This is a genomic window from Intestinimonas butyriciproducens (assembly GCF_016901775.1).
Classification (GTDB): Bacteria; Bacillota; Clostridia; order Oscillospirales; family Butyricicoccaceae; genus Pseudobutyricicoccus.
Genome location: NZ_JACJKW010000012.1, coordinates 1 through 56,927, shown reverse-complemented (window position 1 = coordinate 56,927; position 56,927 = coordinate 1). Strand labels below are relative to the sequence as shown.

The following is a 56,927-nucleotide window of genomic DNA, read 5'->3' as shown; positions in this document are numbered from 1 at the left end:
GGCCGTCCCTTCTTTCACCGTCAGCATTCCCATTTCCAGTGCTTTGCGCCGCCACTGCTCTTCTATGGCCAGCCGGTGGACGCCCCTTTTTTTCAGCTGCCCCATGGCCCACTCCACCTGTTTTTCCACCTTTCTCTTTCCCATCCCCTGGGGCACGGCCAGACAAGCGGTAAGAAAAGAAGCCCTTCCCACTGGCAGCAACTGGGTCTCCAGGTGCTTTTTCCAAAAAAGGCCTCGCTTTTTTCCTGTGTCTACCGTTTCAAAATATGCAATCATCGATCATTCTCCCCTTTTTCACTATACCTATGTTTCAAAAGGGGCGGCTATGTCCGGTGCAGCAAAACGGGCGGCCTTCCGGCCGCCCGTTTCCATTTCTTCATTTAGTTTTCGCTCATCTGCTGCCGGAGCACTTCCAGCGCTTTTTGCAGCTGATCGTCCTCTTCCGGCTGAAGGGTATAGAACCTATTGAGCTTGTCCTCGCTGAGGGAAGACTCCACATCCGGTGTAATGCCCACACCGGCCAGGCTGACGCCTTTGGCGGTGTAATACCGGCTGGTGGACAGGTTGAGGGCTCCGCCTCCGGTGAGGGGGATCATGGTCTGGGCATAACCCTTGCCCAGGGTGTGCTCACCCACCACTGTGGCCGCGCCGTATTCCTGCAAACTGGCGGCAAAAAACTCCGCAGCACTGATGGAATATTCGTTGCACAGCACCGCCATGGGCAGCTTGACGCATTCCTCATCCGAAGAATAGGTGGTGCTTTCTCCGGCCTTGTCGGTGATGCTGATGACAGTGCCCTTGGGCAGAAGCTCATCCAGCATATTCACCAGCACATCCACAAATCCGCCGGGATTGAAACGCACATCAAACACCAGAGCCTGGGCTCCGTCATCCAGCAGCTGCTGAAGCTTCTGGGAAAACTCCTGATCCACATTCTTGGAGAAGGACTCGATGCGCAGCAGGCCGATGTTTCCCTCCAGCATCTGGGCTTTGACCCCAGGGGTCTGCACTTCTTCCCGCTGAAGGGTGTATTTCTGCTGCACCCCTTCCCGCAGAATGGTGAGGGTGACTTCGCTGCCCGGCTCCCCTTTGACCCGGTCGCTCAGGTCGTCAAAGGACAGTTCGGCAGCGCTTTCCCCATCCACGGCCACCAGCAGATCCAGAGGCTGGATACCGGCTTTCTGGGCAGGGGATTCCTCGGTGACCGCAGTGATCACATAATAGCTTCCCTCCGTGGCGGTGGAAATGGTGATGCCTACGCCGGCATACACCCCTTCCCGCTTTTCCATCACCGCTTTGTATTCTTCTTCGGTGAGATAGGAGGACCACTGATCCCCGGTGCCCTGGATATAACCCTTGAGGGCCTGATCCATCATATCCTGCTTATCGTATTCTCCCACAAAATATTTATCTACCAGCTGGGAGACCTCTTTCAGCTGCTGGTATTCCCCTTCCATCTCTTCGAAGTTGCCCAGACGGACATTGTAATACTCCGAAGCCACATAAAAGGTGATATTGAAGGTGGTCACCACCGCCAGCATCAGGAGCATCAGGGTGGAACCCAGGGTAAATTTTTTCTTCATGAATGGGGCTTCTCCTTGCGATGATTTCTGCTTAATACAGACCTAAAATCCGGCCGGCATCCTGATAGCTGCCATTCTGCCGCACCTCAAAGTGCAGATGGTTGCCGGTGGAATAGCCGGTGGAACCCACCTTGCCGATCTGTGTGCCGGCGCTGACTGTGGCGCCCTTGGTGGTGAGGATCTTGCTCATATGGGCATAGAGGGTGGTGACCCCGCCGCCATGGTTGATGACCACATAGTTACCCCAGGCGCTGCTGTAACCGGCAATGATGACGGTACCCGACTGGGCGGCATAGATGGCCGTTCCGTTGGGAGCCGAGATATCCACACCGGTATGGAGCTTATAGACTCCGGTCACCGGATGGTTCCGGTAGCCGAACTTGCTGGTGACATACCGGTAGCCCGAAGGCAGGGGATAGGTATAGCCGCCCACCTGGGTGGTGCCGGTGGAAGTGGAACCGCCGCCCTGAGCCGCCTGTTCCTGACGCTTCCGCTCGGCTTCCTCTTCCATCTCCTTGACGATCTTGTCGATCTGGGCATTGATGGCATCTTCTTCCGCTTCGATCTCTGCAAAGGAGGCCTTCACTTCTTCTGCGGCGCTTTCCAGCTCCTTCATAGCCTGGGAACGGTTTGCAAGCTGGGTATCCAGCTCACTCTTGGACACTTCCAGCTCTTTGCGCACATTTTCTGCCTGCTGGCGGTCCTCTTCCAGCTCACTCTTGGTCTGGGCAATCTCCTCTTTCAGAGCCTTCAGCTCTTCAAACAGGTTTTTATCGTACTCGGCAATCTGGCTGACGATCTCATATTTGGACAGGAAATCCGAAAGGTCGTCGGCAGAAAGCAGCACTTCCAGATAGCTGGTCTCTCCCTGTTCATACATCACCCGCACACGGGTCTTGAATTTTTCGTACTGTTCTTCTTCTTTTTTCTGAGCCTCGGCCAGCTCTTCTTCCTTCTGGGCAATCATTTCTTCCAGGCTGTCGATCAGGTCATTCTGCAGCCCGATCTGCTCTTCCGTGCTGTTGATCTGGGCGTCCAGCGCTTCGATCTGCTCCTTCACGGTAGCTTTTTCAGTGTCAATGCTGTCCAGTTCATTCTGCAATTTTTCCTTTTCTGCCGCCTGGTCTTCCAGCTTCTCTTTCAAAGCGTCCACATCGCTCTGGGAAGCCGCCGAAGCGCTGACACGGAAAAACAGATCGGCCACAAGGCCGAAGAGCATCAGCCCGGCCAGCAGTCCGGCAATGGCACCGGCCGCCACCCGGGTGATCGTCTTTTTCTTGGCTCGTTTCATCTTCCTATCCTTCCTTTCTGGTCCGTTACACTTTCAGGAACTTGCGGATGGTGAGCACACTGCCTCCCGATCCCAGCACCAGGCCGGCCGCCAGCATCATCAGCAGCAAAGGCAGGGCAAACTGGGGAAAGGCCACCATTTGAATCAGGCCGGTGCTGCCCACCACGCCCTCTGCGATATAATCATAAATCAGCCATTCCAAGCCAAAGGCCACAAGAGCTGCAATTTCTCCCAGCACCAGGCCTTCCACAATAAAGGGAGAGCGGATAAAGTGATTGGTGGCGCCCACCATGCGCATGATGGCGATCTCCTCCCGCCGAGCAAACATGGCCAGCTTGACGGTATTGGAGATGATAAAGATGGACACCGCTCCCAGCATGGCAATCAGAGTATAACTGATGGCGTTGACCACACTGCGCATCTTCACCAGCTTATCGGAAAATTCCTTTTTGCTGGTGGTGCTGGCAATGCCGTCGATCTGCTCCAGGGCGTCCACCGTCTCCTGGTGAAGGGACACATCCTTCATCACGATCCGGTAACCATCCCGCAGAGGGTTGTCGTTTTCCAGCCCCTCCAGGATGTAGGCGTCATCCCCCATCTGCTCTTTATAATCTTCCAAAGACTCTTCCTTGGGGATAAATTCCACGGTGTCCACATTGTCCACCTGTTTGATTTCCTGTTCCAGGGCCTGGGCCTGGGGACGGGTATAGGTCTCATCCACCCACAGCATGATCTCGCTCTGGGTTTCCAGATCGGCCACCTGGATGCCCAGATTATAGGCCACCAGGCTGAAACTGGAAGTGATGAGCAGGCAGGCGGCAATGACCGTGATGGCCGCCACCGACATCAGCCGATGGGAAAAGAAGTTGCTGATGCCTTCCTTCAGATAGTATTTCAGATTAAAACGCTTCATCAATTCGATACCCGCTTTTCTCCAAATCGTCGTAATAACCGCCGGTGTGGTCACCCACTACCTGGCCCCTGTCAATGCTGATGACCCGCTTGCCAAACTGATTGACCAGTTCTTTCTCATGGGTGACCACCAGCACAGTGGTACCCAGAGCGTTGATCTTGCCCAGGAGAGTCATAAGCTCCAGGGAACGGGCCGGGTCCAGGTTTCCCGTAGGCTCGTCGGCGATGATCACACTGGGGTTATTCACCAAAGCCCGGGCGATGGCCACTCTCTGCTGTTCACCGCCGGACAGCTCATCGGGATGGCGCCGGGCCTTGTGGAGCACGCCCACCAGATCCAGCACATAGGGCACCCGCTTTTTGATGATCCGGGGAGGAGTGCCCACCGCCCGCATCACAAAAGCCACATTTTCAAACACCGTCTTTTTATCGATCAGACGAAAATCCTGAAAAACCACGCCCACCGTCCGGCGCATATAAGGCAGCTGCCGGTTCTTGATGGTGGTCAGGTCAAAATCGTTTACATACACCTTGCCGCTGGTGGGACGGATCTCCCCGATGAGCAGCTTCATCATGGTGGATTTGCCCGAGCCCGAAGGACCCACAATAAAGGCAAATTCCCCGTCTGCTATCTCCAGATTCACACCGTTCAGGGCTTTGGTGCCGTTGTCATAGGTCTTGTAAGCATCCACTAACTTAATCATGGTCCGGCCGCCGCTCCCTTCTTTCTTTTGCCCCATTTTGGGCAGCATAAGGACAAGGGCCGTCTCGCCCTCCTTCCCTCACTGGAGAGGAAGGAGGGCAAAGCGGTCCCTGTGATTTTTTTACGCCATGGTCTCCCGGGAGCGGAGGTACTGTTTGACCATCAGAGCCACTTTGAGCACGATGGCATTGTCAAACTCCCGCAGATCCAGCCCGGTGAGCTTCTTGATCTTTTCCAGCCGGTAAACCAGGGTATTCCGGTGGACAAACAGCTTCCGGGAGGTTTCGGAGACATTCAGATTGTTTTCAAAGAACTTCTGGATGGTGAACAGTGTTTCCTCATCCAGAGAGTCGATGGAGCCTTTTTTAAAGACTTCGGACAAGAACATTTCGCACAAGGTGGTGGGGAGCTGGTAGATCAGACGGCCAATGCCCAGGTTTTCAAAGTTCATCACCGTCTTGTCCTCATTGAACACATGGCCCACATCCACAGCGATCTGGGCTTCCTTGAAAGAGCGGGCGATGTCTTTCAGCTGGCCCACCACCGAGCCGATGCCGATCACATGGGGAATGCCCACCTCTTCGTCCAGAGCCTTGTCCATCTGTTCGGCAATGCGGGATACCTCCCGGGCATCGCCGTTTTTCAGCTCTTTGATCAAAGCGATTTCGCTTTCACTGATGGTGATGACGAAATCCTTCTGCCGGTCGGGGAAGAGCTTGACCAGTGCTTCCATGACGGCGGCATCCTGCCGGTCCTCCATGCGCACGCTGTAAGCCACCCGCTTGCAGTCGCTGACGAAATGCATCTCCCGGGACTTGATGTAGATGTCGCCGGGGAGGATGTTGTCCAGAATGATCTTTTTGATAAAGGTCACTTTGTCATGCTTTTCATCGTACTGGGTCTTGCTGTTTTTGATGGCCACCGCAGTGAGGGCGCACACCAAAGTGGCCCGCTCTCCGATGCTGCCGGCAAAAACGGCATTTTCGGCCCCGGCTTCATACCCGCCGATCATATGGAAAGTATAGCCGCCCACCTGGCCTTCTTCCAGGCCCATTTTGAAAAATTCTACGGCGGCTTCGATGCTTTCGCCGATAAATTTCAGTTCAGTGCAGGCGGTGATCACACCGGTGTTGTCCACCACTCCGAGGATAAAATCCACATTGTCCTTCACTTCCAGCAAGATGCTCTGAAACAAGCGTGCTGCCATCAAAACCACCCTTTGTCTAATTTCAATAAATTGCGAGAAAGCACTATGTCTATTTTAATGTATTTTTCTATGAATTTCAACAATTATTTGCAAAATATTTTATAGAACTTTTCTCCATCTGTTTTCTTTCCGTCATTTGGAAGAGAAAATACGGCCAAAAAAGTGGAAGCAGGCCATAAGCCCGCTCCCATTTTCACCGATTGGAAGAGCTGTTTCCCCCTTCTGACACCGGGCGCAGCCCGTGCATGAAACCGTCCAGAGCAGCGGAATATACCGACCCGCCCACCACTTTCTCCCCTTTCACAAGCACATCGGCCATGGCCTCCGGCTCCCCGGGGTAGTTTGTCAGGCGATAGGTATACAGCTTGAGATTCTTCCCTTTGTAGGGGGAAAGGTCAAAGCCGCACTCTTTTTGCAGGCTGTTGTATTCCTCATAGACCGAATCAAATGTTTCCGGCAAAGTGATGTCCTCCTGGCGCACCGGCTCTTTTTCCAGCTCATACCCCAGAGACTGGAGATAGTTCCCCGCCCCTTCCAGACTTCCCATGCTGGAAACAGGAGTTCCCTCTTCCTTGTGGGGCCACAGCAAAATCACCGCTCCTGCCAGGATGAAAAACCCGATCACCAGGGCGAGCAGCTTCTTTTTGTTCAGCTTGGTGGTGAAAATCAGCATAAAGCACCTCCGCATATTCCTCATTCTGCTTTATGCCTATGCCCCTGTCCCACTTTCTATGCCTGATCCACGGAAAAACGCCCCGGCATCTCACCGGGGCGCTGGGGATCACTCTTCACTTTTGCCTTCCGGCTTTCCTTCCCCGGTCTTTCGCGGACGGCGGGGAGGATAGCGGCGGGGCGGACGGCTGCGGTTTTCCCGATTTTCACCGTTTTCCCGGCCTTCCCGGTTTTCACGATTGCGGTTTTCCCGCTTCTCCTTGTTCTCCCGGTTTTCCCGGGGACGGCGGGAGGGAGGACGCTGGTTTTTCCCCCGGTTTTCTCCCCGTTCCTCCTCCCCCTTGGGAGCAAGAAGGGTCTCCGCCTTCTGGGGCGCCGGCTCCGGCTTGTGAGCCGCTTCCTGCGCCTTGGCGGAACTCTCGCCATGGTCGGCCGATTTGCTTTTTGACCGGCGGGCCCGGATGCGTCCGGGGCGCAGCACGGTCAGCTCATCTTTCCGGTAAAGCCGGGGAGGCTCGTTGCTGTCTTCCAGACGGACCTTGCAGAATCCCCGCAGCAGGCTGATCTCGGTGACCACACCCTGACCGTTGGGGGTCTCCACCAGGGAATCCACCGGCGGCGTGGTGCGCAGCAGGTCCTGATAGGCCTCATTTTCATATTTCAGGCAGCACATCAGCCGGCCGCAGCTGCCGGAGATCTTGGAAGGATTGAGGGACAAGCCCTGATCCTTGGCCATGTTGATGGACACTGGCGCAAAATCGTCCAGGAAGGTGGCGCAGCACAACGGGCAGCCGCACACCCCCAGTCCTCCCAGCATCTTGGCTTCGTCCCGCACGCCGATCTGCCGCAGCTCGATGCGGGTACGGAACACCGATGCCAGGTCTTTCACCAGCTCCCGGAAATCCACCCGGCCATCGGCGGTGAAATAGAAGAGGATCTTTCCCCGGTCAAAGGTGTATTCCACCTCCACCAGCTTCATTTCCAGCTGGTGGGCCCGGATCTTTTTTTCACAGATGGTAAAGGCCTCTTTTTCCAGACGCTGGTTTTCCTCCACCGTCTTTTTGTCCTCATCGGTGGCGGCCCTGAGCACCCGGCGCAGGGGCCTTACGATCTGATCGTCCTCCACCTCGTGGTTGGGAGTGGCCACCTGACCGTATTCCACCCCGCGGGCGGTTTCCACGATCACATAACTGTCCTTGTCCACTTTCAGGTTCACCGGGTCAAAGTCATAGACTTTCCCCACTTTTTTAAAACGAACTCCGATAACTTCCGTCATATTTCCTCCCTTGGGGCCCGGCAAAGAGCAGCTGGCCGCAAGTGGCAGCCAGTCCCCCGCTCATGGCGGACACCGAAGCGTTCCATTGGGCGCGGGCCGAAAGGCCCCGCACATAATCATACAGGGACAGAATCCACTCTTCTCCGCCCTTTTCCCGGGCCAGATGCCACAGCCCCACGCAGACTTCATCGCAGAAAATGGCAAATTCCTCCCGGCTCAGGCTTCCTGCGTCCACACAGGCCGCCAGCATCTGCCACTCTCCCTGAGGCAGGGCATTCAAAAAGCGGCGGGCCGCGGCGCAGCCTTTGCTTTCTTCTCCCTCCAGCAGCTGAAGAGCCCGGCCCAGAGAGCCGCCGCAGCGTTCTGCTGCCCGTCGTCTTGCCGCCGGACCTTTTTCCGGCTGCCGTTTTTCCAGTTCTTCCTCCACCATCGCCTGGGGCAGCGGATCCAGAGCATAGCGAACACACCGGGAGCGCACCGTTTCCAAAAGCTCTCCGGCCTGGCGGCACAGCAGGATGAACACCGTCTCCCTGGGCTCTTCCAGAACTTTGAGCAAGGCATTCTGGGCCTGGGGATTCATTCTGCCGCTGTCATTGAGCACAAAGATCTTCCGGCTGCTTTCGCTGGGACGGATGAAGGACAGACGGCGGATCTCCCGCACATCGTCCACTTTGATCATCCCACCCTCGGGATTGAACAGCTGGTAATCCGGATGGGAACCGGCCTTCATGCGCACGCAGGGTCCGCACTGACCGCAAGGCCCGTCCTTCTCCCGGCACATCAGGGCCTGGGCCATAGAAAAGGCGGCGGTGCGCTTGCCCAGGCCCTCCGCCCCTTCCAGAATCACAGACTGAGGAAAATCCTCTTTGAAAAGGGGAGCGAGCGCCTCTTTGAGACGCTCGTTCCCCAACAAATGCGCAAGACGCATACTCGATCAGACTTTCTTGAACTGTTCCACATCCAGCACGAAGATGGTGGCGCCGCCCACAACCACTTCCACAGGCATGGAAGGATAGAAGCTGATGCCGGCTTCGGCGCTGCTGGGAATGAGCTGCTTGCGGCTCTTGGAGTATTTGCCGATGATCTCCAGGCAGTGCTCCAGCTTGTCATCCTCCACGCCGATGAGCACCGTCACATTGCCAGCCCGGAGAAAGCCGCCGGTGGTGGACAGTTTTGTGATCTGATAGCCTTCCTTCATCAGATTATGCATGACAGTGGAAGCATCATCCGAATTGAGGATCGCAATAATCATTTTCATATGTAGCCGCCTCCTTGGTGGTTTTTATTGAAAATACTGGGGGGACCCCCCTTTGGATTGTCCTTATTATACTCCATCTGGAAAAAAGATTCAATGGATATTTCGTGAACAAACACCCTTTTCCTCACCGGTAGACCCGGGGAATGGAAGGGGGCACAAACATGGGGGATACATCGAACAAAGCGATTTCTCCCGGCTGGCAGTCGATGTCGGTCACATCCACTGTGGTGTGGTTGAGCCCCACATGCCCCAGCACCCGCACCCGGCGAGAGCCCACCGTCACATAGAATTTTTTCCGCCGCAGCCATTTCATCATATCTCCCAGTGCATAGCGCAGGCTGTCCCGGAAACGGAAGGCGTCCCGTCCTTTTTCCACCATGAATCCATCGGCGTAGCCCACCGGAATGACGGCGATTTTGGTGGGGCGCTTTGTGACGAAGGCCGGGCCATAACCAACCCCGTGGCCCGCCGGAAGCCAACGGACTTCGGCCACCTGGCTTTCCAGCCGTCCGGTCTTCTGCAGCCCGGTGTCTCCCTTGGCTGTGGTGCGGCCGCCAATGGCCGAACCGATGCGCACCCCGTCCAGAGAGGGCAGGTCGCAGCGGAACAAGGCGGCGCTGTTGGCGGCGTGAAGCATTCCCGGGTCAAAACCCGCCTGGCGCACCTTGGCCGCCATTTCCACCAGTTTGTCATATTGGGCCCTGGTGGCCTTAGGACTGGCAAAGGCCGAAGGGAAATGGGTGAACATGCCGGTGACATGGAGATTTCCCATAAAACGGAATACCGAAAGCACCCGTTCCAGTTCCGACGGCTCAAAACCGTAGCGGCCCATGCCGGTGTCGATCTCCACATGGACATCGGCCACCATTCCCGCTTCTTCCGCCATGCCGTTGAGCGCCACAGCCGCATCATAGGAGCCGATGGCCGCCGTGGCGGTGGAGGACAAAATCTTCTCAATATCCTCTTTGACGGCGGTGGAGCGGAGCATGAGAATTTCTTCCTCCAGAAAACCTCCGTCCCGCAGCGCCACCGCATCCTCCGGCTCGGTGACGGCGAAGCGCTTGACCCCCTGGCGACGGAGCAGATCGGCCATGGGGAGCATCCCCAGGCCATAGGCGTTGGCCTTGAGCACGGCGATCAGCGGGGTTCCGCCGGATTTTTCCCCGATGACCTCCAGATTGTGTATGATCTTCTCTTCTTCGATCACAAGCCGTTTCATCTGTTATCCCCTTCCCAAAGGGCTACTTGTTTTCCTGTTTTTCTGTCTCTTTGGCCTTTTCCTGGGGCTTGTCCTTTTTGGTTTTCCGCACATAGGCGGCGTGGCGCAGAGTGCGCACCATTTTCATTCCGGCGCCCACCGCCAGATTGACCACAGGCTTATAGATGTATTCCAGCTCCCCGCAGAACTCCACCAGTTCTCCGCTGAAGCCCTTTTTGAACAGATACAGGCCATAGAGGGGGTTTTCCGGGGTGAGATCTCCGGAGACGCCCCGGAAATCGTATACCTCACAGCCTTCTTCCACAGCCCACTGGATCATGTTCCACTGGAGCAGATAGTTGGGCATCACATTCCGGTACTGGTTGGAGGAAGCGCCGTAGAGATACCAGACCTTGTTGCCGAAGTGGATGGCCAGGGTGCCGGCCACCGGCTTGTCGTTATAAAGGGCCATATAGAGCCGGGCGTCCTCTCCCATCTCCCGCAGCAGCTTTTCAAAATAGCCCTGGGGTCTTGTGATAAAGCCGTCCCGCTGACCGGTCTCTTCCATGATCCGGGCAAAGTGGGGCAGCATTTCCTTCACCTGCTCCTCATTGCAGCAGATGACCTCCACCCCTTTCCGTCCGGCCAGACGGATGTTGTAGCGGGTCTTCTGGTGGAAAGCAGCCATCAGCTCATCCAGGGTTTTGCCCGCCACATCCAGGCGGAACACATAGTTGGGCTGCACCCCTTCAAAATTCTTGCCGCTCTCTTTGTGTTTGTAGCCCAGATCCTTCATGATGGAGATGAACTCCTTGTCCTCGCTTTTGATGTCCGGGTCCATCATAAGAGAATAGGCATGGTATTTTTTCGCCAGCTCTTTGGCCCCCTGGGTCAGCTCAGCCAGAGTCTCCTTGTCGTGGCTGTCGCACACCGGGCCGCGGCCGGCGTACATCAGGGTATAGGGTGCGGCGGGCACCTTGCGGATGAGCACCGCCAGACTTCCCCGGATCTTGCCTTCTCCATCCCGGCTGACGATGGCTTCCCACTTCCAGCTGTCCTTCAGCCGTCCCCATTTGGAGGACTGGAGAAAATGGCCCTTGGGATGCCCTTTGATAAACTCTTCGTATTCGGCCAGAGTAGCCGTTGTCACTGTTTCGATCATTGTATCATCCATCCTTTTTCTGAAAGGGCGAAAAAAACCGCCCCGGTGATGCCGAATCCTACTTTTTTCCCAAAGGGAAAAGATATATGGATTCAGTATAGCACCCCTTCCAGGCGGGTGTCAAAATGATTCTGCTTTTTCCGGCTTTTTAAGTGCTTCAGCCTTCCCCCGGCGCTCCCTCCCGGCAGATCTCTTCCAAGGCCCGCAGGGTCTCCAGATGACAGGCCCGGCATCTGGCCACATCCCCCAGGGAGATCACCCCCTGCAAAATGCCATCCTCCACCACCGGCAGACGGCGCACCTGCCCCTGGGCCATGAACTGGGCGGCCTGACGGGCGTCGGCCCCCGGCGGAATGGTGAGCACATGGCGGGACATAATCTCTGCCACCGGGGTTTCCTCCGGCCTTTCTCCCAGAGCCACACACCGCACCGCCACATCCCGGTCGGTGAGAATGCCCCTGACCCTTCCATCCCCATCGCACACCGGCAAGGCCCCCACGCCGTGACGCTCCATCAGCCGGGCAGCCCTGGCCACCGTGTCCTCCGGCCCCACCGTCACCGCGCCGGAACTCATCAAATGCCAAACCTCCATGGCTTCCTCCTTTTTCCACGCCCTTTGCTCCCTCGGCTGGGGGCTGGATTTTGTTTTCAGGCTTTGGCATTAGTTTCGCTCCCTGAGAGGGGATTATTCCTTCTTTTCCTTTAGTTCCAGATTCCGCTTCAGGGGCTTGATCCCCCGGAAAGAGAAGGCCTTCCCGGCATATTTTTTCCGGAAAGCCCGGTCAGAAAGCCCCTCCAGATCTTGTTTTTCTATACTTCTCGTAATATTCTCTGTAAATTCTGCAATATAGCTGGTTTTTACTCCTTTGTTTTCCGGGCACACCTGTTGGCAGATGTCGCAGCCCCACACCCGCTTGCTGTGGGCGATCAGATCTTCCTGCCAGGGTGTCAGCTCTCCCCGGCTTTGGGTGAGGGCAGAAAGGCACCGGCTCTCCATGAGCTTTCCCTCTTCCGTCAAAGCACCACCGGGGCAGGAGGCCCGGCACAGGCCGCAGCCCCGGCAAGGCTCCGGCTCCTTTCCCCCTGTAAAGGGCAGATCACAGGCGATAATGCAGCAAAACACATAGCTTCCCCACCGGGGGGTGATCAGCAGGCCGTTTTGTCCGATTTTGCCCAGTCCGGCCCGGGCACAGGCATAGACCTCGGGATAGGGAGAGATATCTGCATAGCCCCGGAATGTATGGCCGGGAAACAGCTCCTCCAGCTGCTTGCAGCTTTCTTCCAGATAACGCCCCGCCACCTGGTGATAGTCTTCCCCCCGGGCATACAGGGACAGGTTCCCCTCTTCTTCCCCGGCGTAATAGGGCAGAACGCAGCACAGAAGAGCGGAAAGACCCGGCACCTGCTCCAACGCCTTCTTTTGGTTTTCCTCCCCCATGTACCGAAGCACCGGCTGTGCTTCTATGATGCCCCAGCCCCCGCTCCAGCTTTCCAGTATTTCCTTGATTTTTTCCATGCCGTCCATCTGCACCCCTCCTTGTTCCTTTCCTGGCCTTATGATAAAATATCCCTATCCAAATTGCAACGGAAAGGGGGAAACACCATGATCCTTCAGCTTCTGGGGGCCTCCGGGGCAGGGAAAAGTACCCTGGCCAAAGCCCTGGCCCAAAAAACCGGTCTGCCCCATCTGCAAAGCGACCACTATCTGTGGCCCGATGAGAAGTTTGACATTCCCCGCCCGGTGGAAGAGCGGCGGCGGATGCTTCTCACCGATCTCCGGCGGTTTCCCTCCTTTATTCTGGACGGGGATGTGACCCGCTGGTTTCCTGCCCCGCCCTTTACCCCCGACCTGCTGGTGCTGCTCCGCTGCCCGGAAAAGGAACGGATGGAGCGGCTGCGCCAAAGGGAAACCCTGCGCTATGGCCAGTGGGAAGACCCCCGGCACCCTCACCACCAGCTGACCCAGGAATTTCTGGAATGGGCCGCCTGCTATGACACCGCCGGGGAGGAAGAACCCAACTCCCTGTGTTCCCATCTGCAAAAGATCGCCCAGGCTCCCTGTCCCGCCCTTATTCTATGGCCGGAGGACACTGACATCCTTCTTCGGCGGGTGCTGGGAGCGGCGAACCTGTTGTGAAAGGAGAATGGATATGCTGTCCAAATGGAAAGAGCAAATCAACCAGAAAAATCTGGGCCGGTTTTCCTCCCTTGCCAATGTGGTGCTGTTTTTGGCGATAGGTGGGCTTCTGCCCTCGGGAGAAAAACAGTTCACCCCACTCACCATCCTTGTGTGCATCCTCCTGGGGCTGTGGGCCGTCTTTACCCTTCTGTATTTTGCCCTGAAAAAACGGTATGTCAGCTTTGCATTGTTTTTCCTGTTCTTCGCCGCCTTTTTCACCGCTCCGTTGTGGTCCAAGTAACCCATTCCAGACAACAATCCCCCATCTCTCCAGGAGAGATGGGGGATTGAGCGTGTCGAAAAAGTGGCCAAAGGCCACTTTTTCGAGTTTTTGCAAGGGGCTGCATGCACGCCTGCGGCGCACACTTGTCCCTTGATCGGTGCAAAAAGCCGCGCACAGGTCGCAGCTTTTTGCAAATTCATAGGGATAGGGCAAAATCCTTTTTCCCTATGCAGGTTTTTCAACAGTCTGGAATATTTTTCATTCTGTCCGTCCGGCCAGGCGCAAAGCGCAGCTGGCAAAGATCTTGGCGCTGAACACCAGCACATCTTCTCCAAAATCAAACCACTCGTTGTGGGCCGAGCCCCAGCGGCGGGTGCCCAGGAACATATGCATGGCCTTGCCCCCATGTTCCTGCACGGTACGCATCATATAGGTGAAGTCCTCCGATCCACCCAGATCCTGGCGAAGGGTATCCGGCTCCATCCCCAGGCTGTCCCGCACCACCTGCTCCACCACCTGGCGCAGGCTCTCGTCGGACTGGGCGCTGGCTGCACCACCCATCTTGGTCACTTCATAGGTGCAGCCATACATCCTGGCCGCCCCTTCGATGCTGTCCATGGCATGGCGGTAGATGTCCTGGGCGATTTCGCTGGTGGATCCCCGGGTCTCGGCTTTCAGGGTGGCCTGGGCGGGGATCACATTCCGCCCGGTGCCCGCCGTCAGCAGGCCCACATTGCACCGGCCCATGCCCCGGCCGTCCTGCACCTGAGTCTGCATTCCCAGGGTGGCCAGCGCCGCCGCCAACAGGGCGTTGCGGCCCTTTTCCGGCGATCCGCCGGCGTGGGAAGCCTCTCCTTTGAAGGTCACATCGAATTTGTCGGTGGCCAGATAACCGCCGGTGTTGGTGCACACCTGCAAGGAACCGTCCGAGGTCTCGGCGATGTGTCCCCCCAGCACAAAGTCCACATCGTCCAGAATGCCCGACTTGCACACCGAAAGGGCTCCCCGCACCCCTTCTTCCGCCGGCTGGAAAATCACCTTCACCTTGCCCTGCAGCTGCTGGCGGATACGGTAAAGGGACAGGGCGGTGATCAGTCCGATGACCGCATGGCCGTCGTGGCCGCAGGCGTGCATGGCCCCTGGGTTGCAGGAGGCAAAGCCCTCTTTCTGAGGACGATGGGCATCGGTGCGGTTTTCTTCCACATCGTTGCTGTCAATGTCCATGCGGATGGCCACCACCGGCCCTTCCCGGCCGGTGTCGATCACGGCGCACAGGCCGGTATAGCCCTCCGTGCGCTGCACATAAGAGGGGTCGGCCCCCTGCTCCACCGCCCGCTCCATGGCGGCCTTGATCACCCTTTCTTCCGGATAGCCCATGGCATATTCCGGGCAGACCACCTGCTTGCCCATGAGCACAGGGACCCCTGCTTCTTCCAGCGTCTTGGCCAGAAAAGCAGTGGTGCGGAACTCTGTCCAGGCCGGTTCCGGGTACCGGTGCAGATCCCGGCGCCATTCCACCGCCTTCCGGGCATATTCCTCACAGATTCCATTGAGTGCCTTGTAATCCATTTTTCTTTCTCTCCTTTGCTCATTTCCCCCGCCGGTTCCGGTTGCCCGGGCGGGTGCGCACATAGATCTTCTTGGTGTTTCTGTCCATGGGGCTGGGTACTTCCCGCACCTCGAAGGCATCCAAAGCCTTGACAAAGGCAGTCAGCTTCCGGTGGCCGTAGTTACGCACATCGAACTCAGGGAAACGCTTGATCAGGGTGTCTCCCACAATGCTCAGAGGCACCCACTGATCGTCGTCCTCACTGCTGTCGTCGATGATGGTGCGCACTGCCCGGCGGATCTCCCGCAGAGAAGTGCGGGCGGCATTCTGGCCCCCTGCGGCGGAATCATTTTCCATGACCTCTTTCCGCTCAGGGCACTCGGGAGCCTCCGGTTCAGGATTTTGCAGAACTTCCAGGTATTTGAATTTATTACAGGCCGCGATAAAAGGGGAGGGGGTTTTCCTCTCTCCCATGCCCACCACGATCTTTCCCGCTTCCCGCAGACGGGAAGCCAGGCGGGTAAAATCGCTGTCGCTGGAGGCGAGACAGAACCCCTCCACATTGCCGGCATAGAGAATATCCATGGCGTCGATGATCATGGCGGAGTCGGTGGCATTTTTGCCGGTGGTGTAGCTGTATTGCTGGATGGGCGTCACGGAATTTTCCAGCAGCACATCCTTCCACCTCTGCATATTGGCACTGGTCCAGTCCCCATAGATCCGCTTGTAGGTAATGACCCCTTCGTTGGAAAGTTCCTCTAAAATGCCTTTGATATATTTGGCCGACACATTCTCCCCGTCGATGAGCAGGGCGAAGCGCTTGTCTTCCTTTTCCATCCTTTTCTCCTTTTTTTCACAGTGTCTCCGGCAGGTGGTATTTTTCCTCCATCAGAGCGCCCACCTGTTCCTCCAGGTGGATCAGGCTTCCCCGTTCGATGAGATAGTCAAAGGGAATCACCCGTCCTCCCTGCTGCCGGTACCGGTCCAATGCATCTCCGGCCGCCTGCTTGTCAAAGAGCAGGGAGTCGGGAGAAACCACAATGGCTCCATACCGGCCCATAAAACCGATGGTGCTTTGCAGGTCTGTTTCAAAATTCACCGGGTAACTTTTTTCTTCCTCCCGGAAATAGCACAGCTGCTCGGTGATGAGATTGGCAAACTTATTGCTGGAACAAATGATGCCGATGGGCGTCTCCCTGGGCAGAGTGGTGATGCTGACAATGGTATACCGGGAAGGGGCCATGGCCACTTTCAGAAGTTTTTTCCCGAAACCGGCCAGGCTCTGGGCGATCTGGTCGTAGTGGGTCTCGGTGGTGACCACCAGATCGAAATCGGCCAGAAGGGCCCGGGGATCGTCGTCCAAAATGATGCTGTCCACCATAAAGAGGGACAGGGATACGCCCGGCAGATACAAAAGCTGCTTTTTGAAAATGGCCAGGCTCTCCGGGTTGCAGTCGATGACGGCCAGGCGAAGGGTCTTTTCCCCAGGGCTGGCCTTATCCAGCACGATGCGCATCATATTCAGGCTTTCCTCCGGCGAAAAGCCCCACAGGTCCAGCCGGTCGGCGGTTTCCTCCAGAAGGGCCATGGCCAGCTTCCGCTTCTCCCCTTCCGCCCCCTGGCGGTGGGAATGGACATAGGTGCCGCTGCCCTGGATGACTTCCACCAGGTTGTTGTCGGCCAGTTCCCGATAGGCCTTTTTCACCGTGCCCCGGGCCACCCCCAACTGGGCCGCCAGCTCCCGCTCGGTGGGCAGACGGTCCCCCGGGCGCAGCTTCCCCTCTTTGATGTCCTGCAAAATCTGCTGGGCCACCTGCTGATAAATGGGTTTATTTGGATCCAGATGGAAGGTCATAGCTCCTCCTTCCGGGGAAATTGGTTCATCCGCTCTGTTGTTTTACCAGATTGAACCGCTGGCGCAGCCTGCTCCCCGGCAAATTGGTCTACTCAAAAGAATACCATATCTTTGGGGAAATTGCTAGTTTTTTTCTCGCTTTTCAGTGAGAATGCACCAATCCTTCCGGGAGTCATTGACTTTGTGTTTTGTTTTTTATACAATGACCATGTACCTTTATGTTTTTTAGTGTACCATTTTGCCAAACATCGTCTTTTTGCGATCATTTTTCATCCCTACGGAGAGAAAGGAAGGAACAGATATGGCTCTTATGATCGACGGCAACCATCTGACCATCGAAGATGTGATTCAGGTGGCCCGCCATGGAGAAAAGGTGGAACTGACCGAGGAGGCCAAGGCCAAAGTCAACAAGGCCCGGGCTTATGTGGACCAGAAGCTGGAGGACGGCGCTGTGATTTACGGCCTGACCACTGGTTTCGGCAAATTCAGCGATGTGCTCATCTCCGCCGACGAAACCAAGGAGCTGCAGCGCAATCTGATCATTAGCCACAGCTGCGCCATGGGTGAACCCCTCAGCGAGGAGATCAGCCGGGCGGTGATGCTGCTGCGGTGCAATGCGCTGAGCAAGGGCAACTCCGGTATCCGCCTGAGCACCATCCAGACCATGATCGATATGCTTAACCGCGGCGTTCATCCGGTCATCCCCCAGAAGGGCTCCCTGGGCGCCAGCGGCGACCTGGCTCCCCTGAGCCACATGGTGCTGGTGATGCTGGGCGAAGGCGAAGCCTGGTACCAGGGCGAAAGAATGCCCGGCGCCGAAGCCATGAAAAAGGCCGGCATCCCGGTGGTGGAACTGGCCGCCAAGGAAGGCCTGGCCCTGATCAACGGCACCCAGATCATGACAGCCATCGGCTGCTTTGTGGTGGACGGCGCCGTCAAACTGATGAAAACCGCCGACATCTGCGCCGCCCTCACCGGCGAAGCGCTCCTGGCCATCAAAAAGGCCTATGATCCCAAAGTCCACGCCGTGCGGGGCCACCAGGGCCAGATCGACTGCGCCGCCAATATGCTCCGCCTGCTGGAAGGCAGCGGTCTTGCCGCCGATGTGCAGCCGGGCAAGGTGCAGGACGCCTATTCCCTCCGCTGCGTGCCTCAGGTGCACGGCGCCTGCCGGGACAGCATCCGCTATGCCTATGATGTGATCTCTCGGGAGATCAACGCCGTCACCGACAACCCTCTGATCTTCCCCGATGAGGACGATGTGATCTCCGGCGGCAACTTCCACGGCGAGCCGGTGGGCCTGGCCATGGACTTTATCGCCATCGCCATTTCCGAGCTGGCCGACATCTCCGAGCGCCGCACCGAGCGCCTGGTCAATCCCCAGCTGTCCGGCCTGCCCGCCTTCCTCATCGAGCACGGCGGCGTCAACTCCGGCCTGATGATCACCCAGTATGCCGCCGCCTCCATGGTGTCGGAAAACAAGGTGCTGGCCCATCCCGCCTGCGTGGACAGCATCCCCTCTTCGGCCAACCAGGAGGACCATGTGTCCATGGGCACCACCGCCGCCCGCAAGGCCCTGTCCATTCTGGACAACAGCCAGAAGGTGCTGGGCATCGAACTGTTTGCCGCATCCCAGGCCATGACCTTCCGGGACGAAAGCAAGCTGGGCAAGGCCATGAGCGCCGTTTACAAGCACATCCGCAAGAGCGTTCCCGCCTGGGAGCACGACCAGATTTCCTATATTGAAATGAACAAATTTGACAAGATGGTCAAGTCCGCCGAGCTGAATGAGCTGGTGGAAGAAACCATCGGCGCACTGAAATAAGGAGGAACACCCATGCTGAGCAACAAAGAGATCGGCCAGGCCATGCAGATCAAGCTGGATGCCACCTTGCCGGAATATCCCTCTTTTGTAGAGGGCATCCGCCGGGCCCCCGACCGGGGCTACCGCCTCACCGAGGCCCAGACCAAGCTGGCCCTGATGAACGCGCTGCGTTATGTGCCCGAAGAGCTGCACGAAACACTGGCTCCCGAATTTCTGGAGGAGCTGAAGACCCGGGGCCGCATCTATGCCTACCGCTATCGTCCCGAAGGCCGCCTTTATGGCAAGCCCATCGACGAATACAAGGGCAACTGCATCGAGGGCAAGGCCTTCCAGGTGATGATCGACAACAACCTGGATTTCGAAGTGGCCCTCTATCCCTATGAGCTGGTAACCTATGGCGAAACCGGCAGCGTCTGCCAGAACTGGCTCCAGTACCGGCTGATCAAAAAATACCTGGAAGAGCTGCGGGACGACCAGACCCTGGTCATCGAATCGGGCCATCCGGTGGGCCTGTTCCCCTCCAAGAAGGATGCTCCCCGGGTCATCCTCACCAACGCTCTGATGGTGGGTATGTTCGACAACATCGACGATTGGGAGATCGCCGAAGAGATGGGCGTGGCCAACTACGGCCAGATGACCGCCGGCGGCTGGATGTACATCGGGCCCCAGGGCATCGTCCACGGCACCTTCAACACCATCCTCAACGCCGGACGGAAATTCCTGGGCATCCCCGCTGAGGGCAACCTGGCCGGTAGGCTCTTTGTGTCCTCCGGCCTGGGCGGCATGAGCGGCGCTCAGCCCAAGGCGGCCGAGATCGCCGGAGCCGTAGGCGTTTTTGCCGAAGTGGACGAAAGCCGCATCAAGACCCGCCACGATCAGGGCTGGGTCAGCCTGGTCAGCGACAACCTGGACCAGGTGTTCCAGTGGGCCAAGGAGTATATGGAGAAGAAAGAGCCTATCTCCATCGCCTACCACGGCAACATCGTGGATCTGCTGGAGTACTGCCTGGCAAAGGACATCCACATCGACCTGCTTTCCGACCAGACCTCCTGCCACAACGCCTATGACGGCGGCTACTGCCCGGTGGGCATTACCTTTGAGGAGCGCACCCATATGCTCCACAACGACCGGGAGAACTTCCACAAGATGATCGACGCCACTCTGCGCCGTCATTTTGACGCCATCAAGGCTCTGGTAGCCAAAGGTACCTATTTCTTCGATTACGGCAACTCCTTCATGAAGGCCGTCTATGACAGCGGCGTCAAGGAGATCTCCAAAAACGGCATCGACGAAAAAGACGGCTTCATCTTCCCCTCCTATGTGGAAGACATCATGGGCCCCCTGCTCTTTGACTTTGGCTATGGTCCCTTCCGCTGGGTGTGCCTCAGCGGCAAGCCGGAAGATCTGGACGCCACCGACCAGGCGGCCATGGACTGCATCGATCCCGACCGCCGGTATCAGGACCGTGACAACTGGGTATGGGTGCGGGATGCCAAGAAGAACAAGCTGGTGGTTGGCACCCAGGCCCGTATCCTGTACCAGGATGCCGAGGGCCGTGTAAAGATCGCCCTGCGCTTTAACGAGATGGTGCGGGAAGGCAAGATCGGCCCTGTAATGATGGGCCGGGATCACCACGATGTGTCCGGCACCGACTCCCCCTTCCGTGAGACCTCCAACATCAAGGACGGCAGCAATGTGATGGCCGATATGGCGGTGCAGTGCTTCGCCGGCAACGCAGCCCGTGGCATGAGCCTGTGCGCCCTGCACAACGGCGGCGGCGTGGGCATCGGCAAAGCCATCAACGGCGGCTTCGGCCTGGTGCTGGACGGCAGCGAGCGTGTGGACGAGATCATCCGCTCTTCCCTGATGTGGGATGTAATGGGCGGCGTGGCCCGCCGCAGCTGGGCCAGAAACGAAAACTCTGTGTCCACCAGCGTGGAGTACAACAAAAACTACGCCGGAAAGGGCCATATCACCCTGCCCTATGTGGCCGATGAAGCCCTTGTGGAGCGGGTCATCAAAGAAAGCAAATAATCATCTTTCCCTGGTTTGGGGCGGAAACTTTCCGCCCCAAACCCCGGTCTGCCACCATTTCAGAGACATATAGAAAAAGGAGAACAATCACCATGGCTAAAATTTTGGAATGCGTCCCCAATATCAGCGAAGGCCGCCGCACCGAAGTGATCGAAGCAGTTGTGGATGTGGTGCGCAACACCCCCGGCGTAGCCCTGCTGGACTATTCCTCCGACCCCAGCCATAACCGTACCGTCATCACCTTCCTGGGCGAGCCCTCCGCCGTGGCCCAGTGCGCCATCGACCTTGCCGGCAAAGCAGTGGAGCTGATCGACCTGACCAAGCACGAAGGCGAACATCCCCGCATGGGCGCTGTGGATGTCATCCCCTTCATTCCCATCAAGGATGTGACAAAGGAAGAAGCCATCGCCATCAGCAAGGAAGTGGGCCAGAAGATCTCCGACAGTTTCGGTCTGCCGGTGTTCCTCTATGAGGATTCCGCCAGCGCTCCCCACCGTGTCAACCTGGCCAAGATCCGCAAGGGCCAGTTCGAAGGCATGGCGGAAAAGGTGCAGCAGGAAGAGTGGGAGCCCGATTTCGGCGGCCGTAAGATCCATCCCACCGCAGGCGTGGTGGCCGTGGGCGCCCGGATGCCTCTGGTGGCCTTCAACATCAACCTGAGCACTTCCGATGTAAGCATCGCCAGCAAGATCGGCAAGATCATCCGCCGCAGCTCCGGCGGCTTTGACTGCGTCAAGGCCCTGGGCGTCATGCTGGAGGACCGGAACATCGCCCAGGTCTCCATCAACATGACCGACTTCAACCGCACCCCTCTCTATCGCGTGCTGGAGCTGGTCAAGGCCGAGGCCGCCCGTTGGGGCGTCCATGTGGTGGGCACCGAGATCATCGGTCTGACCCCCATGAAAGCCCTCATCGATTCCGCCGAATACTATATGCAGATCGAGGACTTCGACTTTTCCAAGCAGGTGCTGGAAAACCACATCCTCTAAGGGTGATTTTCTATGGAAAAAACACTGGTACAGAATATTGGCCTTTTGTGCACGCCCCAGGGCTCCTCTGTCCATGCCGGTGAAATGCAGGGGCAGATGGAGAAGATCCCAGAGGCTTGCGTGCTGATGGAAGACGGCATCATCACCTATGCCGGAAGCCAGGCCGATTTCCCCATGGAAAAGGCCCAGGGGGCGCAGGTGATCGATGCCGGAGGAAACCTGGTCACTCCCGGCCTGATCGACGCCCACACCCATCTGGTCTTTGGGGGCTGGCGGCAGCATGAGATCCCGCTCAAGCTGGCGGGGACCGGATATCTGGATATCCTGCGCATGGGCGGCGGCATCCTGAGCACGGTGCGCCACACCAGAGAGGCCAGCGAGGAAGAGCTTCTCCGGCGTTCTGAGGGTTTTCTGAATGAAATGCTCTCCATGGGCGTCACCTCCTGCGAGATCAAAAGCGGCTACGGCCTGGACCTGGAAAACGAGCTGAAACAGCTGCGGGTGATCAAAAAGCTCCAGGAGACCCATCCCATGGACATCGACGCCACCTTCCTGGGCGCCCATGCCGTGCCGGAGGAATACAAAGAAGATCCCGACGGTTATGTGGATCTGCTGACAGAAAAAATCCTTCCTGCCGTGGCAGAAGAAAAGCTGGCCCGGTGCTGCGATGTGTTCTGCGAGACCGGGGCCTTTGATGTGCCCCAGTCCCGGAAGGTACTCATGGCCGGCAAGGCCCTGGGCCTTGTGCCCCGCATCCATGCCGACGAGATCGACGCCATCGGCGGCGCTGAGCTGAGCGCCGAAGTAGGCGCCCTCTCCGCTGAGCACCTGATCGCCTCCAACGAAGAGGGAATGCAGGCCATGGCCAAGGGCGGGGTCATCGCCGATCTGCTCCCCGCCACCTCCTTCTATCTGGACAAAACCTTTGCGCCGGCCCGGCGCATGGTGGAGCTGGGTATCCCGGTGGTCATCGCCTCGGACTTCAACCCCGGCTCCTGCCCCTCTCTCAACCTGCCCTTTGCCATGAATCTGGGGCTGCTGCGCTACAAGCTGAAGCCGGAAGAGGTTTTGTGCGCCGTCACTCTCAACGCCGCCTGTTCGGTGGGAATGGGTGACAAAGTGGGCACCGTGGAAGCGGGCAAGCAGGGGGACCTGGTGATCTGGGACGCCCCCGATCTGGATATGATCCTCTACCGGTTCGGCTCCAATCTGTGCCGCACCGTCATCAAAAAGGGCCGGGTGGCCCACGAGAAAGGATAACGCCTTATGAAACTGGCTGAACTGACCATCAAGGATTTTGTGGATGTGCTGGGTTCCGATGCTCCCGCCCCTGGCGGCGGCAGTGTCAGCGCCCTGTGCGGAGCCAACGGGGCGGCGCTGTGCGCCATGGTGTGCCGCCTGACCCAGGGCAAAAAGAAATACGCCGAATTTGACGGGCTGATGGCCGAGATCATTCCCCAGGCCCAGACTCTGTATGAAAAGCTGATCCTGTCCATCGACAAGGACACCGATGCTTTCAACCTGGTTTCCGCCGCCTTCAAGATGCCCAAGGAAACCCCGGAGGAAAAAGCCGCCCGGAGCCAGAAGATCGCCGAGGGCATGGTGGAATCCACCAAGGTTCCCTTTGAAACCATGGAGCTGTGCCTTCAGGTTCTGCACCTGGTGGACAGGATGGAAGGCAAATTCAACCAGAACGCCGCCAGCGATCTGGGCGTGGCCGCCCTCAACCTGGGCTGCGCCATGAAGGGAGCCTGGCTGAATGTGTGCATCAACCTGGGCTCTTTGAAGGACGCCGCCATGGCGGAGGATTACAAGACCCGGGGCCAGAAGATGGTGGAAGAAGGAGAAGCACTCTCCCAAAAGATCTATCAGACCATCCTCCAGTCCCTGTAAGCTAAACAACAGAAAAAGCGCCCTTCGGGGCGCTTTTTTATTTGTAATTATTCTTTTACCAGCAGGGCCATGCGAACCAGGGTCTGGCTGCCTGTGAGAAAAAGACCTTTCCCTTTGCAAGTTTTCCGGAATGCCTCTATGGCACCCGATGGCTGAATGGATATCTGCCGGGCGGAGAGCTGAAATCTGCGGGATAAACCTTGCCTTTTTCCTTCAAAATGGGGTATCATAAAAAGAAAAACACCCGGGAGGACTTTTGCTATGACCGATCTTCCCTTTTCCCGCCAGATCCTTCTGCTGGGAGAGGAATCCCAGAAAAAACTGGAACAATCCGCCGTTTTGCTCTTTGGCGTAGGAGGCGTAGGCTCTTATGTGGCCGAGGCCCTGGCCCGGGCCGGAGTGGGGCGCATCACCCTCACAGACCCGGACGAAGTGGCACTGAGCAACTGCAACCGTCAGCTGGCGGCTCTCCACAGCACCCTGGGCCAGAAAAAGGCGGAGGTGATGGCCCGCCGTATCCAGGACATCAATCCTCTGTGCCAGGCGGAACCCCTGTGCCTGTTTTATGGCCCGGAGACCCGGGAGCAGATCCGGCTGCAGGAATACGACTATGTGGTGGACGCCATCGACACCGTAAGCTCCAAGCTGCTTCTGGCCGAGGAGTCCCAGCGGGCCGGAGTGCCCCTCATCGCCTCCATGGGCACAGGGAACAAGCTGGATCCTTCCCGCTTCCGCATCGGAGATATCAGCCAGACTTCGGTATGCCCTCTGGCCCGGGTGATGCGTAGAGAACTGAAAGCCCGGGGCATCTCCCATCTGGAGGTGCTCTGGTCCGATGAAAAGCCCCTGACCCCCCTCTCCGGCGGTGAGGCCCCTCCCCCGGGCCGCCGCCAGACCCCCGGCAGCCTGTCCTTTGTGCCCTCGGTGGCCGGGCTGATGATTGCCGGCCATGTGATCCTTCGTTTGGCTAGGGTAAAATGAGCAAAAACGCAGGCAAATGCCTGCGTTTTTGCTTTTTCCTTTATTTTGCGGTGCTGAGAGGAAACTCTCCTGCGGGGAACACGCAATCCACGCTATAACCCATGTTTTCATCCAGAACGAACCGGGCCCGCACGGCATCCGCTTCAAAATAAGGATTCCGGTCTGCCAGCTCACTGAGGACCGCCTTTTCCAGCATCCGGGCGATCCGTTCTTTGTCGGTGATATAAATATCGCCGCCGTCGCTGACCTGGACATCGGCCATGGCCACGCCCTCTTCCAGCTCCAGAGTATGGGCGCCTTCCTTATCCCAACTCCACAGCCATACGCCCTGGATCTCATCCAGTTCCAGCAGGGCCCCCGGCTGATAGATTCCATACTCTTCCATAAGCGCCAGAGTCTTTTCCATGGAGGGATACACCGGCATCTGGGTGACCATGTGGCTGTAATTGCCTTCTTTGCCGTAATTGGGATCGTTTCCCCATTCCAGCATGGCCACCGGCGCCTGATGCTTCAGCTGCTCCACGGTGAGATTCAAAGTCTCTTCCCGCAGGGTTTCGGCCAACGCAGCCGCCTGCTCCTGCTGCCGCACAAAGCCGGTATAATCTCCTTCACCCTGCCAGCAGCCTACGCTTTGCAGCTCACTGTCCTTCAGCTGGAAGATGGGATAATAATTTTCTTTGTACTCCCGGCTGTCATAAAGGACGGCCCATTGTTCCAAAAACGCCTCCCGGGAAGGGGCAAAGTAGCTGCGGTAGACCTTCCGGCCGCTGTTCATCTGATAACAGACCCAGATTCGGGCTCCATCCCAGCCGCTTTCCTCCGAGGCCGGTTCGATGGAGGAAGCGCACAGCTCCAAAGCGGCCTTGATGTTCTCCGGCTGGCGATAGGTCTGCCGGTACAAAGTGTCCAGCTGGGTTTCATCCACACTCAGCACATAGTCCTCATTCTCATTGCTCATCAGGCTCACGGCCTTCACCTGATCCGCCGTGGGCAGAAACTTGTCGTAGCCAAACAGATCCATATGGCAGGCAGTATACAGGGCAGCAAAGCATACCCCGCAGATTCCCAGACCCTTGATGTGGCAGAAGATCTTTTTGAAGTCCAGGTTGTAGACCACCTCCAGCACACAGTGGGAGATGATCCCGCCGCAGAAAAAGCCGAAGATCTGCCAGCCCAGGCCCACACCGATCACACGGAAGAGCACGCCTCCGGCCAGGGTGCACAGAATCACGGCCATGTATTTGAGCACGGCGGCCGGACGGGAAAACGCCACGGCTTTTCCCGCGCTCTCCGATGGGCGGCGGGTATAGAGGAACATTCCCACTCCTCCCAGCACCAGCGCCCACACAAGCCAATAGACTACCATTCCCGCCCGGATGGAATCGTTATAGGAAAAAGACATGGTAAAGTAGCTCCACAGAGGGGAGAGCCACTGTCCCAGGCGGCTAACGATCTCATCGGGCAGGTACCAGTGGTCAAACAGCAGCTGGCCATAAACAATGGTCAGCCCCAGGGCCGCCGGGAACAAGGCCAGCAAAAACCCGGTGCAAAGCAAACCGGTGGCTGTGGTGCCCGCCAGCTGGTGGGCTGCAATGGAAAGGGCATAAACCGCCAGGAAAAACACCAGGTGCAGCACCATGGTGCCCAGCACCTGCACACCGCTGAGCGCCTGACCGAAGCCGGAACAGAAGATAATGCCCAGGGACAGCGCCAGATTCAGCAGATAGGCGAACAGGAACCCAAACAGTCCCGCCAGGAAACTCGTCAGAAAGAGCCAGGGACGGCGGATGGGCAGGCTGTGGTAAAAATCCACCTGCTTTTTCTTATGCATATAGTGAAAGCTGACGGCGGCCAGAAGCACAGCCATGGCCACGGTGGCCAGGGTGACAAACACATTGTGCCGCCCCACGATGGTGCTCAGCATGGAATAGATGGACTCCATGGCCTGGGGATCCACCTGCCGCCGCTCCATCCCCTGCTGCACCCCCATGATGGTGGGTACTGTGAGCATGAAGAAAAAGGCCAGGGTACACAGGCTGATGGCCCACAGACTGCGGCGCATTTTTTCCTTTGTCAGCATCCCCAGCAGCCTGGATTCTTCTTTAGAACAGAAGCTTTTTGATGTCATAGCCCTGCACCTCCGTTTCGCTGATAAAGATCTCCTCCAAAGACAGAGGGAGCACTTCGTAAAACACCGGCCCCATGGACCGGACTTTCTCTTCCAGCTCCTCCCGGGACGAGCGGGCCGTAATGGTAAAAAGACTTCCCCGCTTGTCAAAGCTCATCACTTCCAGAGGGGCAAAATCCCCCCGCTCCACCGGCTCCTGGAAGACGCACTGGAGCTTGTGGATTCCCAGTTTCATATCCTCCAGATCCCGGCTGAACAAAATGCCGCCCCGGTGCAGAAGCCCTACATGATCACAGATATCCTCCAGCTCCCGCAGGTTGTGGGAAGCGATCACCGGGGTCATGTTCCGCTCGGCCACCTCTCCGGCCAGAAGGCTCTTGACCGCCTGCCGGGCCACCGGATCCAGTCCGTCAAAGGTCTCGTCGCACAGAAGATAATCCGCCCCGGAACAAATGCCGCAGATCACAGACACCTGCTTTTTCATGCCTTTGGAAAAGGTGTTGATCTTCCGCTCCATCTGAAGATCAAAGCCCTTCATCAAAGTCTGAAACCGGCCCTTGTCAAAGCCCGGATAGATGCTGGCGTAAAAATCCCGCAATTCACGGGGAGTGGCGTTGGAATAAAAATACTGTTCATCGGAAATATAGAAGATCCGCCCCTTTACCTGGGGATTTTCATAGATCTCCATACCATCGGCCATCAGACTGCCGCTGTCCGGCCGGAGGATCCCCGCTGTCATGCGCAGAAAGGTGGATTTTCCAGCGCCGTTGGAGCCGATCAGCCCAAACACGCTGCCTTCCCGGATGACGGCCGTCACAGCATCCATCGCCAGGATGTTGCCGAAACGCTTGGTTACATCGGTGGCTGTTATCATGCCTTGTTCCCTCCTTCTTCGGTCTCCAGCAGGCTGTGCAGCCAGTGTTCCATTTTCTCTTTTCCTGCGCCCAAAGCCAGGGCCTGGCGCAGCAGCTTCTCCATCTCCTGCAAAATCTGTTCCATTTTTTCCTCCCGCAGCCGCTTGGGATCGGCCGCCACAAAATTTCCCTTGCCCTTTACCGAGTAGATCACCCCGGTCTTTTCCAGCTGGGAATAGGCCCGCTGGATGGTGTTGGGGTTGATGGAAAGCTCCACCGCCAGCTGCCGCACCGATGGCAGCTGACTGTCCGGCTCCAGCACCCCCCGCACCGCCAGATCTTCTATGCTGCTGACGATCTGCTCATAGATGGGGCGCCGGTCTTTATAGTCTATGGTGATCAATCCGTACCCTCCTTTCCCAAGGTGTGTTATCTGTATTATGTGTGTTAGTACAGTTGATATTTTATGAGAACTTCTCCCTTTTGTCAAGAGGGGAAAGCGTGGACAAGAAAGGGTTTTTTTTATATAATGGAAAAAAGGGCCTGTCCCTTGGGTTTTCACACAAAATAGAGGAGGAAGTACCATGGAATATCTGCTGGAAGGCCGGGAGCCCAAAATGGCGCTCCGGTATTTTGAAGAGATCAGCCGCATCCCCCGCGGGTCGGGAAATGAGGAGGCCATCAGCCAGTATCTGCTGGACTTTGCCAAGGAACAGGGGCTGGATGCCTGGCGGGATGAGCACTTCAATGTGTGCATCACAAAACCCGGCTCCCAGGGCTGCGAAAACCTGCCTCCCCTGATGCTTCAGGGCCACACCGACATGGTGTGCGAAAAGAACCGGGATGTGGAACATGACTTTCTGAAAGACCCCATCCAGCTGGTGGTGGAAGGCAATATCCTGCGGGCCAAAGGCACCACCCTGGGAGCCGACAACGGCGTGGCCGTTGCCTGGATGATGTCCATTCTGCAGGACCGCACCCTGGTGCATCCTCCTTTGGAATGTGTCTTCACCGCTTCGGAAGAAGTGGGGCTCATCGGCGCTCACAACCTGGATTACAGCCGTCTCCATGCCCGCCGGCTCATCAATCTGGACTGCGGCCCGGAAGGTGTGTTCTGCTGCGGCAGCGCCGGCGGCCAGGTCACCGACTTCACCCTGCCCCTGACCATGGAAGAAGGAAATGGAGCGCTGCTCCATCTGGCCATCCGCGGCCTGTCCGGCGGCCATTCCGGCGGACTGATCCACATGGGTCTGGGCAACGCCAATGTGCTTATGGGCCGCCTGTTCCGCCGTCTGATGGATGAAATGGACTGCCGGGTTCAGTCCTGCCAGGGCGGCGACAAGGACAACGCCATTCCCCGTGAATGCGACGCTTCTTTGCTTGTGCCCCAGGACAAGCTGGATGGGGCCCAGGCTCTGGTCAAACAAACCGAAGAAGAGATCCGCTCTCAGCTGATGCCCCAGGACAAGGATTTCCGGGTGGAGATCACGGCAGAACCGGCCGGAACATATCAGGCCGCTTCCCTCCAGCAGAGCCGTCAAATGATGCGCCTGATGGTGATGCTGCCCTGCGGTCCTCAGCTGCGGGATCTGACCATGAATGACCGGGTGGTGGCTTCGGAGAATTTTGCCAGCGTGCACACCGGAGAAAATGAATGCAAGTGCATCGTCTCCATGCGCAGCAGCAACGACGCCTACCGTCAGGATATGGCTGCCCGTCTGGACATTCTGGGCCAGCTTCTGGGGGCGTCGGTGCGCCATCACGACGACTACGAGTCCTGGGAAATCGAGAAAAACTCCCCCATCCGCCAGACCGTGCTGGACTGCTACAAGGCCCTGACAGGAAAAGAGGGAAAAGTGGTGGCCACCCACGGTGGACTGGAATGCGGCATTTTCCAGAAAAGAATGCCCGGCGTGGACATGGTGACCATGAGCTGCAACAGCGAAGGCGCCCATTCCCCCGAAGAGCATATGGAGCTGGATTCCTTTGCCCGCACCTATGACCTGCTCAAGGCGGTTCTCCAGAAACTCTGCCAGTAAAAAACCCCCGGGGGAGGGAGAATTTACAATCTATTGCTTTTTCCCCTCCCCCGGTGTGTTATGATACATTCGACTTTTTTCGAGAAAAAGCGTCAGGCCGCCAAAGGAGGTGGGGCGTTATCTTAAAAAACCTGCTGAAAAAGCTGCTGAAGCTGCTCACCATGCGGGTAACCCTGGTGGGCGTGTCCATTCTGGTCCAGGCGGTATTTCTGGCCACGGTTCTTCTGTCTTTCGGCAGCTATTTCGTCTATTTTTACGCCCTGTCCCTGGTCATCAGTCTGATCGTGGTGCTCATTATCGTCAACGGCCAGAGCAACCCGGCGTACAAAATCGCCTGGATCGTGCCCATTTTGCTTTTCCCGGTGTTCGGCGGACTGTTTTACCTGCTGCTGGGCGGCAATCACATGGGCCGGTGGAGCCGGCAGAAGATGCAGTCGGTGCAGCGGCAGATGGCCAACAGCCTGCGAAACAACGATCCGCTGATCCAGCGGGTCAAGACCCGGGCTCCCTCCGCCGCCGGACTGATGCGCTATGTGCAGAAATACGCCTACTGTCCTCCGTGTGAAAACACCCACACCAAGTACTTCGCCCTGGGCGAACTGGCCTTTGAAAATATGAAGGCTCAGCTGCGCAAGGCCCAGCACTATATCTTCCTGGAGTATTTCATCGTGGAAGACGGAAAAATGTGGGGCGAAATCCTGGAGATCCTGCGGCAAAAGGCGGCGCAGGGGGTGGATGTGCGCATGATCTATGACGATCTGGGCTGTGTGATGACCCTGCCTTACCGGTACGATCTGACTCTGGAGCAGATGGGCATCCGCTGCTGCGTGTTCAATCCCTTTCTGCCGGTGCTCAATTCCCATTTCAACCATCGGGATCACCGGAAAATCCTGGTAGTAGACGGCCATACCGCCTTTACCGGCGGCATCAACCTGGCGGACGAGTACATCAATGCCCGGAAAAAGTACGGCCACTGGAAGGACAACGCCATTCTGATCCAGGGCCCCGGCGCCTGGAATCTGACGGTGATCTTTCTTTCCATGTGGAATTACCTGCGGGGCAGCAAAGAGGATATCATGTCCTTTTTCCCCACTTTCCCCGAAGTCCACTCCGGCGGCATCGTCCAGCCCTTTGCCGACAACCCCCTGGACGGGGAGCCGGTATCGGAGACCGTCTATCTCCACCTGATCAACAGCGCCAACCGGTATCTTTATATCAACACCCCCTATCTGATCATCGGCAACGAAACGGTCACCGCCCTGACAGCGGCGGCCAAACGAGGGGTGGATGTGCGCATCATTACCCCTCACATCCCGGACAAATGGTATGTCCACGCCGTCACCCGGGCCAACTACACTGCATTGCTTGAGGCCGGAGTGCGGATCTATGAATACACCCCTGGTTTCAACCACGCCAAAACCATTGTGGTGGACGACCGGTGGTGTGTGGTAGGCACCATCAATATGGACTACCGCAGTTTGTACCTCCACTTTGAATGCGGTGTACTGCTTTATGGCACCGACACAGTGGAAGATGTGCGGGACGATTTCATCAAAACTCTGCGCCGGTGCCAGATCATCTCTTTGGCCGACTGCCGCCGGGCGCCCTGGTATATCAAGACGGGCCGGGCTCTGCTGCGGATGTTCGCCCCGCTGATGTGATAATTTTACCTTGCTGACCAAGGAGGAACGGTTATGAAAAAGAAAACCAAATTTGCTTTGTTTGCCGCCGCTTCCGCAGGCCTGGCTCTGGCGGGAGCCAAGCTCTGGCAGATGATCCGCTTTCAGAATGACGAACTGAACGAAATGATCCGTCAGGAACCGGGCCACTCTGCCCCTCCCATGGAAGAGCCCGATCCGGAGGACTATGTGATCCCTGTTCACCCTGCCGCCGGAGCGGTACAGCCCTCGGAGGATCTGGACGAGGATGACTTTGTCCACCCTGAAGACGAGGAAGAGGAAGACGAGGTCTTGTCCGAAGAGGAAGACGACGAAAACGAACCTCTGTAAAAAAAGACGGCCCCCGCTTCATGGAAATCTTTCCATGAAGCGGGGGCCTTTTTCTGTTTTCCGGGGATTTACGCCTGTTTCTTTGCTTCTTCCCGGGCCTTTTTCTGCTGGGCAAATTCCTCATCCACCTGGCTGCGGAACTCTTCATCGGACAGGATGCGGCTTGCGGCCCGGGCCATCGCCAGAGCGGCCTTCATCATCTGCTCATAGGCATAGGGGGTATTGGATGCCTTCTCAAACTCCGGTGTATGGGTGGCCACACCTTTGGGAGCAATTTTGAAATAGGTGTGCACTGCCGGCATTTTCAGCGTCACATTGCCGATATCCGAAGAACCGTAACGCCCCATCAGCGGCGCCCGTTCCACCTCTTCTCCCAGCTCTTCCAGGGTCTTCTGGATCTCCCGCTCGATGTGGTCATTGGGATACCGCTCGGCATACCCCGGCTCCAGCACATACTCAGCCCGGGCGCCGGTAAGCTGCTCCACACCCCGGATCACCCGGCGCAGATGCTCCATCACCACTTCCCCTTCCGCCTGGGTGCGCACCCGGACGCTGAACTGGGCATGGGCATAGTCGGGGATCACATTGCAGGCCTTGCCACCATCCAGAATAACGCCGTTGATATTGGCGTCGGTGGGCAGCAGCGGCCGCAGATTGTCAATGGCGTTGAAAAGCAGGATCAGGGCATTCAGCGCGTTGATTCCCTTTTCCGGGCGGGCGGAGTGACAGACTTTGCCGTGGAAAGCGATGTCGAACTTCACTGTGGCCCGTCCGCCCCGGCCCACCAGGTTCTCGGCGGCAGGGTGCATCATGATGGCATAGCCCACATCGTCAAAGGCCCCATTTTCCAGCATGATGACCTTGCCGCCGCCCCCTTCTTCCGCTGGGGTACCCATGACCACCACTTCTCCGTTCACATCCCCGGCCAGGCGGCGCAGCAGGATACCGGCCCCCACTGCCGCCCCGGCGATCAGGTTGTGGCCGCAGGCATGACCCAGGCCGGGAAGGCCGTCATACTCCGCCAGAAAGGCCACCCGGGGACCCTGGCCGTTGCCCAAGGGGAACCGGGCCTTGAAGGCGGTTTCAACGCCTCCTGTCCCCTTTTCCACCGCAAAACCCTCTTTTTCCAACAGATCGGCACACAGGCTCTGGGCCTTGTGCTCCTCAAATCCCAACTCCGGATTCTGATGGATGGTGCGGCTCATCTCCCAAAGCGCATCTTCCAGTTCCTTTGCGGTCTGTGTCCATTTTTCTTCCATTGCACCTTCATCCTTTCTCTTGCTGGTCCATGGTGTCTGACCTCTTGTCTCTATCATGCACCAAGCGGCCGCATTTTGCAAGAGGTCTTTCTATCCTTTTGTTTCATCGAAAAAAAAATAAATACAATCCATTTTATTGAGAAAACAATTCGAAGTTTGTCGATGTATATGCTATCCTGGCATCGGTTTTATATGCTATATTGAGCTTTTATTCAAAGGAGGAACCATGATGAAAGTCACTGTTTTGGTGGACAACGACACCCTGGTGGGGGTCAATTTCCAGGGGGAACCGGCCCTGAGTTTTTATGTGGAAGAGGACGGCAAAAAAATTCTCTTCGACACCGGCTTCAGCGACCTGTTTCTGAATCTCACCTTCCTGGGGCAGATCCCCCGGGTGCTGGAGTTCGAAAACACCCACTCCAAGGTGGTCACCAAATTGGATGGGGACTGGGAAGAGGACAAGCTGCTGGACGACACCTCCCTGGTCTTTGACGGCGAAGAGGGCCTTGTGATCCTCTCCGGCTGTGCCCACGCCGGCATCTGCAACACAGTGGAGGCCGCCAAGGCCATCACCGGAAAAAGCAACATCCAGGATATTGTGGGCGGCTTCCATCTGCTCCATCCCACCGAAGAGCGAATGGACAAAACGGTGAACTATCTCTCCCAGCTGGGTCTTTCCCATATCACCCCCTGCCACTGCACCGATTTTCCCTCCCGCTGCCGCATCCATCAGGTGGTGCCGGTGCGTCCCATCGGCAGCGTCAGCGTGCTGGAATGCCGCTGATCGCTGAAAAAACAGTTCTTTCTTGTCAATGTGTCTAAAAATTTCACGATGTTTTTCGCCAGTTTCTACGATTTTGTACAGACTTTATTGACAGCCTCTATTCATCATGCTAGGATTATCATATAACATTATAAGATGAATTTTGCAAAAGGGGGATTGCCATGGACATTTTGACTGCCATCCAGCAGACTCCTGGAATACTCCAGGTCAAAGAAGAAGAGTGCCCGCCGGAATATGGAGAGCACATCCTTCTGTTTTCCCTTTGCTATCAAAGCGGGGACTGCCGTGTGATGGGCTATCTGGCCCTTCCGGAAAAGATGGATGGAGCTTTGCCGGCCGTCCTGTTCAACCGGGGCGGCAACCGGGAGTTCGGCATCTTGCATCCCCGGATGCTGTGCCGTCTGGCCCAGCGGGGCTATGTGGCCCTGGGCAGCCAGTACCGGGGCAACTGCGGCGGCACCGGCCAGGAGGAGTTCGGCGGCGCCGATGTGGAGGATGTGATCACCCTCACCGACATTGCCCTGGCTCTCCCCTTTACCCGTCACGAAGGCATCTATATGCTGGGGCACTCCCGGGGCGGCATGATGACCTATCTGTGCTGTGCCCGGGACAAGCGCATCCGGGCGGCCGCCATCGGCGCCGGTCTGGCCGACTGCTTTGCCATGTACCGCACCCGGGAAGACAGCATGAAGCAGGTCTTTCACGAGCTGGTGGGCGGCTCTCCCGAAGAAAAGCCGGAGGCCTTCCAGGACCGCTCGGCGGTATGCTGGCCGGAAAAGATCATCCCGCCCATTCTCATCTGCCAGGGCACCGATGACTGGCGGGTGGTTCCCCAGCAGGCCTACGACATGGACGCTGCCTTGTCCAGAGCCAACAAAGTCCACAAGCTGATCGTCTATCCCGGCGCCGATCATTCCCTGAAAGGCACCAGCTACATTGACGATGTCATCGCCTGGTTTCAATCCTATCCGCTGTGATAAAGGAGGAGATATCCTTGGAAAACTGCATCACAAAAGACTTTTTGGATCGCTGCCGCGCCGCCTGGGAGTCCGATGAAAGCGGCCACCAGTCCGCCAGGGCCATCACCAAAAATGGTCCCCTTCTGGGGGTGATGGATGTGGATGTGCCCCGCCGCCTGCCCTTTGCCTTCTCGGTGGATGTGTGGGACGAAGGCGTCACCGACCAGGGAGAAAGCCTGCGCTGCTGGGCTTTTGCTTCCCTCAATGTGGTGCGCCAGAGCATTTCGGAAAACCTGAACCTTGCAGAAAAGAACTTTGAGCTTTCCCAGAACTTCACCTATTTCTATGATCAGCTGGAAAAGAGCGCCAAGTTCCTTGAAAATGTGTGCCGGAATTTTGACAAGCCTCTGCGCAGCCCGGTGATGCTCCAGATGCTCCGGCGGCCCATTATGGACAACGGCCAATGGTTCGTCTTTGCACCCTTGGCAAAAAAATACGGCGTTGTGCCCAAGTTCGTCATGCCGGACACCCAGTGCTCCCTGGACACCAAGTATGTCACCCGCATTCTCAGCGACAAACTGCGCTATGCTGCCCACGCTCTGCGTCAGGCCCACGAGCAAGGGGCCGGAGATGAAACCATCCAGTCCATCAAGGAACGGGAACTGGCCGGAGTCTACGGCATCCTCTGCCGCTTCCTGGGTCAGCCCCCTGCTGCATTTGACTTCCCCTACAAAACAAAGAACGGCCAGTTCAAGACACTGAAAAACATCACCCCCCTGGAATTTTTCGCTCTGGCGCAGATGGATGTGGAAGAATACATGACCATCATCCACCACCCGGTTCCCCACTGCCCCTATGGCAAGACCTACACCGGAAACCAGGACGGAACCGACGACATGAGCAAAATGCTGAACCTGGATATGGATACCATCAAAAAGCTGGTGATCGCCCAGCTGCAAGGCGGCCAGCAGGTGGTGATGGGGTGCGATGTGGCCAAGCAGTCCCACAAGCCCTCTGGTTATATGCATCCTCAGCTCTATGATTATGAAAAAGCCTTCGGCACTCCCATGATGCTGAACAAAACCCACCGCATCCTCTACAAGGGCACTTCGGGCACTCATGTGATGACCTTCAGCGGCGTCAGCCTGGATGAAAACCAAAAGCCCCTGCGGTGGAAGGTGCACAACAGCTATGGCGACAGCATGGGCATTCACGGCCACTATGTGATGGACGACAGCTGGTTTGATGAGTATGTGCTCAGCGTGGTCATCCGCAAAAAGTATGCTCCGGAAGAAATCCTCCGGGCCTACGAACAGAAACCGGAGATCATGGCTCCCGGTGAGCTTTATTGATCGAGATAAAACAAAGGAGAATCATTATGAAACGGAAGCTTTCCCTTCTGCTGGCTCTGATGATGATGGTCACTCTCTTTGCAGGGTGCAACAAAGCCTTGCAGAACCCAGACGAAAACATGAACAACAACAATGACAACAAGGAACAGGGGCAGACCTCTGACGGCAAGGACACCAATCAATATTTGAATGTGTACCTGTCTGCCGAACCCTCCGTTTTGGATGTGGCCCGTTTTGTGGGCGTCGTGGACCGGAATATGTTCTTCAATGTTCTGGAGCCTCTGACCCGCATTGAAAACGGCGAAGTGGTGGGCGCCGGCGCCGAAAGCTGGGACATTTCCGATGACGGCCTGACCTACACCTTCCATCTGCGGGAAAACTACTGGACCGATGGCCAGAAGGTCACCGCTCAGGACTATATCACCGCCCTGCAGCGCCAGTGCGATCCTAACAACGCCTTCCCCCATGTGAGCGATTACAACACCATTGAAAACTTCGTGGCCATCAGCTCCGGCGAGGCCGACGTTTCCACCCTGGGCGCCTCGGCCCCCGATGAAAACACCCTGGTGCTCAAGCTGAACGCCCCCAATGTGGCCCTGCTGTCCAGCACCGACTTCTTCCCCGATCGGGCCGATATCGCCGAAAAATACGGCGACACCCTGGGCACCGAGGCCAGCAACATGATGTGCTGCGGCCCCTACACCCTGGAGAGCTGGACCCACAACAGCCAGCTGGTCCTGACCAAAAACGACAAATACTGGGATGCCGACAGCTTTGACATCCAGAAGGTCACCATGCTCATCATCCCCGATTCCAACGCCCAGCTGGCTTCTCTGGAAAACGGCTCCCTGGATTACCTGGGCGTCTCCACTCCGGAATATGTGGAAAAGTTCCAGGCCCGGGACGACATGGACGAGATGATGCTCTCCTCCGCCCGTACCTCCATGGTCATCTTCAACTGTGAAGACAGCGTCTTCTCCAACGAAAAGGTCCGTCAGGCCTTCTCCCTGGCCCTGGATCGGGATGCTCTGGCCGAAGTGATCACCAACGGCACTGCCACCCCCGCTTACAGCCTGGTTCCCCCCGATTGCCAGGTGGGCAACCTGAACTTCCGTGAAAATGTGGAAGAACCCCTCACCGCCCTGGCAAAAGAAGTGGACGATCCCAAGGCCCTGCTCATCGAAGGTATGCAGGAGCTGGGATTGGGCGACGATCCCTCCAAGCTCACCGTGAAGTTTGCCTGGGGCGCCACCACAGCCCAGGCCCGCACCTATTCCGAGCTGTATCAGCAGCTGTGGCAGGAAGCTCTGGGCTGCACCGTGGAGCTGGAATTCAACGACAGCGCCACCCACCAGAGCAATGTGAACGCCGGCAACTTCCAGATGGCCTCCATGAGCTGGGGCGCCAACTACGAGCCTCAGTTCCAGCTGAGCCGCTGGAGCACCGAAGTGGGCGGCCAGTCCCGGTGGAAGAATGCCGATTATGTCTCCCTTGTCACCGAAGCCTCCCAGACTTCTGATGAACAGAAGCGTCTGGAGCTTTACGGCCAGGCCGAAGAACTTCTTATCCGCGAAGCTGCCATCGCTCCTGTGTATTTCATGGCTTCCCGCCGTTTCTACTATTCCTATGTAAACGGCCTGAACGCCAACACCTTTGATACCACCAGCTTCAAGGGAGTCTACACTTCGGGAAGATAACCCTGCAACAAGATCCGCCGGGGATTTTCCCCCGGCGGATTTTTCTTTCCCCACCTTCCCATCCTTTTATGAAAAAGAGAGGAAAACACAATGGCAAAATTCATCCTCAAGCGTATCCTTTATATGCTGGTGGTGCTCTTCTGTGTCATTACCCTCACCTTCTTTTTGGTACACAGCATCCCCGGCGATCCCATCACCTCCATGGTGCAGGACCTGCCCATCGAGACCCGGGATCTGTATTTGCAAAAATACGGCTTTGATCAGCCCCTGATCGTCCAGTATGTGAAATTCATCCAGCAGCTGCTCACCGGCGATCTGGGACAATCCCTCCGGTATCCCGGCCGTCAGGTGGTGGACATCGTGGCAAATTACGCCCCGGTGTCCGGCATCATCGGCGGCATCGCCCTGGCCATCGGCTTTGCCGTGGGCATTTTGCTGGGCATCATCGCCGCCCTCAACCGCAACCGCTGGCCTGACCGGCTGGTGATGGTGCTGGCCCTTCTGGGCACTACCATCCCCACCTTTGTCTTTGCGGCGGTGCTTCAGTATGTGTTCACCGTCACCGTTCCCCTTTTCCCCACCACCGGCTGGGGCACCTGGGGGCATCTGGTGCTGCCGGTGGCCTGTATGTGCGTGGGGCCCCTGGCCAGCTACGCCCGGTATATGCGCTCCAGCGTGCTGGACATCACAAACCAGGACTTTATCCTCACGGCAGAAGCCAAGGGCGTCAGCTCCTTCCGCATCGTCTCCCGGCATATTTTCCGCAATTCCTTCCTGCCCTGCATCACCATGATCTGCACCAGCATCGCCGGTATTTTCTCCGGCTCCTTCATCATCGAATCGATCTTCGCCATCCCCGGCCTGGGCAAATATTTCATCAGCGCCATCAATGACCGGGACTATTCGGTGGTATTGGGCCTGAACATCATCTTCACCGGCACCTATATCCTCTCCATTCTGGTGTGTGATATCCTGCTGGCCATCATCGATCCCCGTATCCGCATTGCGGAAGAAAACTAGAAAGGAGGCCTCTCTATGAATGAAAACGCTGTAAACTCCATCCAGGAGCAGGCTCTGGATCCCAAAGACTTCCAGATCCAAGGGGCGGACACGGCCTCCGCCGAACTTTTCGCCCGCAAACCGGTGACCTACTGGCGGGATGCCTGGCGCCGCTTTTTCAAAAACAAGCTGGCAGTGGTGGCCCTGTGCCTGTTGATCGTCATCACCCTGTGCACCATCTTTGTTCCCATTTTCAGCAGCCATTCCATTTCGGCCCACGACCTTCTCAACCGGAAACAGTGGCCCTCGGCCCAGCACTGGTTCGGCACCGACGACCTGGGGCGTGACCTGTTTGTTCGGGTCTGGGCCGGCGGCCGGGTGTCCATCATCATCGGCGTGCTGGGCGCCGCCATTGTGGCCGTGGTGGGCTGCATCTACGGCGGCATCGCTGCCTACTTCGGCGGCAAGGTGGATATGCTGATGATGCGTATCGTGGAGATCCTCAGCTCGGTGCCCAACCTGCTGGTGGTCATCATGATGTCGGTGGTGCTGGAAAGCAGCAGCATCCCCACTCTGCTTTTCGCCATGACGGTCACCGGCTGGTGTCCCATTGCCCGGCTGGTGCGTTCCCAGATGCTCCAGATCAGCCGTTCGGAATATGTAATGGCCGCCCGGCTGATGGGCGTCTCTCCTTTGAAGATCGTTGTGCGCCACATGATCCCCAACACCTTCAGCGTCATCATCGTGGCGGTGACCTTCCGCATCCCCGGTTTTATCTTCGGCGAAGCCTTCCTCAGCTATGTGGGCCTGGGCGTCCAGCCCCCCAACACCAGCTGGGGCGCCCTGTCCTCCGCCGCCCAGAGTTCCCTGCTCTATTATCCCTACATGATGTTCTTCCCCGCCCTGCTCATCGCCCTGACCATGCTCTCCTTCACCCTGATGGGAGACGGCCTGCGGGATGCGCTGGATCCCAAGCTCCGGAGGTGATACCATGGATTCCCTTCTCACAGTCAAAAACCTGAATGTGTCCTTCAACACCTACGCCGGCGAAGTCAAAGCGGTGCGGGGCGTCTCCTTTGACCTGGGGGTCAAAGAGGCCCTGGCCATGGTGGGCGAGTCGGGCTGCGGCAAAACCGTAACCTCCAAAGCGGTGATGCGTCTTTTGTCCCGCAGCGGCGGCATCATCAAAGAAGGCTCCCAGATAGAGTTTATGGGCCAGGATATCCTGGGGCTGTCCACCCGGGAACTGAACCGGATCAGGGGCAGCAAAATGAGCATGATCTTCCAGGATTCCATGACCTCGCTGAACCCCACCATGACCATTGGCAACCAGATCATGGAAAACATTTTCACCCACGAAAAGACCACCCGGCAGAAAGCCCGGGAGCGGGCCATCGAACTACTCAAGCTGGTGGAGATCCCTAACCCGGAGACCCGGCTGAAAAACTATCCCCACCAGTTGTCCGGCGGTATGCGCCAGCGGGTGATGATCGCCATTGCCCTGGCTCTCAACCCCTCCCTGCTCATCGCCGATGAGCCCACCACCGCCCTGGATGTGACCATCCAGGCCCAGCTGATGGATCTGCTCCGGTCTCTGAAAGAACGATTTTCCATGTCGGTGATCCTGGTGACCCACGACCTGGGTGTGGTGGCCGATTTTGCCGACAAGGTGCAGGTGATGTACGCCGGTACCATTGTGGAGCGGGGCACGGTGGACGAGATCTTCGATTCTCCCCGCCATCCCTATACCTGGGCGCTGCTCTCCTCCATCCCCGGCCGGGCCCAGGAGAGCAAGAGCAAGCTCTATTCCCTCCAGGGCACACCGCCGGACCTGCTGCTTCCCTTGCAGCAATGTCCTTTTGCCCCCCGGTGCCAATACTGCATGCCCATCTGCAAAAAAGCCATTCCAAAGGAGAATTTCCTCACCGATACCCACGGGGTGGCCTGCTGGCTCCAGCATCCCATGGCGCCCAAAGTCACTCCCCCCGCCGGGATAGGAGGATATGACCATGAGTAAACAGCCTCTGTTCGAAATCAAGAACCTGAAACGCTACTTCCCTGCCAAGGGCGGCAAAACCGTCAAGGCGGTGGACGATGTGACCTTTGACATCTTCCCCGGGGAAACCTTCAGCCTGGTGGGCGAATCGGGCTGCGGCAAGACCACCTGCGGCCGCACCATTCTGGGGGTCTATCCCAAAACCTCCGGCTCCATCCTCTATGAAGGGGAAGAGACGGCAAAAATGTCCAAAGCCCAGCTGCGCCAGTTCCGCCGCCGGAACCAGATGATCTTCCAGGATCCCTATTCCTGTCTGGATCCCCGCATGACCATCGGCACCATCATCCAGGAAGGGATGAATGTGCACTTCAAACGCACCCCGGCACAGCGGAACGAAAAGGTCACCGAACTGCTGTTCAAGGTGGGCCTCACCGCCGATTTCGCCTCCCGCTTCCCCCATGAGCTCTCCGGCGGCCAGCGCCAGCGCATCGGCATCGCCCGGGCCCTGGCCATGGAACCGGATTTCATCGTCTGCGATGAACCCATCGCCGCTCTGGATGTGTCCATCCAAGCTCAGGTCATCAACCTGATGATCGATCTGCAGCAGGAAATGGGACTGACCTATCTGTTCATCTCCCACGACCTTTCCATGGTACGGCACATCTCCGACCGGATCGGCGTCATGTATCTGGGCTCTCTGGTGGAGCTTTCCCCCACAGCGCCTTTGTACGAAAAACCTCTCCATCCCTATACCCAAGCCCTTTTCTCCGCTATTCCCGATGTGCACCGGGGCAAAAAAGAACAGCGCATCCATCTGCAAGGGGAGATCCCCAGCCCCATCAATCCTCCCTCCGGCTGCAAGTTCTCCTCCCGCTGCCCCTATGCCCAGGACCGGTGCCATGAGGAAGCCCCGGCCCTGCGTGAACTGGAAAAAGACCACTTTGTCGCCTGCCATCTGGCAGCGCAGCTGTAATCTTACTGGAAAGGAACAGATTTGTTATGGGACAATTCATCAGCGAGCTGACCTATGAACAGTGCCAGGATCTGATAGGCGAAAACACCGTTATCATGCTGCCCATCGGCGGCGGCTCCAAAGAGCACGGCAATCATCTGCCCATGGGCACCGACTTTTTCGTCACCGATTACCTGGCCAGAGAGGTGACACAGCGGTGCGATGTGCTCACCCTGCCTACTCTGCCCTACGCCTATTTCCCCGCCTTTATCAAATGGAAGGGCTCTGTGAGCATCGACTATCAGCACTTCATCGACTATGTCAGTGATATCATTCTCAGCTTTGCCCGCTTCGGAGTGAAAAAGTTCCTCATTCTGGACGGCGGCGTCTCCACTCACATTCCCCTCAAGCTGCTGGCCCTCACCATGAACAACGAGCACGATATCAAGGTGGCGGTGTCCGACTGCACTGGCCTGGGACGGGAGACCGACCGGGCGGTGTGCTCCCAGAAAAAGGGGGGGCACGGCGACGAGGCCGAAACCTCCACCATGCTTCACATCCGTCCGGAGCTGGTGCATATGGAAAAGACCACCGAGGAATATTCCGCTGCCTTCCCCGGCACCATGGGCCAGGGTTTTGCCAAGGTTTATTTCCCCAACCGGATGTGCACGCCCCAGGGCACCAATGGCAACAGCACCCTGGCCACAGCCGAAAAAGGCGAAGCCATTCTCAAGGCCCAGGTGGAAGACCTGTGCACTTTCCTCCAGGCTTTCATTCCCTGGGAGCCCTGTGATTACACCGAAGAAAAGGAGACGATGTGATGCATAGCCACGACCTTCTCGCTCCCATCCAGGGGGCGGCGGAGACCCAGTTTGTCTCCGGCAAAGGTGCTGCCCTTATTGACGAAAAGGGCACTGAATATCTGGATTTCAATGAGATCTGCCTGGTGCTGGGCCAGGGCAACGAGAATTTTGCCCGCAAGGTGTCCCAGGCCCTGATGGGCGTCACCTGCGGCAAGGGGAAAAATCCTGCCAAAAAGCGTCTCCATCAGAAACTTCTGGAAAGCACCCATGGAGATTTTTCCGCTATCCACTTTACTTCCTCCGGCTCAGAGACGGCAGAATGGGCAGTCAAACTGGCCCAAAAGCTCACCGGCCGCAGCGAGGTGCTTTCCTTCTGGAACAGCATCCACGGCCGCACCCATCTCAGCGCTTCCATATCCGGTCTGTCCAAGCGCAAAACCCATTACGGACCTCTGTGCCCCGGCACGGTGTTCGGCGTCTATCCCGACTGTGCCCATTGCCCCCTCCATTGCTCCCCGGAAAACTGCGGCTTTGAATGCCTGTCTTTCCTGGACAAAAAGATCGCCATGGAATCGGCCCAGGACATCGCCGCCGTCATTGTGGAGCCCTACCAGGGCGCCGGGGTCATCTGCCCTCCGCCGGGCTATCTGAAGGCCCTGGAAGAATGGGCCCACGCCAGAGGGATGCTCTTCATCATGGACGAGGTGCAAAGCGGCATGGGCCGCACCGGCTCCCTCTATGTCTACCAGAAAGAGGGGCTGAAGCCCGATATGCTTCTTTTGGGCAAGGGATTGGGCAACGGCCTGCACATCGGCGCTCTGCTCACCCGGGAGCCGGTGGAGGACAAAAACCTGCTCTACGCCCTTTCCGGCGGGGCCGGGGATGACGCCGTGGCCTGCGCCGCCGCCTGCGCTGTTTTTGAAGAACTGGAAGGCGGACTTCTGGAGCACATCCAGGAGACGGGAGCTTATTTTGAAAAAGAGCTACACGCCCTGGCCGCCCGATTCTCCCAGGTCTATCAGGTGCGGTGCCAGGGGCTGGCCTGCGCGGTGGAATTTCAGACGGAAGAAACCTGCTCCCAGGTGAAAAAGGCCCTGCAGGAAGCCCATGTTTTCGTGGCTCCCTATGAAAAAAATGCCCTGATGCTCAAACCTCCCTACTCGGTGACCAAAGAGCAGATCGGCAAGGTGGTGGCTATCATCACCGCCGCCCTTGACAAGTAGTTTGTTTCCCCTTACTATTTAAGGTATCAAAGTATCAATCTCCCAGAATGGGAAAAGAAAGGGAAGTGATGCCGTGGACCGGAAGATCGAGAAGGATTCCCGGGTGCCCATGTACGAGCAGATCGCCGCCCGGCTGAAAAACGAGATCCTGGAAAAGAAGTTCGGTTCCAGCGGCAATATCGGCACCCATACCCAGCTGGCCGAGGAATTTGGCGTCAGCCTGATCACCGTGCGGAAAGCAGTGCAGCTTCTGGTGGACGAAGGGCTGCTGGATGTGGTGCAGGGCAAAGGGACTTTTGTGAAAAACACCGTTTTGCAGGATGACCTCACCCGGCTCACCGGCGCCAGCAACATCATTTCGGAAAGCCATCTTTCCGCCAAGGTGGATGTGGCCGCTTTCGAGATCATCGACACCCCTTCCTCCTTCGGCCCTGAGCTGAAAGAAGGGTTGGGCAAACAATGCCTTCACATCCAGCGGGTGCATCTGCTGGAAAAGGTCCGCACTGCCTATGCCGAGATCTATATCCCCGGCAAATACGGGGCCAATTTCACCAAAGCCGATGTGGAAAGCCGCACCATCTACCAGCTTTATGAAGAAAAGCTCCATATGCAGCTGGGACGGGGCAAGCAGACCATCCGGGCCGACCGGGCCTCTCCCCAGGCAGCCAAGGCTTTGCAGATCCCCGAAGGCTGGCCGGTGCTCTCCATTCGCCGCCGGGCCTACAACGCCCAGGGGGAACTGGTGGAATACATGATCATGACCTATGAGTATACCCAGTATTCCTTTGATGTGGAACTGAATCTCAGCTCCCGGTAAATCCAAAAGAGGATTCCTTTTTCAGGAATCCTCTTTTTTCCTGTTTTGCACTTGCAGACCCCTACCCAAAAGAATATAATAAAAACAGAGAAATTACCTAATTTTTAACAGGAAAGAAGGATCACTATGAAAAAAGCAAGACATTGTTTCCGCTTTGCCTTGGTGCTGGGCGCCTTGCTGGCCCTCACCTGCCTGTCGGCCTTTGCCCTAAAAGAGGGAGACTTTGAATATACCCTCAGCGGCAGCGAAGCCAAAATCACCGAATATGTGGGCCCCGGCGGCGATGTAGTAGTGCCCGACACCCTGGGCGGTGTGCCTGTCACCGTCATCGGCCAGAAATCCTTCCGCATGAACGATACCCTCCAAAGCGTCACCCTGCCCTCCACCATCCGGCTGATCGATGACGAGGCCTTTTACGATACCCCCAATCTCCGCAGCATCAATCTGCCCAATGGCCTGACGGAGATCGGCTACGAAGGCTTCCGGGCATCCGGCCTGACCAGCGTCACTATGCCGGACAGCGTCACCACACTGAGCATCGGCGCTTTCCGGCAATGTAAAAACCTTCAGTCGATCCATCTGTCCGCCAATCTAACGAAGATCCCCATGGACTGCTTCCAGGATTGCACGGCTCTCCAGTCGGTGGAGATCCCTTCCAAGGTGAAACTGCTGGACACCAACTCCTTCCGAAATACAGCCCTTCGGGAGATCACCATTCCCCCCAGTGTGACCACCATCGGCAACCTTGCCTTTGAAAACTGCAAAAACCTTCAGTCGGTCACTTTGTCCTACGGCCTGGAAAACATCTATCGCTACGCTTTTGAATACTGCACTGCTTTGAAAAGCGTCTATCTGCCCACTTCTCTCACCACCCTGTCGGAGGCGGCCTTTGACCACACCGGCATCACTTCCCTGATCATCCCCTATGGCGTCACCGATTGCTTCGGCGTCAACTCGGACAGCATCCAGGAGATCAGCGTGCCCTCCACTGCCGATTTCAGCGCCTCCACTACCTCCAAAAACTGCCTGGTCTATTGCGCCGCCGGTTCCAGAGCGGAAAAGGACTGCCAGACCTTCAATGTCAGCTATAAGATCGACCCCTCGGTGGATTCCCGCATCCAGGTGATCTACCAGGGCAAGCGCATCTCCTTCGGCGCATACGGCCAGAACCCGGTACTGGACAACAACCGGACTCTGGTTCCCCTCCGCTCCATCTTCGAAGCCATGGGCGCCACGGTGGAATGGGACAACGCCACCCGCACCGTCATCGCTTCCCGCAATGGGGTGAACCTCAGCCTGACCATCGGTCAGAACATTCTGTATAAAAACGGCCAGGCCATCACCCTGGATGTGCCCGCCAAGATCATGAACGACCGGACCATGGTGCCGGTGCGTGCCATTGCCGAAGCCTTCAGTGCCGATGTGGACTGGGTCCAGGCGGCACAGCTGGTCACTATTGTGGAATAAACCCCTCAAACATCAAAAGAGACGGCTTTCCGCCGTCTCTTTTTTTTATTCTTTTCTGGCAAAGGGATCCCGATGGGGATCTTCATTCCACAGATACTCCATATCCTTTGCAATGGCCAGAGCTTGCTGCCGTCCATAGAGCCGGGCTACAAACCCCAATGCCATATCCGTCCCTGCGGAAATGCCGGAAGAAGTGAAGAATTTTCCATCCTCCACCCAGCGGGCCGCGGGCTGCCAACACACATTCTCTCCCTGCTTTCTGACCCAGGCAAAGGATTTTTTGTTGGAGGTGGCCCGTCTTCCGTCCAGCAGGCCGCAGCGGGCCAGCAAAGCCGAACCGGTGCACACCGATAAACAGTATTGGGCCTTTGCTTCCCTCCCGGCCAGGATCTCCAGGAAGCCTTGATCTTCGGCCAAAGGCCGGGTTCCCATACCTCCGGGAAGAAGCAGCACCTCTCCTTCTGCTTCGCTGAGAGGCACCGTCATCACCGGTATCCCCTGGGCACTGCGGCAGATTCCTCCCTGGACGCTGGCACACACAATCTGACAGCCGGGAAGCCTTCCCAGCACTTCCGCCGGGCCAAAGGCATCCAATGTTTCAAAGTGAGAAAAGAGCAATAAAACAATCTTCATCCCAATCCCTCCTAAGCCTTAGTATACACCCGGAAAAGGCCAAAGGCCATCCCTATGCTCCTTTTCAAAGAAAAGAATGAAAACCCATCCTATCTGCATAGAATGAGGTAAAGACGAAAAGAGAGGGAGGGCAAAGAGGGTGAAAGGTCTACCCGAGGAACGGTGTGCCGAGCTGGCCCGATACATCGTGGAACACAATGCCACCGTACGCCAGGCCGCTCAGCGCTTCGGCATTTCCAAGTCTACCGTACATAAGGATGTTACCGAGCGGCTTCGGCTGACAAACCATCAGCTTTATGAGCAGGTCAAAGCCGTTTTGGAGGAAAACAAGGCCGAACGCCATATTCGCGGCGGCATGGCTACCAAACGAAAATACAAGGAGCAGCAAAACTGATATGCTGCCCTCCGGCATTGCATATCCTCAAGGGGCACAGAGACTTTTGTTTCTGTGCCCCTTTTTTATATTTCAATTTTCTGCACACATTCTTCTCCCTTTTCCTCAAATACTCAGGGAACATCCATATTTTAATCCCATTGTTCTGAATCTCCCATTAGTTCCAGATAGCCCCGGCCATTATAAGCGATATCCGCCCACTCAAGCACCGCAGCAAGAACAAAAACCGGATCGAATACCGAATCTCCCTCCTGCTTTCCCCAATAATACTTTCCTATTGCCCCCACAATGGTGTCCTCCGTACATCTGCCTTGTCCCAGACGATAATTCCGCCCATTTCCCTTCCGTGCTTTTCCTCCACTTTCTTGCAGCCGCTGTACCACAACATCAAATACTTCATAACGATACGGCGGCGTAACCGGAAGCTGGCGGCAAAGAAACGATTTCCCATCCCCTGCATCTCGAATCACATAAGCTTTTCCCTGTACCGAATTTACAGTTGCTTGTCCCCCATGTTCCAATAATTTTTCCCGTATGACCTGAGATGCTTTTCTTGCCTTGTCCAATGAATTCATATTTCCCCACCTTTATCAATTTCCCTTTTTCCTCCTGGTTATTTTATCATCTTTTCCATCTTTTGTCTGCACTTTGCAAAAAGAGGGCGATCTCAGCAGATCGCCCTCTTTCAATATCACAGTCTTTATATTTTATGGCAGGCCACCTGATGCCCAGGGGCCACTTCCCGCAGCTGAGGCTCCTCCTGGCTGCACCGCTCTTCCGCATAGGGGCAGCGGGTATGGAACCGGCATCCGGGGGGCACATTGGCCGCCGAAGGCACCTCTCCCTTGAGAACGATCCGCTCTCTTTTCTTCCGGCCGGACAAAATGGGAATGGCCGAAAGCAAAGCCTGGGTATAGGGATGCTGGGGATGATCGAACAGTTCTTCTGTTTTGGCGGTCTCCATGATCTTGCCCAGATACATCACCACCACCCGGTCGGAGATGTGCTCCACCACATTGAGGGCATGGGAAATGAAGAGATAGGTCATGTTTCCGTAATTTTCCTTCAGATCCATCAGCAGATTGATGATCTGGGACTGAATGGACACATCCAGGGCCGATACCGCTTCGTCGCACACCAGAAACTCCGGCTGCAAAGCGATGGCCTTGGCAATGGCCACCCGCTGACGCTGGCCTCCGGAAAATTCGTGGGGATACCGCTGGGCGTACACCGGGCTCAGACCCACTGCCGTAAGCAGCTCTGCCGTTTTATCAAAGGCTTCCTTCTGGTTCATGCCCATCTGTACCGTCAGCACTTCGCTGATCAGCCGCTTTACTGTCTGTCGGGGATTGAGGGAAGAATAAGGGTCCTGGAAGATGATCTGGAGCTTTTTCCGCAGCTGCCGCAGCTCATTGCCTTTCAGCTTCAGAATGTCGTCCTTTTGGTCAAAGACGATGCTGCCGCCGGTGGGCTGGTTCAGCCGCACAATGGCCCGGCCGATGGTGGTCTTGCCGCATCCGGACTCGCCCACAAGGCCCACCGTCTCCCCCTTATTGATATCCAGACTGACGCCGTCCACCGCCCGCACCACGCCCACGGTCCGCTGCATCAAGCCGGCTTTGATGGGAAAATGCACTTGCAGATCATCTATTTTCAAAATGGAATTTTGATTATTCATTTGTATTTTCACCCCGCTTCAAAAAACAGCTCACTCTCCGGTTTCCTACCACCAGCTCTTCCGGGGCCTGCTTGTGACAGATGTCCATGGCATAGGGACAGCGGGGGGCAAACCGGCATCCTTCCGGGAAATGAAGAGGATTGGGCACGGTGCCGGAAATGGATTCCAGCCGCCCGCCTCTTGTCACCTTGATGCCCGGAATGGACAGGATCAGAAGCTTGGTATAGGGGTGCCATGGATCTTCAAAGATCTGCTCCAGCGGCCCCTCTTCCACGATCTTGCCGGCATACATCACCGCCACCCGTTCGGCGATCTGGGACACCACGCCGAAGTCGTGAGTGATGAGCAGAATGGACATATTCAGATCCTTTTGCAGCTGCTTCATCAGATCGATAATCTGGGCCTGGATGGTCACATCCAAAGCGGTGGTGGGTTCGTCGGCGATGAGCATCTGGGGATTGGATGCCAGAGAAATGGCGATCATCACCCGCTGACGCAGGCCGCCGGACAGCTGGTGGGGATAGACCTTCAGCCGTTCCGCCGGGTTGGGCACGCCCACCTTTTTCAGAATCTCCACCGATTTTTCAAAAACCTGGGCGCGTGTCAGGTTGGGTTCATGGAGCCGGAACACCTCTCCCAGCTGCCGCTCGATACGGTACACCGGGTTGAGGGAGGTCATCGGCTCCTGAAAGATCATGGAAATCTTGGAACCCCTGAGTTTGCGGGCTTCCTCCTTTGTCAGCTCCAGGATCTTCTGACCGTCCACTTCCATATAGTCGGCCTGAACCCGGGCGGTGTCGGCCAGAAGCCGGATGAGCGACAGCGAGGTCACCGTTTTTCCACAGCCCGATTCTCCCACCAAAGCCAATGTCTCCCCCCGGTTGATGGAAAAGGAAACACCGTCCACCGATTTGACCATGCCCTCCGGGGTGTCGAAATATGTGCGAAGATTTTTCACTTCAAGAAACTTTTCGCTTTTCATCTTTGCACCTACTTTCTCATCTTGGGGTCGAAGGCGTCCCGCAGGCCGTCGCCGATCCAGTTCATGGCCAAAACCGTCACCGAAATGGCAAGGCCGGGGATGATGGTCAAATACGCTTCCGATTGGAGATACTGCCGGCCCTGGCTGAGCATGACGCCCCAGTCAGGAGCGGCGGCATCGGCTCCCAGCCCCAGATAAGTCAGGCTGGCCGCCGACAGAATGGCGCTGCCCACAGCCAAAGTAGCCTGGATGATAATGGGGCCCATGCAGTTGGGCAGGATGTGATTCAAAATGATCCGGGCGTTTCCAAAACCCGCCACCTTGGCCGACTCCACATACTCGGAGTTTTTTACCGCCAGCACCTGGCCACGGGTGAGACGGGCAAACCGGGGCCAGCCCACAATGGCCAGGGCCAGGATGATATTTCTTTGACTGGAGCCCAGAGCGGCCATGATGGCAATGGCGATGATCAGGAAGGGGAAAGACAGCATGATATCGGTCATACGCATCAGGATGGTCTCCACGATCCCTCCAAAATACCCGCTGACAAGGCCGATGACAACACCGATGACGCCGGTGATCAGCGCCACTGTCAGGCCGGTGAGCACCGAAGTGCGCCCGCCGTACAGCAGACGGCTCCAGATGTCACGCCCCAGATTGTCGGTGCCCAGAATATGGCCTTCCGATCCGGGGGGCTTTAGCTGATTCAGCAAGTCCATATCCAGAATGGGGTCATACTTTGTAAAGAGAGGAGCGCCGGCGCAAAGAATGACGATGATCAGCAGCATCACCAGTCCCACCACGGCGATCTTGTTTTTGCGGAATCTGCGCACCACATCGGTCCAATAGGTGGTGACGGGCAAGGATTCCAGACCGATCTCCCCAGAGGCGCCCTTTTGCACAGGGTCGACTTTTTTCTTTTTATCCCGCATAACAGGCCCTCCTTAGGATTTTTTATCCAGACGGATCCGGGGATCCACCCAGGCATAGACGATGTCGATAAACAGATTGACCAGCAGATAGCTGATACAGAGCATCAGGGTAATGCCCTGGATCATGGGATAGTCACGCTTGGAGATGGAGTTCATCATCAGCCGCCCTACGCCGGGCCAGGAGAAGATGGACTCGGTGACCACAGCACCGCCCAGCAGGCCGCCCACTTCGCCGCCAATGACGGTGATCACAGGGATCATGGCATTTTTCAGCGCATGGCCCCAGATGACCACTCTCTCCCGCAAACCTTTGCTGCGGGCATAACGCACATAATCCTGATTCAGCACATCCAGCATACTGGAGCGGATCATGCGGGTCTGGGTTGCGGCCATGCCCAAAGCCAGAGAGGCGGCTGGCATGATGATATAGCTGAGGAAGGTACCCAGGCCCTCACTGAGCTCAGCGGAGCCGGTGGAAGGCAGCCAGCCCAGACGCAGGGAGAAAAAGATCATCAGCACCAGGCCGAACCAGAACTTGGGCAACGATACGCCCACCGTGGCCAGCGCCGTGGCCAAAGAATCCCAGATGCTGTTGTGCTTAAGAGCGGCCAGAATGCCCAGGGGAACCGAAACCATCAGGGCCAGCAGCATGGAAAATGCAGCTAGCTTCAAGGTGGCGGGCATGCGGGTCATCACGCTGTCAAACACATCCTGGTTTGTGGCATAGGATGTACCCAAATCTCCTTTGCAGGCATTCACAACAAAATCCACATAGCGAACCAAAAAGGGTTTATCCAGGCCCCACTGCTCTTCCACCACCGCTCTTTGCTCTTCCGAGACGGTGCCGTCTTCCGTGCCCAGAATCAGATCCACCGGGTCACCGGGGGTGATATAAAGCAAGGAAAAAATGAGCAGGGAGATGATGAGCAGTGTGGGAATGGCTTGCAATAGTCTTCTGACAATATAAGTCCACATAGCGTTCTCCTTTATGAAGCGGGCCCTGTCAGGGTGCCTGACAGGGCCCGCCCCTTATCATCTCACAGTTGCTTCGACGATCTTATTTGTGATTGACGCCCACATTGCGGAACTCGTTGCACAGGGAGCGATAGACGCTGGCCTGCTCAAAATCGGTGACCGCTTTGCTGACGCCCATCTGGGTATATTCAAAATAGGGGAAGATATGGGGGGCATCGGCGATAAAGATCTCCGCGGCCTGGGTCTGCAGTTCGCTGCGCTCATCGATGTCGATGGTCCGCCAGGCTTCATCCAGCAGCGCATCCACTTCCGGGTTGGAATAACCGCAGTTGGGGCTCATGGTGTCGCTGCTGTGCATCAAGCGGTAGGGGCCGTCCAGGTTGGAATAGCCGCCCAGGATGTACATCTGCACATTGCCGTTTTTGATATCATCGGTATGGGTGCCCCATTCCACGGTCTGGGCGGTGCAGTCCACGCCAATGGCCTTCAGCTGGGAGGATACGATCACGGCCAGGTTTTCACGGTTGCTGTCGTTGTTGCCTACCTGGAGAGTGAAGCTAAGCTTCTGTCCGTCCTTGGCACGGATGCCGTCGGAACCCTTCTTCCATCCCAGTTCATCCAGCAGCTTTTCAGCTTCTTCCGGATTGTATTCAATGCACACGGCCTTGAACCGCTCCTCATCGCCGCCGGGGCGTTCGTAGGAGATGGGGCCATAGGACCGCTTGGCAAGGGTAACGCCGGCGTCATTTTTGAAGATGGCTTCCACGGCGCTGTCCATGTCCACCGCCATGCTCAAAGCCCGGCGAACATCGACATCCTGGAAGAACTCATACTGACAGTTGAAACCGACCCAGCGGTAGGAACCCACTTCCGAAGCTCTCAGCTCCAGATAGTCCTTATTCACGATGTTGCCCACTTCGGTGGGAAGCACCGACAGGGACATATCGATCTCCTGATTCTGCAAAGCGATGGCGGAAACCGATTTGTCGGAGATGATCTTGAAGATCACTTTATCCAAAGCAGGTTCTTTGAAAAATTCATCGTTGCGCTCCAGCACCACCTGGGAGTCGATCACATGCTCCACAAATTTGTAAGCCCCCGAGCCCACCGGCTGGTTTTCAAAATCCCAATTCTGCTCCACGGCCTGCCGGGGGATGATGTAGTTCTGGTACATCTTGTACTCCCACAGCACATCGATGTCATTGGTGATGAACTGGACGGTGGTCTCATCCACCACCTTGACTTCCTTCAGGCTGTTGGACAGCTCGGTGTAACGGACAGAACCGTTGGCCGGATCCAGATAGTAGTCATAAGAGAATTTCACATCTTCTGCAGTGACCTTGACCTTTTCGTCAAACAGACCGTTGCCCGTCTGCCAATAGATGTCGTCCCGGATCTTGACAGTCCAGGTCAGGCCATCTTCACTGCATTCCCACTCTGTGGCCAAAGAGGGCACGAAGTTGGAATCCTGATCCATTTCCACCAGGGTGTGATAGATCTGACGGAGGATATAGCCGTCGCCGTCGGAAGTGGTCTTCCAGGGCACCAGGGTAGTGACCGGCATATAGGTGCCGATAACCAGCTCATTGGCGTCTTTCACCACTTCGCCGCCGGTACTGGTTCCGCCGCCGCCGTCATCGTTGTTGTCTTTCTGGTCATTGCCGCCATTTTTGGCGCAGGCACTGAGCAGCATCACAGAAGCCAAAGCCAGCGCAATCAGGGACATCCATTTTTTCTTCAGCATAACCTTCTCTCCTATCTCTGTGTTCTCCTCGGTCTGGTTTTTTTGCCAGGCCCTTCTCTTGCGGTTTTGCCTCCGTCTGGTCTTGATCCATCCTCCGCCTCCTTTTGTCCTTCCGTTTTTATCTGCTAACACTGTATCTTTGTGTCAGAGTTTATCATAAACTTTACAAAAAATAAAGTCCTTTTATCATTTTTGTAAAATTATACAATATATTAAACGGATTTTTAGTGCATTTTTAATTTTTCAATTTTGCACTATACATTTTCATGGAAAATATGCTATACTTTTCACAAAGAAAGGGGCTGATGGGTTTGATCGATCTTTCGGTTTTATTCGACCAGAATTTCGACCCGGCGGATTGGATGCTCACCCGCAAACAAAAACAGATCATTACATATATACGCGATCATCCGGGAGAAGTATGTTATCTTCCCTTAAAAGAACTGAGCCAAAAGGCCGGCTGTACCGAAGTCACTCTGCTCCGGCTGTTCCAGCGGCTGGGTTTTGACGGTTATTCCGATTTCCGCCGGGAATACCGGCAGTCCTATGAGGTATTCCGCTCTCCGGAAAACACAACCCCCTCCCAGGAATATCAGCGCTTACAGCAGCAAAATCTTCAGCTTCTGGGGCACATCTGCCAACAGGAGCGGCAGCACCTGTACACCTTCATGGATGCCATGGATCTGCGCCCCATCATGAAGGCGGCCCAGGCCATTCATAACGCCGGTTATACTCTGCTCATGGGCCGGGGCGTCAGCCGCATCATGGCCGAAGTGCTTTCCTATCGTCTGGGCGTCCTGGGGGTGCGGGCCGTGGTAGTCAATCCCGAAGAGACCAATGCACTGGAAGGACATATGAATACCATCGATGAACATACCACGCTGGTGGCCCTCTCCTTCCCCCGGTATCTCAACGAGCTGGGCGGGGTAACCCAGCTGGCTGCGGCCAAAGGCGCCAAAGTGGTGGCCATCACCGATTCCCCGGCTTCCCCCATTGTTCCCTTCAGCCATACGGTGATCTATTGTCCCATGGCCCGGGGCACTTTGTATAATTCCTTTGTGCCGGTGCTCACAGTGATCAACCTGATTGCCCATTCCATTGCCATCCAGCGGGGCGGCGGCAATCAAAGCCAGAAACTGGAGCGTCTGCGGCTTACATTGGAAGGGACTCATCCTGCGGCTTCGGAGGGTCTCCTATAACACTTGCAAAAACCCCCGGACAAAAGTCCGGGGGTTCAGACTGTCGAGAAACCTGCATAACGAAAAAAATCATTTGCCCTACCTTTCACCAATCCGCAAAAAGCCACGACCTGTGCGTGGCTTTTTGCACTTATCCAGGGGCAAGTGTACGCCGAAGGCGTGCATGCGGCCCCTTGCAAAAACTCGAAAAAGTGGCTTTTACCACTTTTTCGACATGCAAAAACCCCCGGACGATTGTCCGGGGGTTTTCTTTGCAAACGGGGTAGCGTTTGCTGTTATGCTTTTCCGGAAAGATTACTCTTTCCAGCTGAAGTTTTCGATGCGCACATCACCGGCGCCGTCGATCTCCACATTCTCCAGGTTGGCATTGTAGGCCCGCAGGTTCAGGGGCTGGTACAGAGGCACCTGGGTGCAGATGGTGTTCAGCTTGGCACAGATCTCAGCAGTGATGGCCTCACGCTCGGCAGCATCCGCAGTGGCTGTTGCCTGATCGATGAGGGCATCGATCTCGGGATCGTTCAGTCGGCTCTTATTGGCCGCGTTGATGGACTTGCTGTGATAGACGCCGTTGAGGTAGGTGATGGTGTCGGCCATGGTGTAACCGCCGATAGCAGCCACATAATTGCCTTCGGCCACGGTGCTCATGTAGGTAGCCAGGTCCATGCTTTCGATGTTGGCAGTCACGCCGATCTCAGCCAGGTTGGCCTGCACCACTTCGGCCGCACGCTTCTTGGTATCGTCAGAGCAGATGATGGGGAAATCGATGCTGGTGGGATCCACGCCGGATTTCTCCACATACTCCTTGGCCTTCTCCACATCATAGCTGTCGATGTTTTCTGTGCTGGTGCCCGGCAGGTTGGGAGGAACCTGAGTCTCACCCACAACGCCCAGACCATTCAGGGCAACGGTGACAACGCTTTCTTTGTCGATGGCACAGTTGAGAGCATGGCGGAAGTCCTGATTGTCCAGACCGGGAACTTCATTGTTCAGCATGATCCAGTTCATGTTGGCCGGTGTGTATTCCAGAACAGCCAGATTGGAGTTTTCCTTGATCCGCTCCACATCCATGCTTTCCACTTCCATGAGCAGATCCACTTCGCCGGCTTCCAGAGCGATGGTACGGGAAGAGCCTTCGGGAATGATCTTCCAGATCACATTCTTGATCTTGGGAGCGCCCAGGTAATAATCTTCAAAAGCGGTGAACTCCAGCTGATCGCCCCGCTTCCACTCCACAAACTTGTAGGGGCCGCAGCCGATGGGGTTCTCGTTGAAGTCGTTGCCGGCGTCAATCAGTTCCTTGGGAACGATGGCGTTGGCATGCTGAGACAGGTTGAACAGCAGAGAAGCATCCGGGCTCTTTGTATGAATGCGCACGGTGTACTCATCCATCACTTCCACCGATTCGATGGAATCATTGTACAGAGAGCCGTCGGGGAAAGTCTTACCATACTCGATGGAAGCCTTTACATCTTCGGCCTCCATGGTGGAGCCGTCGTGGAACTTCACATCCTGGCGCAGCTTGAACTCCCAGCAGGTGGGGTCAATGTTGGTGAAAGACTCCGCCAGATCGGGCTGGGGATTCAAATCGTTGTCCAGACGCAGCAGGCTGGTGTAGTTGAGCAGATTGACCATGTAACCCGCAGTAGCGTTGTGAGCGTAGGGGCTGACAGAAGGAGTCTCAGCCATGGTTGCAACAATAATGGTGTCCTTGTCGTGGTTGACGCTGCCGCTGCCGCCCGACTGGCCGGAATCCTTGGAGCAGCCCGCTCCCAGACCGACCATCATGCTGCCCAGCAGCAAGCCGCCCAGCAGTCTCTTCATGGTGTTTTTCATGAAAAATGTCCTCCGTTTTCTTTTGGGGGATGCTTCCCCCCGATTCCTTGTCTATTATAGCCATACCCCTCTCAATGGGCAACTATCCAGCGCAATATATCAACATTTTTCTTCTTTTCCCTTTGTTATTTTTTTATAATTTTGCAAATTTATAGCCAATTTTTCTTTTTCTTTTTTGTGCATATTTTCATATATTTTGCTATTTATTTAACAATTTAATCGTCATTTAATATATTATAGGGCATTTTTCCCCATATATTACACATAATTTTAACATTTGCGAAATATTTCTTTTTTCTGCATTATATTGCTTTTTAAGACAAATAAATATCCCCCGGCGAAGCCGGGGGTTTTGCACAGACGGGTGAAACCCTGGATTACTAGCGCACGCGTCACGTCGCGTTGGTACGGTCTGCCAGCCGCGAAGGA

Annotated in this window: 53 protein-coding genes and 1 pseudogene (1 of these 54 running past the window's edge); 25 read left to right on the top strand and 29 right to left on the bottom strand. The window is 56.5% G+C overall.

The window, feature by feature from the left end:
* The 14 genes and pseudogenes from H6A25_RS07780 to H6A25_RS07715 all read right to left on the bottom strand — a co-directional run.
* Positions 1-276, bottom strand: the 5' portion of a protein-coding gene (locus H6A25_RS07780; protein ID WP_204751403.1) for a hypothetical protein. 525 nt of this gene lie to the left of the window's left edge; only the first 276 of its 801 coding nucleotides appear in the window; it begins with the start codon at positions 274-276; its stop codon lies beyond the left edge, outside the window.
* A gap of 104 nt (positions 277-380) precedes the next feature.
* Positions 381-1,583, bottom strand: coding sequence for a S41 family peptidase (locus tag H6A25_RS07775; protein WP_204751402.1), 1,203 nt, complete (start codon positions 1,581-1,583; stop codon positions 381-383).
* A 31-nt stretch (positions 1,584-1,614) separates the two neighbouring features.
* Positions 1,615-2,874 carry a murein hydrolase activator EnvC family protein gene (locus tag H6A25_RS07770; RefSeq protein ID WP_204751401.1) on the bottom strand — a complete coding sequence of 420 codons (1,260 nt, stop codon included), beginning with the start codon at positions 2,872-2,874 and terminating at the stop codon, positions 1,615-1,617.
* A gap of 25 nt (positions 2,875-2,899) precedes the next feature.
* Positions 2,900-3,787 carry a permease-like cell division protein FtsX gene (gene ftsX / locus H6A25_RS07765; protein ID WP_243423286.1) on the bottom strand — a complete coding sequence of 296 codons (888 nt, stop codon included), beginning with the start codon at positions 3,785-3,787 and terminating at the stop codon, positions 2,900-2,902.
* Positions 3,774-4,490, bottom strand: coding sequence for a cell division ATP-binding protein FtsE (gene ftsE, locus H6A25_RS07760; RefSeq protein ID WP_204751399.1), 717 nt, complete (start codon positions 4,488-4,490; stop codon positions 3,774-3,776). Before ftsE ends, ftsX begins: the two co-directional genes overlap by 14 nt.
* A gap of 120 nt (positions 4,491-4,610) precedes the next feature.
* Positions 4,611-5,696, bottom strand: coding sequence for a PucR family transcriptional regulator (locus H6A25_RS07755; protein ID WP_204751398.1), 1,086 nt, complete (start codon positions 5,694-5,696; stop codon positions 4,611-4,613).
* 193 nt (positions 5,697-5,889) lie between these two features.
* Entirely contained in the window at positions 5,890-6,369 is a 480-nt protein-coding gene (locus H6A25_RS07750; protein WP_204751397.1) for a DUF4830 domain-containing protein, read from the bottom strand.
* A 456-nt stretch (positions 6,370-6,825) separates the two neighbouring features.
* Positions 6,826-7,644: pseudogene (locus H6A25_RS12780) on the bottom strand (PSP1 domain-containing protein); the annotation flags it as partial.
* Complete coding sequence (locus H6A25_RS07740) at positions 7,616-8,572, bottom strand: hypothetical protein (protein ID WP_275951892.1); 957 nt, start codon at positions 8,570-8,572, stop codon at positions 7,616-7,618. The pseudogene H6A25_RS12780 and the gene H6A25_RS07740, both read right to left, overlap by 29 nt.
* 6 nt (positions 8,573-8,578) lie before the next feature.
* Entirely contained in the window at positions 8,579-8,902 is a 324-nt protein-coding gene (locus tag H6A25_RS07735) for a cyclic-di-AMP receptor (protein WP_118427044.1), read from the bottom strand.
* 124 nt (positions 8,903-9,026) lie between these two features.
* The gene (alr, locus tag H6A25_RS07730) at positions 9,027-10,121 is read right to left on the bottom strand and encodes an alanine racemase (protein WP_204751394.1); all 1,095 of its coding nucleotides are present in this window, start codon (positions 10,119-10,121) and stop codon (positions 9,027-9,029) included.
* Positions 10,122-10,143: 22 nt separating this feature from the next.
* Positions 10,144-11,262 (bottom strand): lipid II:glycine glycyltransferase FemX, encoded by a 1,119-nt coding sequence (locus H6A25_RS07725; RefSeq protein ID WP_204751393.1) that lies wholly within the window; start codon positions 11,260-11,262, stop codon positions 10,144-10,146.
* Positions 11,263-11,419: 157 nt separating this feature from the next.
* On the bottom strand, positions 11,420-11,854 hold the full coding sequence (locus H6A25_RS07720; RefSeq protein ID WP_204751392.1) for a CBS domain-containing protein: 435 nt from the start codon (positions 11,852-11,854) through the stop codon (positions 11,420-11,422).
* Between the two features lie 93 nt (positions 11,855-11,947).
* Entirely contained in the window at positions 11,948-12,787 is an 840-nt protein-coding gene (locus H6A25_RS07715) for an epoxyqueuosine reductase (protein ID WP_204751391.1), read from the bottom strand.
* A gap of 78 nt (positions 12,788-12,865) precedes the next feature.
* Here H6A25_RS07715 and H6A25_RS07710 point away from each other — a divergent pair, with 78 nt between their 5' ends.
* Complete coding sequence (locus H6A25_RS07710; protein ID WP_204751390.1) at positions 12,866-13,399, top strand: AAA family ATPase; 534 nt, start codon at positions 12,866-12,868, stop codon at positions 13,397-13,399.
* 13 nt (positions 13,400-13,412) lie between these two features.
* Positions 13,413-13,682, top strand: coding sequence for a hypothetical protein (locus H6A25_RS07705; protein ID WP_204751389.1), 270 nt, complete (start codon positions 13,413-13,415; stop codon positions 13,680-13,682).
* A 240-nt stretch (positions 13,683-13,922) separates the two neighbouring features.
* On the opposite strand, the gene H6A25_RS07700 is transcribed toward H6A25_RS07705, so the two are convergent.
* From H6A25_RS07700 to H6A25_RS07690, 3 genes are read right to left on the bottom strand one after another with little or no spacing between them, the layout of a single operon-like run.
* Positions 13,923-15,233, bottom strand: a complete 1,311-nt coding sequence (locus H6A25_RS07700; protein ID WP_204751388.1) for an amidohydrolase — start codon at positions 15,231-15,233, stop codon at positions 13,923-13,925.
* A gap of 19 nt (positions 15,234-15,252) precedes the next feature.
* Complete coding sequence (locus tag H6A25_RS07695; RefSeq protein WP_204751387.1) at positions 15,253-16,050, bottom strand: NYN domain-containing protein; 798 nt, start codon at positions 16,048-16,050, stop codon at positions 15,253-15,255.
* A gap of 16 nt (positions 16,051-16,066) precedes the next feature.
* Complete coding sequence (locus tag H6A25_RS07690; RefSeq protein WP_204751386.1) at positions 16,067-17,068, bottom strand: GntR family transcriptional regulator; 1,002 nt, start codon at positions 17,066-17,068, stop codon at positions 16,067-16,069.
* A 301-nt stretch (positions 17,069-17,369) separates the two neighbouring features.
* Here H6A25_RS07690 and hutH point away from each other — a divergent pair, with 301 nt between their 5' ends.
* From hutH to H6A25_RS07660, 6 genes are all read left to right on the top strand, one after another.
* Positions 17,370-18,893, top strand: a complete 1,524-nt coding sequence (gene hutH, locus H6A25_RS07685; RefSeq protein WP_204751385.1) for a histidine ammonia-lyase — start codon at positions 17,370-17,372, stop codon at positions 18,891-18,893.
* Between the two features lie 12 nt (positions 18,894-18,905).
* Positions 18,906-20,927, top strand: coding sequence for a urocanate hydratase (locus H6A25_RS07680; protein WP_204751384.1), 2,022 nt, complete (start codon positions 18,906-18,908; stop codon positions 20,925-20,927).
* Between the two features lie 92 nt (positions 20,928-21,019).
* Entirely contained in the window at positions 21,020-21,916 is an 897-nt protein-coding gene (gene ftcD, locus H6A25_RS07675) for a glutamate formimidoyltransferase (protein ID WP_207750837.1), read from the top strand.
* Positions 21,917-21,928: 12 nt separating this feature from the next.
* Positions 21,929-23,176 carry an imidazolonepropionase gene (gene hutI / locus H6A25_RS07670; protein WP_204751383.1) on the top strand — a complete coding sequence of 416 codons (1,248 nt, stop codon included), beginning with the start codon at positions 21,929-21,931 and terminating at the stop codon, positions 23,174-23,176.
* Between the two features lie 6 nt (positions 23,177-23,182).
* Positions 23,183-23,809 carry a cyclodeaminase/cyclohydrolase family protein gene (locus tag H6A25_RS07665; RefSeq protein WP_204751382.1) on the top strand — a complete coding sequence of 209 codons (627 nt, stop codon included), beginning with the start codon at positions 23,183-23,185 and terminating at the stop codon, positions 23,807-23,809.
* Positions 23,810-24,070: 261 nt separating this feature from the next.
* Positions 24,071-24,790: a tRNA threonylcarbamoyladenosine dehydratase gene (locus H6A25_RS07660; RefSeq protein WP_204751381.1), complete on the top strand. Its 720-nt coding sequence runs from the start codon at positions 24,071-24,073 to the stop codon at positions 24,788-24,790.
* Positions 24,791-24,830: 40 nt separating this feature from the next.
* Here the strand turns inward: H6A25_RS07660 and H6A25_RS07655 are convergent, their stop codons facing one another.
* The 3 genes from H6A25_RS07655 to H6A25_RS07645 are packed head-to-tail and all read right to left on the bottom strand — an operon-like array spanning position 24,831 to position 28,175.
* Complete coding sequence (locus H6A25_RS07655) at positions 24,831-26,918, bottom strand: DUF6449 domain-containing protein (protein ID WP_204751380.1); 2,088 nt, start codon at positions 26,916-26,918, stop codon at positions 24,831-24,833.
* Complete coding sequence (locus H6A25_RS07650; RefSeq protein ID WP_204751379.1) at positions 26,893-27,792, bottom strand: ABC transporter ATP-binding protein; 900 nt, start codon at positions 27,790-27,792, stop codon at positions 26,893-26,895. Before H6A25_RS07650 ends, H6A25_RS07655 begins: the two co-directional genes overlap by 26 nt.
* Positions 27,789-28,175: a GntR family transcriptional regulator gene (locus tag H6A25_RS07645; protein ID WP_204751378.1), complete on the bottom strand. Its 387-nt coding sequence runs from the start codon at positions 28,173-28,175 to the stop codon at positions 27,789-27,791. Before H6A25_RS07645 ends, H6A25_RS07650 begins: the two co-directional genes overlap by 4 nt.
* A gap of 181 nt (positions 28,176-28,356) precedes the next feature.
* On the opposite strand from H6A25_RS07645, the gene pepD reads away from it, so the two are divergent.
* From pepD to H6A25_RS07630, 3 genes are all read left to right on the top strand, one after another.
* Entirely contained in the window at positions 28,357-29,811 is a 1,455-nt protein-coding gene (pepD, locus tag H6A25_RS07640; protein ID WP_204751377.1) for a beta-Ala-His dipeptidase, read from the top strand.
* Positions 29,812-29,972: 161 nt separating this feature from the next.
* Positions 29,973-31,472, top strand: a complete 1,500-nt coding sequence (gene cls, locus H6A25_RS07635) for a cardiolipin synthase (protein WP_243423283.1) — start codon at positions 29,973-29,975, stop codon at positions 31,470-31,472.
* Between the two features lie 33 nt (positions 31,473-31,505).
* Positions 31,506-31,820, top strand: coding sequence for a hypothetical protein (locus H6A25_RS07630; protein ID WP_204751376.1), 315 nt, complete (start codon positions 31,506-31,508; stop codon positions 31,818-31,820).
* 68 nt (positions 31,821-31,888) lie between these two features.
* Here the strand turns inward: H6A25_RS07630 and H6A25_RS07625 are convergent, their stop codons facing one another.
* Positions 31,889-33,079, bottom strand: coding sequence for an amidohydrolase (locus H6A25_RS07625; RefSeq protein ID WP_204751375.1), 1,191 nt, complete (start codon positions 33,077-33,079; stop codon positions 31,889-31,891).
* A gap of 226 nt (positions 33,080-33,305) precedes the next feature.
* Here H6A25_RS07625 and H6A25_RS07620 point away from each other — a divergent pair, with 226 nt between their 5' ends.
* The 12 genes from H6A25_RS07620 (at position 33,306) to H6A25_RS07565 (ending at position 46,128) form a co-directional block, all read left to right on the top strand.
* Entirely contained in the window at positions 33,306-33,863 is a 558-nt protein-coding gene (locus H6A25_RS07620; RefSeq protein WP_204751374.1) for an MBL fold metallo-hydrolase, read from the top strand.
* Positions 33,864-34,024: 161 nt separating this feature from the next.
* Positions 34,025-34,840: an alpha/beta hydrolase family protein gene (locus H6A25_RS07615; protein ID WP_204751373.1), complete on the top strand. Its 816-nt coding sequence runs from the start codon at positions 34,025-34,027 to the stop codon at positions 34,838-34,840.
* Positions 34,841-34,857: 17 nt separating this feature from the next.
* Positions 34,858-36,174 carry an aminopeptidase C gene (locus H6A25_RS07610; protein ID WP_204751372.1) on the top strand — a complete coding sequence of 439 codons (1,317 nt, stop codon included), beginning with the start codon at positions 34,858-34,860 and terminating at the stop codon, positions 36,172-36,174.
* 26 nt (positions 36,175-36,200) lie between these two features.
* Positions 36,201-37,871 (top strand): peptide ABC transporter substrate-binding protein, encoded by a 1,671-nt coding sequence (locus H6A25_RS07605; protein ID WP_204751371.1) that lies wholly within the window; start codon positions 36,201-36,203, stop codon positions 37,869-37,871.
* 90 nt (positions 37,872-37,961) lie between these two features.
* On the top strand, positions 37,962-38,891 hold the full coding sequence (locus H6A25_RS07600) for an ABC transporter permease (protein WP_204751370.1): 930 nt from the start codon (positions 37,962-37,964) through the stop codon (positions 38,889-38,891).
* A 15-nt stretch (positions 38,892-38,906) separates the two neighbouring features.
* Positions 38,907-39,857 carry an ABC transporter permease gene (locus H6A25_RS07595; protein WP_204751369.1) on the top strand — a complete coding sequence of 317 codons (951 nt, stop codon included), beginning with the start codon at positions 38,907-38,909 and terminating at the stop codon, positions 39,855-39,857.
* A gap of 4 nt (positions 39,858-39,861) precedes the next feature.
* Positions 39,862-40,887 (top strand): ABC transporter ATP-binding protein, encoded by a 1,026-nt coding sequence (locus tag H6A25_RS07590; RefSeq protein ID WP_204751368.1) that lies wholly within the window; start codon positions 39,862-39,864, stop codon positions 40,885-40,887.
* A complete protein-coding gene (locus H6A25_RS07585; protein WP_275951891.1) occupies positions 40,880-41,839 on the top strand; it encodes an ABC transporter ATP-binding protein in 960 nt (319 codons plus the stop codon). The genes H6A25_RS07590 and H6A25_RS07585 overlap by 8 nt, the downstream gene beginning before the upstream one ends.
* Before the next feature lie 26 nt (positions 41,840-41,865).
* On the top strand, positions 41,866-42,639 hold the full coding sequence (locus H6A25_RS07580) for a creatininase family protein (protein WP_204751366.1): 774 nt from the start codon (positions 41,866-41,868) through the stop codon (positions 42,637-42,639).
* A complete protein-coding gene (locus H6A25_RS07575; RefSeq protein WP_204751365.1) occupies positions 42,639-43,844 on the top strand; it encodes an aminotransferase class III-fold pyridoxal phosphate-dependent enzyme in 1,206 nt (401 codons plus the stop codon). The genes H6A25_RS07580 and H6A25_RS07575 overlap by 1 nt, the downstream gene beginning before the upstream one ends.
* A 73-nt stretch (positions 43,845-43,917) precedes the next feature.
* The gene (locus tag H6A25_RS07570) at positions 43,918-44,661 is read left to right on the top strand and encodes a UTRA domain-containing protein (RefSeq protein ID WP_204751364.1); all 744 of its coding nucleotides are present in this window, start codon (positions 43,918-43,920) and stop codon (positions 44,659-44,661) included.
* 126 nt (positions 44,662-44,787) lie between these two features.
* Positions 44,788-46,128 (top strand): leucine-rich repeat protein, encoded by a 1,341-nt coding sequence (locus H6A25_RS07565; protein WP_204751363.1) that lies wholly within the window; start codon positions 44,788-44,790, stop codon positions 46,126-46,128.
* Positions 46,129-46,173: 45 nt separating this feature from the next.
* Here the strand turns inward: H6A25_RS07565 and H6A25_RS07560 are convergent, their stop codons facing one another.
* Positions 46,174-46,761: a DJ-1/PfpI family protein gene (locus tag H6A25_RS07560; RefSeq protein ID WP_204751362.1), complete on the bottom strand. Its 588-nt coding sequence runs from the start codon at positions 46,759-46,761 to the stop codon at positions 46,174-46,176.
* A gap of 139 nt (positions 46,762-46,900) precedes the next feature.
* Between H6A25_RS07560 and spoIIID the strand changes: the two genes are divergently transcribed.
* Positions 46,901-47,155 carry a sporulation transcriptional regulator SpoIIID gene (spoIIID, locus tag H6A25_RS07555; RefSeq protein ID WP_204751361.1) on the top strand — a complete coding sequence of 85 codons (255 nt, stop codon included), beginning with the start codon at positions 46,901-46,903 and terminating at the stop codon, positions 47,153-47,155.
* 131 nt (positions 47,156-47,286) lie between these two features.
* Here the strand turns inward: spoIIID and H6A25_RS07550 are convergent, their stop codons facing one another.
* The 6 genes from H6A25_RS07550 to H6A25_RS07525 all read right to left on the bottom strand — a co-directional run bounded on the left by H6A25_RS07550 (position 47,287) and on the right by H6A25_RS07525 (position 53,466).
* Positions 47,287-47,730: a hypothetical protein gene (locus H6A25_RS07550; RefSeq protein ID WP_204751360.1), complete on the bottom strand. Its 444-nt coding sequence runs from the start codon at positions 47,728-47,730 to the stop codon at positions 47,287-47,289.
* 125 nt (positions 47,731-47,855) lie between these two features.
* Positions 47,856-48,833 (bottom strand): ABC transporter ATP-binding protein, encoded by a 978-nt coding sequence (locus tag H6A25_RS07545; protein WP_207750836.1) that lies wholly within the window; start codon positions 48,831-48,833, stop codon positions 47,856-47,858.
* Positions 48,826-49,815, bottom strand: a complete 990-nt coding sequence (locus H6A25_RS07540) for an ABC transporter ATP-binding protein (RefSeq protein WP_204751359.1) — start codon at positions 49,813-49,815, stop codon at positions 48,826-48,828. The genes H6A25_RS07545 and H6A25_RS07540 overlap by 8 nt, the downstream gene beginning before the upstream one ends.
* Positions 49,816-49,823: 8 nt before the next feature.
* Positions 49,824-50,747, bottom strand: coding sequence for an ABC transporter permease (locus H6A25_RS07535; RefSeq protein WP_118427159.1), 924 nt, complete (start codon positions 50,745-50,747; stop codon positions 49,824-49,826).
* A 12-nt stretch (positions 50,748-50,759) separates the two neighbouring features.
* Positions 50,760-51,722, bottom strand: coding sequence for a nickel ABC transporter permease (gene nikB / locus H6A25_RS07530; protein ID WP_204751358.1), 963 nt, complete (start codon positions 51,720-51,722; stop codon positions 50,760-50,762).
* An 82-nt stretch (positions 51,723-51,804) separates the two neighbouring features.
* Positions 51,805-53,466, bottom strand: coding sequence for an ABC transporter substrate-binding protein (locus H6A25_RS07525; RefSeq protein ID WP_204751357.1), 1,662 nt, complete (start codon positions 53,464-53,466; stop codon positions 51,805-51,807).
* Positions 53,467-53,771: 305 nt separating this feature from the next.
* Here H6A25_RS07525 and H6A25_RS07520 point away from each other — a divergent pair, with 305 nt between their 5' ends.
* A complete protein-coding gene (locus H6A25_RS07520; RefSeq protein WP_204751356.1) occupies positions 53,772-54,665 on the top strand; it encodes a MurR/RpiR family transcriptional regulator in 894 nt (297 codons plus the stop codon).
* A gap of 294 nt (positions 54,666-54,959) precedes the next feature.
* On the opposite strand, the gene H6A25_RS07515 is transcribed toward H6A25_RS07520, so the two are convergent.
* Positions 54,960-56,498, bottom strand: coding sequence for an ABC transporter substrate-binding protein (locus tag H6A25_RS07515; RefSeq protein WP_204751355.1), 1,539 nt, complete (start codon positions 56,496-56,498; stop codon positions 54,960-54,962).
* Positions 56,499-56,927: the final 429 nt, after the last annotated feature.

What these genes read in the sequence shown, in the direction of transcription:
- H6A25_RS07665 (WP_204751382.1), top strand. Translation starts at nt 23,183, where the DNA reads ATGAAACTGGCTGAACTGACCATCAAGGATTTTGTGGATGTGCTGGGT.
- H6A25_RS07715 (WP_204751391.1), bottom strand. Translation starts at nt 12,787, where the DNA reads ATGGACGGCATGGAAAAAATCAAGGAAATACTGGAAAGCTGGAGCGGG.
- H6A25_RS07660 (WP_204751381.1), top strand. Translation starts at nt 24,071, where the DNA reads ATGACCGATCTTCCCTTTTCCCGCCAGATCCTTCTGCTGGGAGAGGAA.
- H6A25_RS07735 (WP_118427044.1), bottom strand. Translation starts at nt 8,902, where the DNA reads ATGAAAATGATTATTGCGATCCTCAATTCGGATGATGCTTCCACTGTC.
- H6A25_RS07540 (WP_204751359.1), bottom strand. Translation starts at nt 49,815, where the DNA reads ATGAAAAGCGAAAAGTTTCTTGAAGTGAAAAATCTTCGCACATATTTC.
- H6A25_RS07535 (WP_118427159.1), bottom strand. Translation starts at nt 50,747, where the DNA reads ATGCGGGATAAAAAGAAAAAAGTCGACCCTGTGCAAAAGGGCGCCTCT.
- H6A25_RS07630 (WP_204751376.1), top strand. Translation starts at nt 31,506, where the DNA reads ATGAAAAAGAAAACCAAATTTGCTTTGTTTGCCGCCGCTTCCGCAGGC.
- H6A25_RS07605 (WP_204751371.1), top strand. Translation starts at nt 36,201, where the DNA reads ATGAAACGGAAGCTTTCCCTTCTGCTGGCTCTGATGATGATGGTCACT.
- H6A25_RS07740 (WP_275951892.1), bottom strand. Translation starts at nt 8,572, where the DNA reads ATGCGTCTTGCGCATTTGTTGGGGAACGAGCGTCTCAAAGAGGCGCTC.
- nikB (WP_204751358.1), bottom strand. Translation starts at nt 51,722, where the DNA reads ATGTGGACTTATATTGTCAGAAGACTATTGCAAGCCATTCCCACACTG.
- cls (WP_243423283.1), top strand. Translation starts at nt 29,973, where the DNA reads ATGCGGGTAACCCTGGTGGGCGTGTCCATTCTGGTCCAGGCGGTATTT.
- H6A25_RS07720 (WP_204751392.1), bottom strand. Translation starts at nt 11,854, where the DNA reads ATGGAGGTTTGGCATTTGATGAGTTCCGGCGCGGTGACGGTGGGGCCG.
- H6A25_RS07580 (WP_204751366.1), top strand. Translation starts at nt 41,866, where the DNA reads ATGGGACAATTCATCAGCGAGCTGACCTATGAACAGTGCCAGGATCTG.
- H6A25_RS07525 (WP_204751357.1), bottom strand. Translation starts at nt 53,466, where the DNA reads ATGCTGAAGAAAAAATGGATGTCCCTGATTGCGCTGGCTTTGGCTTCT.
- H6A25_RS07690 (WP_204751386.1), bottom strand. Translation starts at nt 17,068, where the DNA reads ATGACCTTCCATCTGGATCCAAATAAACCCATTTATCAGCAGGTGGCC.
- H6A25_RS07550 (WP_204751360.1), bottom strand. Translation starts at nt 47,730, where the DNA reads ATGAATTCATTGGACAAGGCAAGAAAAGCATCTCAGGTCATACGGGAA.
- H6A25_RS07545 (WP_207750836.1), bottom strand. Translation starts at nt 48,833, where the DNA reads ATGAATAATCAAAATTCCATTTTGAAAATAGATGATCTGCAAGTGCAT.
- H6A25_RS07770 (WP_204751401.1), bottom strand. Translation starts at nt 2,874, where the DNA reads ATGAAACGAGCCAAGAAAAAGACGATCACCCGGGTGGCGGCCGGTGCC.
- H6A25_RS07515 (WP_204751355.1), bottom strand. Translation starts at nt 56,498, where the DNA reads ATGAAAAACACCATGAAGAGACTGCTGGGCGGCTTGCTGCTGGGCAGC.
- alr (WP_204751394.1), bottom strand. Translation starts at nt 10,121, where the DNA reads ATGAAACGGCTTGTGATCGAAGAAGAGAAGATCATACACAATCTGGAG.
- ftsX (WP_243423286.1), bottom strand. Translation starts at nt 3,787, where the DNA reads ATGAAGCGTTTTAATCTGAAATACTATCTGAAGGAAGGCATCAGCAAC.
- H6A25_RS07620 (WP_204751374.1), top strand. Translation starts at nt 33,306, where the DNA reads ATGATGAAAGTCACTGTTTTGGTGGACAACGACACCCTGGTGGGGGTC.
- H6A25_RS07755 (WP_204751398.1), bottom strand. Translation starts at nt 5,696, where the DNA reads ATGGCAGCACGCTTGTTTCAGAGCATCTTGCTGGAAGTGAAGGACAAT.
- H6A25_RS07625 (WP_204751375.1), bottom strand. Translation starts at nt 33,079, where the DNA reads ATGGAAGAAAAATGGACACAGACCGCAAAGGAACTGGAAGATGCGCTT.
- H6A25_RS07695 (WP_204751387.1), bottom strand. Translation starts at nt 16,050, where the DNA reads ATGGAAAAGGAAGACAAGCGCTTCGCCCTGCTCATCGACGGGGAGAAT.
- H6A25_RS07520 (WP_204751356.1), top strand. Translation starts at nt 53,772, where the DNA reads ATGGGTTTGATCGATCTTTCGGTTTTATTCGACCAGAATTTCGACCCG.
- H6A25_RS07585 (WP_275951891.1), top strand. Translation starts at nt 40,880, where the DNA reads ATGAGTAAACAGCCTCTGTTCGAAATCAAGAACCTGAAACGCTACTTC.
- H6A25_RS07600 (WP_204751370.1), top strand. Translation starts at nt 37,962, where the DNA reads ATGGCAAAATTCATCCTCAAGCGTATCCTTTATATGCTGGTGGTGCTC.
- H6A25_RS07750 (WP_204751397.1), bottom strand. Translation starts at nt 6,369, where the DNA reads ATGCTGATTTTCACCACCAAGCTGAACAAAAAGAAGCTGCTCGCCCTG.
- H6A25_RS07560 (WP_204751362.1), bottom strand. Translation starts at nt 46,761, where the DNA reads ATGAAGATTGTTTTATTGCTCTTTTCTCACTTTGAAACATTGGATGCC.
- pepD (WP_204751377.1), top strand. Translation starts at nt 28,357, where the DNA reads ATGGAATATCTGCTGGAAGGCCGGGAGCCCAAAATGGCGCTCCGGTAT.
- H6A25_RS07650 (WP_204751379.1), bottom strand. Translation starts at nt 27,792, where the DNA reads ATGATAACAGCCACCGATGTAACCAAGCGTTTCGGCAACATCCTGGCG.
- H6A25_RS07575 (WP_204751365.1), top strand. Translation starts at nt 42,639, where the DNA reads ATGCATAGCCACGACCTTCTCGCTCCCATCCAGGGGGCGGCGGAGACC.
- ftsE (WP_204751399.1), bottom strand. Translation starts at nt 4,490, where the DNA reads ATGATTAAGTTAGTGGATGCTTACAAGACCTATGACAACGGCACCAAA.
- H6A25_RS07565 (WP_204751363.1), top strand. Translation starts at nt 44,788, where the DNA reads ATGAAAAAAGCAAGACATTGTTTCCGCTTTGCCTTGGTGCTGGGCGCC.
- H6A25_RS07595 (WP_204751369.1), top strand. Translation starts at nt 38,907, where the DNA reads ATGAATGAAAACGCTGTAAACTCCATCCAGGAGCAGGCTCTGGATCCC.
- H6A25_RS07705 (WP_204751389.1), top strand. Translation starts at nt 13,413, where the DNA reads ATGCTGTCCAAATGGAAAGAGCAAATCAACCAGAAAAATCTGGGCCGG.
- H6A25_RS07655 (WP_204751380.1), bottom strand. Translation starts at nt 26,918, where the DNA reads ATGACATCAAAAAGCTTCTGTTCTAAAGAAGAATCCAGGCTGCTGGGG.
- H6A25_RS07615 (WP_204751373.1), top strand. Translation starts at nt 34,025, where the DNA reads ATGGACATTTTGACTGCCATCCAGCAGACTCCTGGAATACTCCAGGTC.
- H6A25_RS07590 (WP_204751368.1), top strand. Translation starts at nt 39,862, where the DNA reads ATGGATTCCCTTCTCACAGTCAAAAACCTGAATGTGTCCTTCAACACC.
- hutI (WP_204751383.1), top strand. Translation starts at nt 21,929, where the DNA reads ATGGAAAAAACACTGGTACAGAATATTGGCCTTTTGTGCACGCCCCAG.
- ftcD (WP_207750837.1), top strand. Translation starts at nt 21,020, where the DNA reads ATGGCTAAAATTTTGGAATGCGTCCCCAATATCAGCGAAGGCCGCCGC.
- H6A25_RS07680 (WP_204751384.1), top strand. Translation starts at nt 18,906, where the DNA reads ATGCTGAGCAACAAAGAGATCGGCCAGGCCATGCAGATCAAGCTGGAT.
- H6A25_RS07725 (WP_204751393.1), bottom strand. Translation starts at nt 11,262, where the DNA reads ATGATCGAAACAGTGACAACGGCTACTCTGGCCGAATACGAAGAGTTT.
- hutH (WP_204751385.1), top strand. Translation starts at nt 17,370, where the DNA reads ATGGCTCTTATGATCGACGGCAACCATCTGACCATCGAAGATGTGATT.
- H6A25_RS07700 (WP_204751388.1), bottom strand. Translation starts at nt 15,233, where the DNA reads ATGGATTACAAGGCACTCAATGGAATCTGTGAGGAATATGCCCGGAAG.
- H6A25_RS07710 (WP_204751390.1), top strand. Translation starts at nt 12,866, where the DNA reads ATGATCCTTCAGCTTCTGGGGGCCTCCGGGGCAGGGAAAAGTACCCTG.
- H6A25_RS07775 (WP_204751402.1), bottom strand. Translation starts at nt 1,583, where the DNA reads ATGAAGAAAAAATTTACCCTGGGTTCCACCCTGATGCTCCTGATGCTG.